The sequence below is a fragment of the Snodgrassella sp. W6238H11 genome, from assembly GCF_016100525.1.
Lineage (GTDB): Bacteria > Pseudomonadota > Gammaproteobacteria > Burkholderiales > Neisseriaceae > Snodgrassella > Snodgrassella alvi.
Window position 1 is genome coordinate 1 of record NZ_JACFSH010000003.1, and the last position, 44,953, is coordinate 44,953.

Annotated in this window: 34 protein-coding genes; 27 read left to right on the top strand and 7 right to left on the bottom strand. The window is 42.7% G+C overall.

Annotated features, from left to right (window positions below):
* From H3V00_RS06435 to H3V00_RS06455, 5 genes are all read left to right on the top strand, one after another.
* The coding region (locus H3V00_RS06435) for an RHS repeat domain-containing protein (protein ID WP_198207185.1) at positions 1 to 1,210 on the top strand (1,210 nt) is incomplete at its 5' end.
* A gap of 3 nt (positions 1,211 to 1,213) precedes the next feature.
* Positions 1,214 to 1,582: an Imm8 family immunity protein gene (locus H3V00_RS06440; RefSeq protein ID WP_084564315.1), complete on the top strand. Its 369-nt coding sequence runs from the start codon at positions 1,214 to 1,216 to the stop codon at positions 1,580 to 1,582.
* Positions 1,583 to 1,670: 88 nt separating this feature from the next.
* Positions 1,671 to 1,790 carry an RHS repeat-associated core domain-containing protein gene (locus tag H3V00_RS06445; protein WP_232335951.1) on the top strand — a complete coding sequence of 40 codons (120 nt, stop codon included), beginning with the start codon at positions 1,671 to 1,673 and terminating at the stop codon, positions 1,788 to 1,790.
* A 15-nt stretch (positions 1,791 to 1,805) separates the two neighbouring features.
* On the top strand, positions 1,806 to 2,168 hold the full coding sequence (locus tag H3V00_RS06450; protein WP_198207187.1) for a hypothetical protein: 363 nt from the start codon (positions 1,806 to 1,808) through the stop codon (positions 2,166 to 2,168).
* Between the two features lie 2 nt (positions 2,169 to 2,170).
* Positions 2,171 to 2,566 (top strand): hypothetical protein, encoded by a 396-nt coding sequence (locus H3V00_RS06455; RefSeq protein ID WP_084564309.1) that lies wholly within the window; start codon positions 2,171 to 2,173, stop codon positions 2,564 to 2,566.
* A 218-nt stretch (positions 2,567 to 2,784) separates the two neighbouring features.
* Here the strand turns inward: H3V00_RS06455 and H3V00_RS06460 are convergent, their stop codons facing one another.
* Positions 2,785 to 2,940 carry a hypothetical protein gene (locus H3V00_RS06460; protein WP_198231794.1) on the bottom strand — a complete coding sequence of 52 codons (156 nt, stop codon included), beginning with the start codon at positions 2,938 to 2,940 and terminating at the stop codon, positions 2,785 to 2,787.
* Between H3V00_RS06460 and H3V00_RS06465 the strand changes: the two genes are divergently transcribed.
* The 7 genes from H3V00_RS06465 to H3V00_RS06490 all read left to right on the top strand — a co-directional run bounded on the left by H3V00_RS06465 (position 2,923) and on the right by H3V00_RS06490 (position 8,433).
* Positions 2,923 to 4,293, top strand: a complete 1,371-nt coding sequence (locus H3V00_RS06465) for an RHS repeat domain-containing protein (RefSeq protein WP_198207189.1) — start codon at positions 2,923 to 2,925, stop codon at positions 4,291 to 4,293. The genes H3V00_RS06460 and H3V00_RS06465 overlap by 18 nt on opposite strands.
* Entirely contained in the window at positions 4,293 to 4,715 is a 423-nt protein-coding gene (locus H3V00_RS06470) for a hypothetical protein (protein WP_198207191.1), read from the top strand. The genes H3V00_RS06465 and H3V00_RS06470 overlap by 1 nt, the downstream gene beginning before the upstream one ends.
* A gap of 434 nt (positions 4,716 to 5,149) precedes the next feature.
* Positions 5,150 to 5,284: a hypothetical protein gene (locus H3V00_RS11555; RefSeq protein WP_255516768.1), complete on the top strand. Its 135-nt coding sequence runs from the start codon at positions 5,150 to 5,152 to the stop codon at positions 5,282 to 5,284.
* 108 nt (positions 5,285 to 5,392) lie between these two features.
* On the top strand, positions 5,393 to 6,574 hold the full coding sequence (locus tag H3V00_RS06475; RefSeq protein ID WP_198207193.1) for an RHS repeat-associated core domain-containing protein: 1,182 nt from the start codon (positions 5,393 to 5,395) through the stop codon (positions 6,572 to 6,574).
* Positions 6,564 to 6,998, top strand: coding sequence for a hypothetical protein (locus tag H3V00_RS06480; protein ID WP_198207195.1), 435 nt, complete (start codon positions 6,564 to 6,566; stop codon positions 6,996 to 6,998). The genes H3V00_RS06475 and H3V00_RS06480 overlap by 11 nt, the downstream gene beginning before the upstream one ends.
* Before the next feature lie 152 nt (positions 6,999 to 7,150).
* Positions 7,151 to 8,137, top strand: coding sequence for an RHS repeat domain-containing protein (locus H3V00_RS06485; protein ID WP_370570100.1), 987 nt, complete (start codon positions 7,151 to 7,153; stop codon positions 8,135 to 8,137).
* A 2-nt stretch (positions 8,138 to 8,139) separates the two neighbouring features.
* A complete protein-coding gene (locus tag H3V00_RS06490) occupies positions 8,140 to 8,433 on the top strand; it encodes a hypothetical protein (RefSeq protein WP_100126594.1) in 294 nt (97 codons plus the stop codon).
* 157 nt (positions 8,434 to 8,590) lie between these two features.
* Here the strand turns inward: H3V00_RS06490 and H3V00_RS06495 are convergent, their stop codons facing one another.
* Positions 8,591 to 9,418: a hypothetical protein gene (locus H3V00_RS06495; protein WP_198207199.1), complete on the bottom strand. Its 828-nt coding sequence runs from the start codon at positions 9,416 to 9,418 to the stop codon at positions 8,591 to 8,593.
* Between the two features lie 529 nt (positions 9,419 to 9,947).
* Here H3V00_RS06495 and H3V00_RS06500 point away from each other — a divergent pair.
* Complete coding sequence (locus H3V00_RS06500) at positions 9,948 to 11,825, top strand: non-ribosomal peptide synthetase (protein WP_198207201.1); 1,878 nt, start codon at positions 9,948 to 9,950, stop codon at positions 11,823 to 11,825.
* 63 nt (positions 11,826 to 11,888) lie between these two features.
* Here H3V00_RS06500 and H3V00_RS06505 read toward each other — a convergent pair whose 3' ends face one another.
* A complete protein-coding gene (locus tag H3V00_RS06505; protein ID WP_198207203.1) occupies positions 11,889 to 13,988 on the bottom strand; it encodes a condensation domain-containing protein in 2,100 nt (699 codons plus the stop codon).
* Between the two features lie 431 nt (positions 13,989 to 14,419).
* On the opposite strand from H3V00_RS06505, the gene H3V00_RS06510 reads away from it, so the two are divergent.
* The 5 genes from H3V00_RS06510 to H3V00_RS06530 all read left to right on the top strand — a co-directional run bounded on the left by H3V00_RS06510 (position 14,420) and on the right by H3V00_RS06530 (position 20,438).
* A complete protein-coding gene (locus tag H3V00_RS06510) occupies positions 14,420 to 15,361 on the top strand; it encodes an ABC transporter permease (RefSeq protein ID WP_198207205.1) in 942 nt (313 codons plus the stop codon).
* Complete coding sequence (locus H3V00_RS06515) at positions 15,358 to 16,305, top strand: iron chelate uptake ABC transporter family permease subunit (protein ID WP_078474416.1); 948 nt, start codon at positions 15,358 to 15,360, stop codon at positions 16,303 to 16,305. The genes H3V00_RS06510 and H3V00_RS06515 overlap by 4 nt, the downstream gene beginning before the upstream one ends.
* Complete coding sequence (locus H3V00_RS06520) at positions 16,302 to 17,078, top strand: ABC transporter ATP-binding protein (protein WP_198207207.1); 777 nt, start codon at positions 16,302 to 16,304, stop codon at positions 17,076 to 17,078. The genes H3V00_RS06515 and H3V00_RS06520 overlap by 4 nt, the downstream gene beginning before the upstream one ends.
* Positions 17,075 to 18,061, top strand: a complete 987-nt coding sequence (locus tag H3V00_RS06525) for a siderophore ABC transporter substrate-binding protein (RefSeq protein ID WP_037394172.1) — start codon at positions 17,075 to 17,077, stop codon at positions 18,059 to 18,061. The genes H3V00_RS06520 and H3V00_RS06525 overlap by 4 nt, the downstream gene beginning before the upstream one ends.
* Before the next feature lie 112 nt (positions 18,062 to 18,173).
* Positions 18,174 to 20,438, top strand: coding sequence for a TonB-dependent siderophore receptor (locus H3V00_RS06530; RefSeq protein WP_198207209.1), 2,265 nt, complete (start codon positions 18,174 to 18,176; stop codon positions 20,436 to 20,438).
* A 57-nt stretch (positions 20,439 to 20,495) separates the two neighbouring features.
* On the opposite strand, the gene basC is transcribed toward H3V00_RS06530, so the two are convergent.
* Positions 20,496 to 21,812, bottom strand: coding sequence for a putative histamine N-monooxygenase (basC, locus tag H3V00_RS06535; protein ID WP_198207211.1), 1,317 nt, complete (start codon positions 21,810 to 21,812; stop codon positions 20,496 to 20,498).
* A gap of 61 nt (positions 21,813 to 21,873) precedes the next feature.
* Positions 21,874 to 24,738: a condensation domain-containing protein gene (locus H3V00_RS06540; protein ID WP_198207213.1), complete on the bottom strand. Its 2,865-nt coding sequence runs from the start codon at positions 24,736 to 24,738 to the stop codon at positions 21,874 to 21,876.
* A 221-nt stretch (positions 24,739 to 24,959) separates the two neighbouring features.
* Between H3V00_RS06540 and H3V00_RS06545 the strand changes: the two genes are divergently transcribed.
* The 7 genes from H3V00_RS06545 to H3V00_RS06575 all read left to right on the top strand — a co-directional run bounded on the left by H3V00_RS06545 (position 24,960) and on the right by H3V00_RS06575 (position 33,694).
* Positions 24,960 to 26,573, top strand: a complete 1,614-nt coding sequence (locus H3V00_RS06545; RefSeq protein ID WP_198207215.1) for a (2,3-dihydroxybenzoyl)adenylate synthase — start codon at positions 24,960 to 24,962, stop codon at positions 26,571 to 26,573.
* 32 nt (positions 26,574 to 26,605) lie between these two features.
* Positions 26,606 to 27,481 (top strand): isochorismatase family protein, encoded by an 876-nt coding sequence (locus H3V00_RS06550; protein WP_100125051.1) that lies wholly within the window; start codon positions 26,606 to 26,608, stop codon positions 27,479 to 27,481.
* Positions 27,482 to 27,535: 54 nt separating this feature from the next.
* Positions 27,536 to 29,137 (top strand): ABC transporter ATP-binding protein, encoded by a 1,602-nt coding sequence (locus tag H3V00_RS06555; protein WP_198207217.1) that lies wholly within the window; start codon positions 27,536 to 27,538, stop codon positions 29,135 to 29,137.
* Complete coding sequence (locus H3V00_RS06560) at positions 29,134 to 30,726, top strand: ABC transporter ATP-binding protein (RefSeq protein WP_198207219.1); 1,593 nt, start codon at positions 29,134 to 29,136, stop codon at positions 30,724 to 30,726. Before H3V00_RS06555 ends, H3V00_RS06560 begins: the two co-directional genes overlap by 4 nt.
* Positions 30,727 to 30,789: 63 nt before the next feature.
* Entirely contained in the window at positions 30,790 to 31,578 is a 789-nt protein-coding gene (locus H3V00_RS06565; protein WP_198207221.1) for a 4'-phosphopantetheinyl transferase, read from the top strand.
* A gap of 164 nt (positions 31,579 to 31,742) precedes the next feature.
* Entirely contained in the window at positions 31,743 to 32,906 is a 1,164-nt protein-coding gene (locus H3V00_RS06570) for an isochorismate synthase MenF (RefSeq protein ID WP_198207223.1), read from the top strand.
* Between the two features lie 20 nt (positions 32,907 to 32,926).
* Positions 32,927 to 33,694 (top strand): SDR family oxidoreductase, encoded by a 768-nt coding sequence (locus H3V00_RS06575; protein WP_174830691.1) that lies wholly within the window; start codon positions 32,927 to 32,929, stop codon positions 33,692 to 33,694.
* A 95-nt stretch (positions 33,695 to 33,789) separates the two neighbouring features.
* Here H3V00_RS06575 and H3V00_RS06580 read toward each other — a convergent pair whose 3' ends face one another.
* Both H3V00_RS06580 and H3V00_RS06585 read right to left on the bottom strand, forming a co-directional pair.
* Complete coding sequence (locus H3V00_RS06580; protein WP_194240767.1) at positions 33,790 to 33,990, bottom strand: helix-turn-helix transcriptional regulator; 201 nt, start codon at positions 33,988 to 33,990, stop codon at positions 33,790 to 33,792.
* 39 nt (positions 33,991 to 34,029) lie between these two features.
* Complete coding sequence (locus H3V00_RS06585) at positions 34,030 to 34,623, bottom strand: DUF2975 domain-containing protein (protein WP_171991478.1); 594 nt, start codon at positions 34,621 to 34,623, stop codon at positions 34,030 to 34,032.
* A 603-nt stretch (positions 34,624 to 35,226) separates the two neighbouring features.
* Here H3V00_RS06585 and H3V00_RS06590 point away from each other — a divergent pair.
* Together H3V00_RS06590 and H3V00_RS06595 are read left to right on the top strand one after the other, a co-directional pair.
* Positions 35,227 to 36,162 carry a DMT family transporter gene (locus tag H3V00_RS06590; RefSeq protein ID WP_198207225.1) on the top strand — a complete coding sequence of 312 codons (936 nt, stop codon included), beginning with the start codon at positions 35,227 to 35,229 and terminating at the stop codon, positions 36,160 to 36,162.
* A gap of 1,541 nt (positions 36,163 to 37,703) precedes the next feature.
* A partial coding sequence (locus tag H3V00_RS06595) for an ESPR-type extended signal peptide-containing protein (RefSeq protein WP_198231795.1) occupies positions 37,704 to 44,953 on the top strand: 7,250 nt, incomplete at its 3' end.

Below are 44,953 nucleotides of genomic sequence, written 5' to 3' on the forward strand. Positions count from 1 at the left end.
GCTGGTAAGCAAAAAACACAATCGTCAGGGACAGAGCGATTACCGCTACGACGTGACCGGACGCATCGAAAGCTGCCGCAACGAAGCGTACTGGGAAACCCTGCAGTACGATGCTGCAGCCAACCTGCTGGACAGAAGACGCGGCGAAGAAGAAAGCAATCAAAACCTGATCCGCTTTAATCAGCTGCTCAGCTTCCGCGGACTGAAATACAGCTACGACGAACACGGACGAACCCACAGCAAACAGACCGCCAGCGGTACCCAGTATTACCATTACGATGCCGAACACCGCCTGACCGAAGTGCGTATCGAACAGCTAAACCATACTGAACGCTACGGCTACGTCTACGATGCCCTCGGACGGCGGATTGAAAAACACCGGCTGGACCGTGACGGCAAACCATGCAATCGCACCACCTTCCTGTGGGACAGGATGCAGATGATTCAGGAAAGCAGCGCGGACAAACGGCAGAGCCTGTATCTGTATACCGACCAGTACAGCTATGAACCGCTGGCGCGGATAGACAGAAACGGTAATCAGGAACAACACATCTACTACTTCCATACCGACCTGAACGGCTTGCCGGAGGAGCTGACGGATGAAGCCGGTGAAATCGTCTGGGAATGCTCATATCAGTTATGGGGCAAACCGATACAGGAGATTGCTCATACAGAGATACAACAGAACCTGAGGTATCAGGGACAGTATTTAGACAGAGAAACCGGACTGCACTACAATACTTTCAGGTACTACGATCCGGATACAGGTCGCTTTACTCAGCCTGATCCGATTGGGTTGGCCGGCGGACTCAATCTTTATCAGTATGCACCTAATGGATTTACTTGGATTGATCCACTTGGCTTGAAATGCGGATTAACAGCTAAGCAACGAAAAAATAAAATTAAAAGAATCAAAAATCAACTTTCTGCTGGTGGAAATAAAGGAATTACAGGTAAAGTAAGTGTTAAAGAAGCAAGAATCTTAGGAGAAACTTTTGTTGGACCTAATTATAGAGAAGTAAAAAGTTATGGGGCTGATCTTTTAATTTCGCAAGATGGATTAAGACAGTATAGAGGGCCTTCTGCTAAATCAGGTATTAATAAAAATACTGGAGAGCCTTGGTCAAAAACAGGTACACAAGTCAATTTTCAAAGTAGAGATATTCCTGAAGGTAGTTGGCCAAACAATGTTCACTTAGATGTGGAGTAAAGAATGAAAATTGCACAACAAAAATTTGAAGTAAAAGATTACTGGTCACCTGATATTTATAATCCCTGGGCATGGAGTCCAGAAGATAATTCTGTTTTCTATTTATTAGAAATGACAATTGGAATTAAAGGAGAAAATAAGGGGGATATTTATTCAGTTATTATTGCAACACCTGAAGGTATACTTAAATTAAATAAAGAAAGAATTAAAAAAGCAAATTTATATAAAATATTATTAATATACCAATATGATTGGAATCAAATTAGAAATGCAATAGATGAAAAACTTGCATGTATTAATCCTGATGAAGGACAACAGGCTTTTGATAAATTAGCTAATATGTTTTATTGGGAATATGAAGGTATGAAGTAATTATTAAAAATTTATTTGGGTTTAATTTAAATAATTTCTTATAATTAACTATAATTATTATATTATTTTTGAAGTTAAATACTGTACATTGTACAACAATACTTTCAGGTACTATGATCCGGATACAGGCCGCTTTACCCAGCCGGACCCGATTGGATTGGCCGGTGGTTTTAATCTGTATCAGTATGCGCCTAATCCACTGATGTAGATTGATCCGAAAGGATTGAAATCATGCTTTACAAATGCTAAAGCTCAATCAAATGCGGAAAAGATTATTGAAAAACACGGTGGTATAAAAACTGGTGAAAATCGTTACCAAATGCCAAACAGAAGAACCGCAAGGCAGGCTGCTTCTGAATTAAGTGGAAATTTAGGATCTGATCCTAAAGTTATACGTAAATCAGAATTTGAAGGAGGTCCTTATGGTTGGAAAAATTCTAATGGAAAAATAGGAATGAAAAGTGCCGATGGAAATAATGGCTGGAGAGATGATGTATTAGGTCATCCTCATTTAGGTGCAGGTCCACATGTTAACGTTTGGAATAAAAGTAAAGGTATATCGCATAATTTGCATTTGGATTATTAACTATGGATAAAATTATATATGAGTGCGATTCAGGATTAATGATCAATCGTAATACCGAAGATCATGTTTGGTATATTTCTGAAGAAGAATTTAAAAATAACAAAGAAGTTGCTGACTTTAACCCCTGGAATAAAGATGAAGCAATTACAATTGCAAAAAGTTATTTGATGGATGATTGTGTAGTGATTTTTAGACCGGCAAGAATGGAAGATCGCATTAGTCGAAGTCGCGATGCTCCTGTTATGTTTTATTTTATAGAAATAATGAATCAAGATGAGTCTATAAAATTTACCTCTAGACGTATTTATCCTTGGGAAAAAGTCATTGAGTTTGCATCTTGGTTTAAAGGATTATCATTTGTTGCAGCAACAAGAGTTTGGAAAGTAAAAAAATTATAAACAAATAGATAAATTTTCTGTTGAAATTCTAACCTTTTTGGAATTTCATTTTATTCATTAACTCAGTATCTCAATGAAATAAATAAATATCATTTACAAAATTAATGCAGTTTTGATTTATATATTGGAACAAAAAAGTGAGTTTTATTAATTTAAAAAGTCGAAAAGAAATTAAATCTTTTCGGCTTTTTATAATTTGACACTGTCCAGTCTATCCATCAGAAGCCGAACCAGAACTCATCAGCAAACTGTATTATGGTTCCGGCCATCTGCACCAGATTAACCTGGACGGTCAGATTATCAGCGACATTGAGCGCGACCTGCTGCACCGGGAAACCCTGCGCAGCCAGGGCAGAATGAATACCAGTTTTCAATACGACCGCACCAGCCGCCTGACCGAAAAACAGACCCAACGCCCGGGAGCGGGTATCCTGCCGGATATCATACTGGACCGCAACTACAGCTACGACAATCTGGACCGGCTGGTAGGCAAAAAACACAATCGTCAGGGACAAAGTGATTACCGCTACGACGTGACCGGACGCATTGAAAGCTGCCGTAACGAAGCGTACTGGGAAACATTGCAATACGATGCTGCGGCCAACCTGCTGGACAGAAGACGCGGTGAAGAAGAAAGCAATCAGAACCTGATCCGCTTTAATCAGCTGCTCAGCTTCCGCGGACTGAAATACAGCTACGACGAACACGGGCGTACCCGCAGCAAACAAACCGCCAGCGGTACCCAGTATTACCATTACGATGCCGAACACCGCCTGACCGAAGTGCGTATCGAACGGCTGAACCATACTGAACGCTACGGCTACGTCTACGATGCCCTCGGCCGGCGGATTGAAAAACACCGACTGGACCGTGACGGCAAACCATGCAACCGCACCACCTTCCTGTGGGACGGGCTGCAAATGATTCAGGAAAGCGGCGCAGACAAACAGCAGAGCCTGTATCTGTATACCGATGAAGGCAGCTATGAACCGCTGGCGCGAATAGACAGAAACGGTAATCAGCAAGAGCATATCTACTACTTCCATACCGATCTGAACGGCTTGCCGGAAGAGCTGACGGATGAAGCCGGTGAAATCGTCTGGGAATGCTCATATCAGTTATGGGGCAAACCGATACAGGAGACTGCTCATACAGAGATACAACAGAACCTGCGTTATCAGGGACAGTATTTAGACAGAGAAACCGGACTGCACTACAATACTTTCAGGTACTATGACCCGGATACAGGCCGTTTTACTCAGCCGGATCCGATTGGATTGCTGGGTGGCTATAATCTTTATCAGTATGCACCCAATGCACTGATGTGGATTGATCCGTGGGGCTGGAGTTATAGTACATGGCAGATCCATTCACCTGGCTATGATGATATTGTCCAAAAAGGATTGCATTTTTATGCTCCTGGAGGTGTTGAATTATCAGTAAGACCCGATCACAAAGGTGGTATAACCTTTACTAATGCAATTCCAAATGAGAAAGGTAGTCTAAAAGTAACAAAAGCCATCGCACTAGCAAAAGAGCGCTTTGAAAATGATATGAAATTTAGAAATGATATTTTAAATAAAGCCAATGAAGGTGTACGTTCTGTTTTAGCTCATGCCAAGACAGAAACAGGAACTTTGCGTAATTTAGCTAATGGTAGGTCGAGAGAGCTACGTGATATTGGACGTAATGTACAAAGATATAATGCTAAAATAGGTTGCTCATAATGAATGAAGAATGGAAACCCATATTTCAAATAGAGTTAATGGATATTATTAACAGTCTACACATTAAAAAATTGCATGTCGGATCATCTGATTCTCTTATTTATGAAACGATGGGAGAACCAGAATTACCTGTAGCAAGACTGAACAGAAAATCAAAAATATTTAGTCATCTATATGGTAATGTCAATATTTTATCTAAAAATAACACTGTAATAAGTATAGATATTGACATGCATGGTTTTAGAAAAAAGATGGTAATTCTTGGTAGAATAAATAGCTGGAAACTTAATAATTGGCTAGAGCTATCTAAAATAAAAAATTGGAATGTAAATAAAATTTGTGATGTAGTTCGACTTGAAGGAAAAGGCATAGTTATTTGTTTATCACCGGATGGAAAAGTAGAGATGATTTCTCTTTCTTGAATAACTTTTAACTGTTTCCAATATAATATTGCTGACTGATTAATTGAACAAACCTATCTGGACGGGCGTAAATAACAACTAAGCTATGACCCACTGGGCAACCGCACCACCTTTCTATGGTAAAGTCCGTTATAGAAAAGATTGCCCTATTGACTCTAATACTGGCCGTGTATACGGTCATAATGATATTGAAGGTACAGGGAATGGTTCTTTGCCTCATATAAATATTAAACGTTCTGATAGGATAACGGTGAGGATTGATGTATATATGGTTGATTTGTATATAAAAATTAATTACCGCCATAGAGAATGGTAATGTTAGAGGTTTTGATGAGATAAAGAATATAAATGGTGAAAATTATTTATTTGAATATGCTATTAAAAAAGAGAATGAAAAATACAATACTTATCTTTTCCACATACCTGAAAATAAAATGGAAATGTACGAAGATTATGCAACTGAAGAATTTAGTGAGTTTTCCAATATAGAAGATGCTTTTAATTACTTTAAATTACAAGGTGTGAATATTAGAAAATTTGCTCCTATTAAAAGGACATTACCTTTTTAGATGATAAAGAAAGCTGGGTAAAAAAATCAAATCCTCCCAGCTTTTTTATTTAACTCTCGTTCCATCCACTAATTCCTACATCAGGGACAAAGTGATTACCGCTACGACGTGACCGGACGCATCGAAAGCTGCCGCAACGAAGCCTACTGGGAAACCCTGCAATACGATGCTGCAGCCAACCTGCTGGACAGAAGACGCGGTGAAGAAGAAAGCAATCAGAACCTGATCCGCTTTAATCAGCTGCTCAGCTTCCGCGGATTGAAATACAGCTACGACGAACACGGACGTACCCGCAGCAAACAAACCGCCAGCGGTACCCAGTATTACCATTACGATGCCGAACACCGCCTGACCGAAGTGCGTATCGAACAGCTGAACCATACTGAACGCTATGGCTACGTCTACGATGCACTTGGCCGGCGGATTGAAAAACACCGGCTGGACCGTGACGGCAAACCATGCAACCGCACCACCTTCCTGTGGGACGGGCTGCAGATGATTCAGGAAAGCAGCGCGGACAAACGGCAGAGCCTGTATCTGTATACTGGTGAAGGCAGCTATGAACCACTGGCGCGGATAGACAGAAACGGTAATCAGGAAGAGCACATCTACTACTTCCATACCGACCTGAACGGCATGCCGGAGGAGCTGACGGATGAAGCCGGTGAAACCGTCTGGGAATGTTCATATCAGCTGTGGGGCAAACCGGTACAGGAGATTGCCCATACAGAGATACAACAGAACCTGAGGTATCAGGGACAGTATTTAGACAGAGAAACCGGACTGCACTACAATACTTTCAGGTACTACGATCCGGATACAGGCCGCTTTACTCAGCCTGATCCGATTGGATTGCTGGGTGGCTATAATCTGTATCAGTATGCGCCTAATGCGTTTATTTGGATCGATCCTCTTGGTCTTCAATGTGGTGGAGTAAGAAATCGTCGTCAAGCGTTTAATAAAGCAAAAGATCTTGCTGGCATACCTCGTTCACAGCAACCTAATAGGCAATGGACTGTTGGAAATGATCCCAGAAGAAGAGGACAAACAAACTATAAATATTCAGAGGATTTAGGTTCTCATGGACGATATTATGAATATACAGATGCCTACGGACATAAAAAAGTTATTGCTGAACACACTGCAGATCCTAGAGCATCAGGTCCTCATGTGCATGCGGGACAACCTAAAGCTAATTCTGATGCTAGAACATACGATTTCAAAAAAGATAGATATCTGAAAATCAATGACCCTGCAACCAACGATCATCATATATATTATGAAAATTAGTTTAAAAGATAAATTAAATTTATTTAGAGCAAAAGACTATGCAACCAAACTAGATGGTATTAGTTCGTTTAATATATCATTTTTACATGATAATGAATTTATATGGCATAGAAAAATGTTAATGGAAATAAATAAAATTGATAATATTATCAAGAAAAAAGTTTTTAATTTACCTGTAAATAAAAATGTTTTAGTTAGTGAAGTTGAAAGTATATTGAATATAAAAAAAGATATTATTTGTAATATGTTTTATTACGGGGATATTTGCATATCCTTTTATGTCGAAAATTTTTCAAATTTCATATTAAGCTTGTTTTCAATAAATAAGATATATGATTTTTCATTAGCATTTACTTCTCCAGATAGAGTAATTGCTTTAAGTGATAATGAATATGATATTTATTTGTATTATATTCAAAAATAAAAAATGTACACAAAAAATTAAAATAATAATTTACAAATTCATTATTTTAATTTTATTGACAATCAGTAACTGCACACATTTATTACTTTCATACTGCTTGCTATCTTCTAACTAGACTGATACCGCATAGGCATATTGGCTACGAACAGTCCATCAGCGGTACCCAGTATTACCATTACGATGCCGGACACCGGCTAACCGAAGTGCGTATCGAACGGCTGAACCATACTGAACGCTACGGCTACGTCTACGATGCGCTTGGCCGGCGGATTGAAAAACACCGGCTGGACCGTGACGGCAAGCCATGCAACCGCACCACCTTCCTGTGGGACGGGATGCAGATGATTCAGGAAAGCGGCGCGGACAAACGGCAGAGCCTGTATCTGTATACCGGTGAAGGCAGCTATGAACCGCTGGCGCGGATAGACAGAAACGGTAATCAGGAACAACACATCTACTACTTCCATACCGACCTGAACGGCATGCCGGAAGAACTGACGGATGAAGCCGGTGAAATCGTCTGGGAATGCTCATATCAGCTGTGGGGCAAACCGATACAGGAGATTACTCATAGAGAGATACAACAGAACCTGAGGTATCAGGGACAGTATTTAGACAGAGAAACGGGCCTGCACTACAATACTTTCAGGTACTATGATCCGGATACAGGCCGCTTTACCCAGCCGGATCCGATTGGGTTGCTGGGTGGCTTTAATCTGTATCAGTATGCGCCCAATGCGTTAATGTGGATTGACCCGTGGGGATTACAATGTAATAAATCCTTTACCCCAAAAAAAATAAATAATAAAATTAAATATTTACGCGCCGGAAATGATGTAACAGTTAATTCATTTAAGGAAGCAGATCAGGTATTATATGGTGCTTTCCCAAATGCACGTAAAGTAACTGGTGCAGGAAACAAATCAGCAATTAAAACGTCTAGGCAGAAGAAAGATTTTAAATTAAGATCTTCGGAAAAAGGTAGCAATGCTGTATATCATAAAGACTATCAGTTTAATAAAGATGGAATTTTACATGGACATGAGAGCTTACCAAGCGGGCATCCACACCAAACAACCCCTCATATTAATGTACTAACACCTAATGGTGAGAAAGCCACAATTTATATAGAAAGATAGAAATGTTAAATATCATTAACCATATTGATAACGAGATTAATTCTTTAAAAGGTAGTAACTATGAATTAAGAATAAAATTAAATTTATTAAAAAAAATTGCTTTATTTTTATCCCAAAATACGATACAAGGTAAAATAGACAAAATTGTACCAATTATTGAAATGAATACAGGATATTCAGAATATAGAATAATAAACGATTGTGAATCTGATAACAAAGAATTATGGATAGAATATATATACGAAAATAATAGAATTAGATTATATCCAGGAGATTTATTGGTAAAAATGAAATAATACTATAAACGTATAATAATTATTTAAAATTGAATTATTTGATTATAAATATATTTATTAAAAATCTACTTAATAAAATCGTAATAATATAAATTATATGACTTTACATAATGAGGATTTAATTCAGTTGGGTTACGACTCGGATATGATCTATTTATTAATCAGCAGAATAAATAGTTGTCAATTTTGTCCCATTTTTTTTGTGTTTAAAAATGTAAGACGTTTCTCCGCCTTCAAAATGCTGTATTATTTCTAACTTATTCTTTCCTTTCCATTTATACTCAACATCAACTGCCTTATCTTCATAAGTTACCGAGCGATTTTCACCTATTCCAATTTTCTCCCTAAAAATATATGCTGGATCTGTACTCATTGCATTATATACATCTAAAATTGACATGTTTTGATAATAGCAAACACCAATAAATACCATTCCTTCTTTCTCTTGCCTGTCTAGGCATTTCTCATTGTTATAAAAATCATTGAGTTTTTTTTCATCCTCATTAGATAAACGATGCAAGAAAACCAATTGATTTTTATAAGGTATCATCAATTCATTATTATCAAGCAGTATAATATTAATATTACTGTATTCGTTACATAGGTCTGATGAATCACTATTATTTTCTAATGAGTCATTATTATTTCTATAATAAAGTTTACTAAAGTTATTTGCTGTCAAATGATATTTTTTTAATTCATTTTTATAGTTCCTAAAAAAATCACTTTTATTTAATCGATTATTGATCTCTTGTTTATTTTCTTCTGAATGTTCGAAATCACATCCTAAAAAATAGATTTTTTCTTCTTCACTCATTATTAAATTTGAATTACTGAAAACTTTTACTATACGTTCCTTCTCAGTTGTCTGTTCTGTTAATCTGTCTTCTATTAACCTATAATAACTATTATTAAAACTATATGCATAATTAGTACTAACAGATAATAAAATTATTAGTGAAATTTTTAAAATAAATTTTTTCATATTGAAATTTTTTCTTAACAATATCATTATATAAATTATATGTCTATCATCCTTTGCATTATGATAAACATATTTATATTTCTTCTTATAACCCTTTATATAATTTTAGGTATGTTTTTCGATTTTCTATTATGAAAAATACGATAAGTCATTATACCTGCGCCAGATTTTGTCATTCAATTTAATTAATAAGTCTTTTTTATTATGATTTAATTTAATCGATGAATGTGTGCCTGCCGGTGCTATTTTTGTATGGCATTGCTTTTTATATAAACATTACCGGCTGTGCTCGGTTCAATTGCTGAGCTACTGAGTTTGATGAATGATTATTTGCCTGAAAGTTGCTATCGATAATCTGAATAAATAATTGAAATTAAAATTTTTTATAAATGAAAATAATTATTATTATCTTTTAAAAAAGGTTAACTCTGTATAAAATGTTTTGCGGTGCGGTAATTTATTTGAAATTCTATTTTTGTCATTACTTATTTGAGTAGCAGCCGACAACAATAAACGGGAGAAAGTTTATATGCAATCTGACAGCTCTGAATTACAGCAACAGGATAACTTTGAATCTAATCGGGATAGTTTGCTGTATCGCGGGAAATACGATGAGATAGCGGCAGATGCATTCTGCTTTCTTGATTCTATCCGGCATAATCTGTTTGATTATCCGCCAGATAAAACTGCTTTGTTCTATGATGGTGAAGCAATCAGTTACGTTCAGCTGGGGAAAAATGTGGCTCAGGTAATGGCTGCGCTGCAACAAAAAAAATTATGTGCCGGTGCGGTAGTGGCAGTTTGTCTGCCTAAAAGTGCTGAGCATGTTTATGCGGTTCTGGCCTGTGCTCTGACGGGTATTATCTGGTTACCGGTTGATATGGATGCACCAGAAGCCAGACGAGATTATTTACTGTCTAATAGTCTGACGGATCTGGTGATTAGCAAAACGCCGGTAACCGGCCGGCAATATGTACTTATTGATGATGCTCTGACTGCACAGGGTTTCAATCATCCGGAATGCAGCTATCAGCTGAATACTGAAGCAGCCTATTATTTATATACTTCCGGCAGTACGGGAACGCCGAAATGTGTGGTACTGAATAATCTGGCTACTGCCAATGTACTCGGACAAACCATCAGCCGGTGGCAGGCTGATCAGGATGATGTATTGATGGCTGTAACGCCCTTTCATCATGATATGTCGGTTTTTGATGTTTTTGGGGCAATGGCTCTTGGTGCTTCTCTGGTTATTCCTACTGCGGCACAGGCTAAGGATGCAATGTCATGGGCTGAGTTACTGACAGCTCATAATATTAGTATCTGGGTAAGTGTTCCGGCTATTGTGGATATGCTGTGCAGCGTTGCCAGTAAAGAACAATTGCAGTCTTTGCGCCTGATTGCACAAGGTGGTGATTATATTAAGCCGGGTCTGATTCAGTTTTTGCGCCGGCAACTGCCACAGGCGCGTTTGTTCTCGTTAGGCGGTCCGACGGAAACAACTATCTGGAGTATATGGCATGAAATAACTGCTGAAGATATTGATGTGATTCCTTATGGTAAAGCACTGGCACATAACCGATATTATATTCTGGATGAGCAGTTACAACCGTGTGCTATTGGTGAGGTGGGGCGAATGTATATGTCGGGCGTGAATCTGTCTAACGGTTATTTGCTCAATGGTCAGTTGCAAACCGTGGATTTTGTGTCTCTGAGATGTGATGAAGAAAAAATTGCTTTTCGCATGAGTGATTTGGGGTATATGCGAGATGATGGCAATATTATTTTTGCAGGACGTACTGAAGGTTATCTGAAAATAAAAGGTGTGAGGATTTCTGCGGCCGAGGTTGAGGCTGCGCTGGCTAAATCCGGCTATTTTCAGGACAGTCTGGTGGTGTGCTGTACTCACCCGGTAACACAAATGCATGAACTGGTGGCGGTGTATACGTTGCCGGCTAATCAATCCGATGCGGATATTAATGCTTTGAAAACGTGCTTAATGGCTGATTTACCGAAATCACATATTCCGACCAGATGGCTGATGATTGAAGAAATTCCGCTAACCCGTAATGTTAAAGTAGACCGTAAGCTGATACAGCAGATGGCACAGGAACGCCTGTATCAGGCTACGCCGCCACAGACCAAAGTAACAGCGACACAAGAACTGGCTGTAACTGATGATATTCTGGCTATTTTTCGTGAATGCCTGCCCCAGACAGCAGAAAATGCCGTGAATATTTCTGCCCAAACTGAAATTCTGAATATTGGTATGCGTCTGAAACAGTTAATTATGCTCGCAGACAAGCTTACGCAACAGTTTGGTATTCGGCTGGATACGGCTGTTTTGCTACGCTGTAAAACAATACAGGATGTGGTGAATGAGATAAGCAGGAGGATGCCTGAATAATATTTGCCGGAAATCATTAAACAAAGTACTTAAAAAATTTAAGTACTTTGTTTATCTGAATCTTTATGCCGATGCCTGTTTAGCCAGATCATTTAACAGCTGTTGCACTTCTTTGGCTATTCTCTCGACCAGTACAGTCGGATAACGATGTGCCTGATAGGTAATAATCATGCTCAGGCTGTACTGATTGTTAATCTGATTTTCCATAATTTCGAAGTGCAACCCGAACATGGATTCATTGCGCTCCGGTAATATCTGCCGGTAAGGTATGGCACCCCGGGCTGTGTTTAGCTGACCATTTAAGGCATTGTTTGAATGAATGTGAATATAAACATCAAACATTAATCCTTCGTTATCAGGAATACCTAAAGCCTGCTGAATATAGTTAATCGGAATGTCGGCATAATCCATGGATTCGTTGATTTGTTCACTGGTATCTGCCAGCAATGCGGTAAAGGATTGCTGTGGGGTAAAACGGGTACGATGGGCAACCATGGTTGTGAAGTAGCCAACGGTATCAAAATAATTGGGATCAGTACGGCCGGATGCTGAGGTGCCGATGACGATTTCGTCTAAATCACCCTCTTTTTGCAGTATGGTGGCAATAGCGGTATAAAACACGCTGAATATTGAAGCATGATGAAGTTTGGCAAATGCGGAAATATGCTGATGAAAAGCAGAATCAAATCTGATTTCCAGCCATTTCACCTGCGGAGCAGTATTTTCCGGCAAGGTAATGGTATCTGTGTTCAGGGTTAAGCCTTTTTTTGCTCCTTGTAACCGGCTGCGCCAGTAGTCAAGATGCTGACGGTTAATACCGTTTTGCTGCTGTCTGCGTGCAAATTCATGAATAGCGGGTACGGTATTTGCCCATACCGGTGCCTGCCCTTGCAGCCGTGCGGCATAAGCATGGCTCAGATCAGTCATGATGGTATTTAAAGACCATTCATCTATTACCATATGATGTACCAGAAACGATAAAACTGTGTTGCCGTTATCTGCTGTTAACAGCCGGATTCTGAGAGGCAGTTCACGAGTCAGATCAAATTTATACGCCGCTTCACCGGACAGTGTTACTCCATGGCTGTCGCTGACCGGCCAGAACCATTTATATTGGTTAAGTTCGGATACAGGAACTGTATATTGTCTGGTTTGCTGTTTATCGGTTTTAAACAGAGTACGCAAGCCGATATGGCGTATGATTAAATCATTAAATGCCTGATGCAGGATTTCTTCATTGACCGGCTGCTGAAATTCGATGGCAAACGGTAAATTGTAAATAGGGCTGAAATCAAAGGCACTGTATGCCTGCCATAGAAAATCCTGTGCCAGTGTTAATGGCGCACTCTGATCCGGCTGTACTTCGGCTGCGGATAATGCCGGCTGCTGCTGACGGGCAATTTTTGCCAGTGCGCCTGCCGTAGGCGATTTAAAAAAATCATTAAAATTTAATTTAATACCATGATTTTTTTGTAGATTACCTATTACCCGTGTTGCCAGTAGTGAATGTCCGCCAAAATCAAAAAAATCATCGTCAGCAGTCATATCGGGCTCTGCCAGTGTATTTCTGAATTCTGCCAGTATGATGTCTGGCAGCGATTCTGTATTTGCAGGCTGAGCCGGTGTTGCCGGTATATTCAGTACAGTTAAATCTAAAGGCAATAATTCGAGCTGATGCGGTGCTCCGGTACTGCTGGTGTAAGTGGCTTGAATTTCCTGAATTAAATCATCTAGAGTAAATTGCTGAGCCAGTATTGGATGTAAACGCAAAGCCAGAAAAACTTTGTTTTCTGTGCTGATTACTGTAACCAGAAAGGGGGATGTTGTTTCCGGCTGCCATGACTGCTGCATTAGTTGCGCCAGAAGGGTAATAAGCTGTTTTTCCTGTATTTGCTCTGTTTGGATACAAGCTGAGAAATCAGTATCGGGATATTTATATAAATCTCCGTCATCGGTAAAGTGATAGCGAACATTTAAGTCTGAATGGATTTCCAGCAAATGCACAATGCTTTTATGCAGTATGGTTAAATCCGGATATGGGTTTACCTGCCACACTGCCAGTTGATATTTCACCTGCTCCGGTTCCTGCAATTGCTGCATCCAGATAAATTCTTCGTGCTCATTTGCGATAGAAGGAGCAGAATCTGTATTTAACGTTAACATATTATTAATCCTCTCTTGCCGTATCAGTTATTCATGACTGTCTGTACTCATTCTGGTCATAATTATTTAACCAGTTAACTTAAATTAACATCGGAAGAGATTTGTGCTATCTGTCTGCTCTGTTTATCAGAGTCAAAATTTTTATTTTTATTAATAATACTTTACAATACATTTAAAATGATAATACAATTGATTTTCATTTTCATCAACTTTAATTGTTTCTAATTTTATTTAATGTTTTGATTTATGCCGTAAAACAGCAGCATAAGCAGCGGATCGACATAAAGAGCACTTTCCTGAGGAGAATCAATGCTGAGTCTGTATCAGCTGATGCCGGAGCAAAATTTAACTTACCGGCTTACGGTTTTATATGGTGATGACTTTGTGACCACGGCTGTAATCAGTCATTGCTGTAGCAGGATATATCACTGATGTACCGTATTCTGATCAGTGTATTTATTGTTTTATGTATTGTGTCTTTGCTGGTAGGCACTGATCCGGTTTCATGGACAGGTCTGCTGTCCGGTTCTGATGCTGATTGGTTAACTGTCAAAGCCAGCCGCTTTCCCCGTCTGATTGCGATTGTGCTCACAGGTATGGGGCTTTCTATCGGTGGTGTGATTCTGCAACATATTGTCCGTAATAAATTTGTGGAACCGGAAACAGCCGGCGGGCTGGATGCAGCCAAACTCGGCATTCTGGTTTCGCTGGTACTGCTTCCCTCTGCCGGTGTGCTGAGTAAGATGCTGGCAGCTCTGCTGTTCTGCTTTGTTGCCGGACTGATTTACATCTGGATTATTGCCAGAATCCGCTTTCAGCAGATTGTGCTGATTCCGGTAATCGGGCTGATGTATGGCTGTGTTTTAAGTGCTGCAGCTGAGTTTTATGCCTATAAAAATAATCTTTTACAAAATGTTCAGGGCTGGCTGCTGGGTGATTTTTCCCGTGTGGTGCAGGGGCATTATGAATTGCTGTATGTGCTTGTGCCGGTAATTATTCTGAGTTATGTATTTGCCAACCGGTTTACTGTAGTGGGTATGGGGCAACAGATGGCTGCCAGTCTGGGCGTAAGCTATAAAACAACTGTGGCTATTGGATTGATGCTGGTATCAGTTACTGTTGCGGCTACGGTGATTACGGTTGGTTCTATTCCTTTTATCGGTCTGGTGATTCCGAATCTGGTGGCGATTAAATACGGTGAACATTTAGCCAGAACTTTACCCGTTGTCGCGCTGGGCGGGGCATGCCTGCTGCTGGGATGTGATATTACTGGTCGTTTGCTGATCTACCCCTTTGAAATACCTATTGGCCTTACTGCCGGTGCAGTTGGCGGCATTGTCTTTTTGCTGCTGATTTTACGGGGGCTACGATGATGAATCGCAAATTCTGGCTGCTTTGCGCCGGTATTGCCGGACTGGCGGTATTTTTTATGCTGTTTGATTCCGGTCTTGATTTTGAATATGTGCTGCCTAAGCGATTACTGCGTCTGGCTACTATTTTGCTGGCAGGTATTTGTATTGCGGTTTCGTCTGTGGTGTTCCAGACGCTGGTAACTAACCGGATTCTGACTCCGGCAATTATGGGTTATGAGGCAGTATATCTGTTCTGGCAGGTCTTGCTGCTGTTCTTTCTGGGGCAAAGCAGTCTGGGGCTGCTGGGGCTGAACGGGAATTTTTTTGCTTCAGTCGGATTAATGCTGTTTTATTCGTGGCTTATTCATCATTATCTGCTGCCGCGTGCACGCCACAGTCTGTGGTTATTGCTTTTGTTCGGTATGGTGCTGACTATGGTTATCACCACATTAACGCAGTTTATTGTCCTTAAAATCAGCCCGGGCGAATTTTCTGTTTTTCAGGGAATTAATTATGCATCTTTTAATCATTCCGAAACGCAGACGCTTTTATATGCTTTTGTCGCCATGCTGGCTGTAGGACTGGTGGGATATCCGTATCTGACTACTCTGGATGTGATGGCTCTGGGAGAGGAACAGTCTGTTTCTCTTGGTGTCGATTATGCCCGTTATGTACGCTGGGGATTCGGTCTGATTGCTGTACTGGTCGCTGTTTCGACCAGTCTGGTTGGTCCGACTGCCTTTATGGGAGTATTTATTGCCAATATGGCTTATGCCTTCGCCGGCCATTATCAGCATAAACGGATTCTGTTATTTGCCAGTGCGGTAGCTATTGCGGTGTTTCTGATTGCTCAGATTCTGGTGGAGCATGTGTTTAATTATAAAACGACAGTCAGTATCTTAATTAATCTGATTTGCGGGGTGTATTTTCTGCTGCTTATTGTCCGTCATCGAGGAATGGCATGATTTCTATTCAGAATATTTCCAAAGTATATGGTCATCGGCCGGTGCTGAACAATATTAATCTGGAGCTGCCGATGCAGCAGGTGATTGCGTTGATTGGCCCCAATGGTGCAGGAAAATCCACTCTGCTGATGATTCTGGCACGGCTGCTTTCGCCGGCTAAAGGCAATATTCTGTTTGATAAGCAGGATATTGCCGGCATCCGCATTGCTGATTATGCCCGTCTGGTCGCGACGCTACGGCAATCTCCTTATTTCGGTTTGCGGCTGACTGTTAAGGAGCTGGTGTCGTTCGGCCGTTTTCCCTACGGGCACGGGGTACTCTCAGCCAGAGACCATCAGGTTATGGACGAGGCAATCGATTTTCTGGGGCTCAGTGCCCTGCGTGATGTGTATATAGATGAATTAAGCGGCGGGCTGCGGCAAATGGCTTTTCTGGCGATGACTATTGCTCAGGAAACCAAGATTTTGCTGCTGGATGAACCTTTAAACAATCTGGATATGAATCATGCAGTACAAATCATGGCAGCAATCCGGCGTCTGAGTGAAGAGCAGCGGAAAACTGTGATTATGGTGGTGCATGATATTAATTTTACTGCAAATTATTCAGATTATATTGTCGCATTAAAACAGGGACAGTTAAGTTTCAGCGGTCCTGCTCAGGAAGTCATTACTGAAGAACGCCTGAGTGAACTGTATGAGCTGGATTTTGAAATTAGTCACAATAAACATGGTTATGTCTGTCAGTATTTTCAAAAGTCGAAAGGTAAAATATGAACGGGAAACTCAAAAAATGTGCTGTCAGTCTACTGGGGCTGATTGCAGTAGCAACAATGGTGACCATATCCGGCTGTGATAAAAAGCCGGTTTCTGCGTCTTCGTCTGCGGTACAGAAGCGTAGTGAGCCTCTTATTATCAAGCATCAGCTTGGTACGACTACAATTGATCACATTCCGCAGCGTGTAGCCGCAATGGATATGAATGAAGTGGACTTTCTGGATCAGTTAAATGTGCCTGTAGCCGGAATGCCCAAGGATTTTATTCCGCATTTTCTGGATAAATACAAACAGAATCATGATGATATTGCCGATTTAGGCGGTATTGTGCAGCCGAATATGGAACGTATCCATACTCTGAAACCTGATTTGATTTTAATGACTCCGATTCAGAAAGACCATTATCAGGAACTGACACAGATTGCACCTACGCTCTATTATGAGATCAATTTCAATAACAGCGAACACGGGCATCTGGACACCATTAAAAATCATCTGCTGACTCTGGGTAAGATTTTTAACCGTGAAGATTTAGCCCGCACCAAGGTTGCTGAGCTGGATACGGAAGTCAGTAAAGTTCGTGCCGTGACTAAAGACCGGCCGGAAAAAGCGCTGGTAGTACTCTATAACAATGGCTCTTTCAGTAATTATGGGGTGGATTCACGCTATGGCTTCGTTTTCAGTGATCTGGGTGTCAAACCGGCCAGTAATGATCTCAGCACCAGCCTGCACGGACAGCCGATTTCCAGTGAATTTATTAAACGGGCTGATCCGGACATTCTGTACATTATTGACCGTACCTCAGTTATGGAGCATCAGCCGGTGATTAGCGCTGCACAGGTAACTAATCCGTTATTACGCGCTACCAAAGCATGGAAAAACAACCGGGTAGTCTTTGTGGATGCCGATGCATGGTATACCACCGGAGCCAGCCCTACTTCAATGCGACTGCTTATGCAGGATGTGATGAAAGGCTATCAATAACTCTGTTTCAATGACATAAGAATAATAAGCTGTATAAATAAGAAAACCAGACCCTACCAATAAATCCATCCGTTAAATGTATTGCGTGAGTTTAGTTAACAAGGAGAAATCTATGGGTAAACACGCACATCACCGCAGGCAAGAGACTTTGCCTGCGGTCAGACACCGAAGCAAAAATTTTCTGCATCCGGTCACTTCCTCACCCAAAGCGCTGATATTGAGTATTGCCAGCGCCATGCTGCTTTACACTCCGGTTATATATGCGAAACCGGCTGATGATAAAGCCAAACCTGCAGTGAAAAAAACAGCTACCGAGAATACTCAATCCACTGGTGAAGCTGTTCTGGCTGATGTGGTGGTGGAAGCAGGCGGAAAAACAACTTACTCCGGCGGTTTTGTGGCTAAAGACAGCCGTCTTGGTTTTCTTGGCAATAAAACTGCGATGGAAACGCCATTTAATACCGTTAGCTATACCAATAAATTCGTTGAGGATTCTCAGGCAAGAAATGTCACTGATGTCATTGCTGCTACTGACCCTTCGGTATTTACCAATGGCGCTATCGGCGGCTGGAGTGAAAATTACTATATCCGCGGCTTTCAGTCCGACACCAACGATATGTCGATGAATGGTTTATTTGGTATTGCCCCCTATTACCGTACACCGCCGGCCATGTTTTCACGCATTGAGGTATTGAAAGGACCGTCCGCACTGTTAAACGGTATGCCGCCTGCCGGTTCTGTTGCCGGCACAGTTAATCTGGTATCCAAGCGCGCAGGTAATGAACCATTGCTGCGGATAACGCCTACCTATATGTCTGATTCACAATGGGGCGGCACCATTGATGCCAGCCGCCGGTTCGGACAGAACAAACAGTTCGGGATCCGGGTTAACGGGGTTTATCAGGATGGCTCCGGCCCTGTAAGAAAACAGGACTTGAAAACCCAGCTCGGTTCAGTCGGGTTGGACTGGCGCGGCGACCGTGCACGGGTTTCTGCCGATATCTATATGGCCAATGACAAGGTGGATGGAGTGGTACGTGGTATCAATCTGGGTAAAAATATGAAAGTACCCTCACCGCCAAATCCGAAAACGCTGATTAACCCCGACTGGTCTTATGTCAGCAATAAAGACCGCGGAGCCATGGTGCGCGGTGAATTTGATATTACAAACAATATTACTGCTTATGCGGCTTTCGGGCGCAGTAAAACCAATTATAAATACAATGGTGCTACTTCAGCCAATTTACTGGATAACAAAGGCACCATTCAGACCATAATGGCGCAGCTGGCATTTGATCTGGACAAGAAATCAGCAGATGTGGGCTTTAAAGGTCAGTTTGATACTGGTCCGGTAAATCATCAATGGGTAGTTAATACTACTTACTACAAGCATAATCAGCATGATTTTGGTGTCAGAAGTATTCCATGGGCTACATGGATAACCAATATGTATGATCCGACATGGGGTAAGTCTGTACCCTTTGATGTTCCGCCAATTTCCAGAAGCTCACTGCAGCTCAGAAGCTATGGGATGGCCGATATTATGTCGTTCATGGATGATAAACTGCAGCTGACTTTAGGTCTGCGCTATCAGGAAGTCAAAAGTGATAATCTGAGTCTGATGGGTAAACCTGTTTTAACTGAATACAAAAAACACGCATTGACTCCGGGCGTGGCTATTCTGTTTAAAGCCACAGATCATGTATCACTTTACGGCAATTATATTGAGGGTTTGACCAAGGGTAATTCAGCCCCCATTACAGCAGCTAATTATCCCAAGGTGTTTGCTCCGTATAAAACCAAGCAGACTGAGCTGGGAGTAAAATGGGATTACGGCAATCTGGTTAATTCTTTAAGCATATTTGAAATTAAAAAACCCAATAGTTATACTGATCTGAGAACCAATGAGTTTACATCCGGCGGTCAGCAGCGCAACCGCGGTATTGAATGGACGTTTATAGCCTCGCCGATTGAAACAGTACGTCTGATAGGCGGTGCCAGCTACATTAAACCGGAGCTGACTAAACTGGCAAATCATGCCAATGAAGGAAATATCGCTACGGGTGTGGCTAAAGTACAGGGTAAGCTGGGTGCGGAGTGGGATATTAAAGCCGCAGCCGGCATTGTTACTCTTTCTGCCAATGCTACGGCTGTATCCAAACAATATCTGAATCAGGAAAACAGTTTATCGGTACCCGGCCATACTGTATTTGATATTGGTGCCCGCTACAATGCCAAAGTATCCGGCCATCCGTTTACGTTGCGCGCGGAAGTGAAGAACGTAACCAACAAAGCATATTGGGGCATGCCGCGCCTGTCCAATCTGTCTTTAGGTGCACCGAGAACTTTCCTTTTATCCGGTTCGTATGATTTTTAAAAAATTTCCGGCCTGTTAAAAAATCGCCCTTTCGGGCGATTTTTTATAAGCGGCAGTTTATTGCGGTAACCCATATTGCTGAAAGGCCGAGTATTCCGGTACCCGGTAATATTGTCTGCCCAGAAGCTGATTAATAATCACACCATTTCTGGTTGCGCCCATACCCAGATCGGGGGAACCAACTCCCTGCTTGGCGATTTCGGCATTCTGAATAAAAATCCGCCCTTTACCGCTATCGCAGCGTACAGCGGTAAAGTCTTCATTAACCAGATAGTCATTGTGCTCATCTGTTTGCAGAACACTGCCTTTCAGCTCTTCAAACCATTGCGGCCACTGATGATGGTAGCCGGTGGCTGCCACAATTGCATCTGTCTGAATGGTTTGTTGCTGATTAAGCTGGGTATGCAGACAGGTCATATTAATTACGCCGGAAGGCAGTATTTCAACCGACTGTACGTCACAATTAGAAAACAGTGTCAGCCCTGCCGGTGCACCGGCAATGGTTCGTTCGTACAATAAATCATAAATATCGCCAATGGTGGCAAAGCTGATCCCTTTATAAAGCTGCCCCTGACCAGCACTGACTTCACGCCGTTTCTGCGGTGTCAGTGTCTGGAAATAACGCATATATACCGGAGTAAAGCACTCCTGCCCCAGTTTGGAAAACTCCATCGGATGAAAACCGGCAGAACGGGTAATCCAGCGGATTGACGCACCTGCCCGGATTTGTTCCGGCTGCAATGCGCGATAAAGAGCCAGCACACATTCAGCAGCACTTTGCCCTGCCCCGACCACGGTAACCTGTTTACATTCCTGCAATTGTTTCTGCATATAGGTAAATTGCGCTGAATGCTGTATCAGCGGGTGGCTGGTGTTTTTCAGCCACTCAGGATGGTAAGGTTTGGTACCCACGCCGACAGCAATATCTTTACTGGAAAATATCTGTCTGTCTCCGGATGAAGATTCACTTTCGAGAATAAATCTTTCCTGACGATAATCATAACTTACTGCCTTGACACAGGCATCGAAATGACAGGATGGCAACTGGCGTACTGCCCAGCGGCAATAATCATCATATTCCTGACGCGGAATCAGAAAACGGTCATAGTAGTAAAACTGATACAGACGCCCCTGCTGACACAGGTAATTAAGATAACTTAAGGGATGACACGGATCAGCCATGGTAACCAGATCTGCCAGAAAGGGTACCTGCAATGTGGTACCGGGCAATAAAAGGCCAGCATGCCAGTGAAAAGTAGGCGTTTTATCCAGAAATACTGCATTGACTTCTGGATGACCAGATAATAATGCCGCTAGCCCCAGATTAAAAGGACCAATCCCAATACCTGCCAAATCCGTTTGCTTTATATCCATGTTTATTCCGTCCCTATGTACAAAAAGTTAAATATTTAAATATTTACAACATGTAATGCTTTTATACTGAATCCATTTCTGCCCGGATCAGTTGTTCTACTTCCTTCATATTGCGGCAGCCGATTAACTGGCGTGGATTCAGAGTCAGTCTGAAACTGTGATTTATCCGGCTGGTAATCTCTTTTACATGCGCAGGGCGTAATCCGAGCTGGCTGAATGGCCGGGTATGTTCAATAACTATGGTTTGTTCGATATTCAGCGTATCGCGGTAAATATGTTCTAATTGTTCTCTTTGGCGGATAAGCGCATCAGCACACTGCCCATTCGGATTGATTGTGATACCGGATAATGTCTGATTTAATACGGAATCAATATTTTCCAGACCCTGATCTGCCAGTTGCTGACAGACGCTGACCAGAACTGCGAGAAAATCGTGAATGATGGCTGCATCTATGGCAGCCTGTGCAAAATCAATATTAAACAGCAATGCGCCGTCATCACTGAGCATAAAGCGAATATCTATCGCTACCTGCGGTGTCTGAGTTAACCCGTTAACATAATGAACTGCGCTACCCGCCGGTAACACCGGCCACGATAATCCATTAGTAATAACGATTGGTAAAACCGGTGCTTCGCCATGCTGCTCAAATAGTAATCTTGCCAAGTCCACACCGGAAAAGGCCAGATGCTGCAAACCGTCCAGCATATTCTTTTGTAATTTAGCCGCCTGTTCGATAAATCCGGTTGCGGATGACCAGCAGACCACAACAAAAGTGGATTGATTGGATAATTCGCCCTCATACAGCGGCAAAACCGGTACCGCTGCCGACAGCAGGCCGGATGTCTGCTGCCAGCGATTTAATACCGCCAGAATCAAAGCCATCAATAAGGAATTTTTAAAGAGTCCCTGCCGTAAACCTGACTGACATAATTTATCGAATATCTGTGCAGGCAATACGGCGCTTTGTCGCTGATAGGGTGAAGTTTCCAGTGTCGCTAAAGGTTGTTTCCAGGGTAATTGCGGAATGCTCGTAACAGGCTGCAACTGTGCCTGCCAGTAGGCAAGTGCTGTGTTATAAGTCTGACTATCCGGTTGCTGCCTGTTTTCAGACAGCAGTGGCGCCTCTTTCAGCTCCGTATCTGTGAATAACTCACACATCAGCGCTGCAATAGACCGTCCGTCGAGAATCAGCGCATCAAAGCGTGCAAAGACAATAAACTGTTGTGCGGATAACTGAAAAAGTGTGATATCCCACGGCGATTCCTGTAAATCAAATATTTCCTGCTGATAACGCCGGCGAAAACTGTCAATTTTTTCGGTAGCTGCTGCCGACTCTTCTCCACACAGATTGATTTCAGTTAAATTAATAATTACCTGCGGATTTACCCACTGTACACAACGCCTGACATCAATATAGGTTCTTAAGCTGGCATGATGCTGTACCATATCAGCCAGACGCTGCCTGAATGCGGGTAAATCCAGGGTTCCGGCATATTCGCGAAATTCCTGCATCGCCACACCGCCAAGCGCAAAAGCAGTACTTCGGCCGGACAAATAGGATTTTTGCAGAGAGTTTAAAGGGGTGGCTTTTTCATCAGGTTCCGTAATATTCAGGTACTGATTCAATTCAGTTAACGGGCGTGAAAAATATTCCGGCTTCGTAATCAATGTATTCAGCAGAGTCAGAAAACGTTCAAACAGTCCGTTTACCCATGTATCGGCTAATGCATCCAGACGAATATCCCAGTTAATGAGTAAATCATTATTTAGCTGCACAAACTGTGCATCCAGTGCCACCTGCGGCCCCTGTGAAATACACCAGTCCATACTGCCAAAATATTTATGTACCCTGGATGAGAACAGATTTTTTTCAGGTAAATCGACTGCGGCAGTAAATACTACCGGTGCGATTTGCGGCGTAGCATGATGACGTGACAAACGCCGCATTACATTGACACCACTGAATTGCCGGTGATCCAGACATTGCCGCCATTCAATCGCCAGACGCCGGCAAAAAGTTTCCAGATCAGGCGTTTCAGTCATATCAACATTTAACAGCACCAAATCAGCAAAATCACCAATGGTTCGGTCAATATGAGGCAAAAGCGGCTCCCGCCAGAAAAACGGCACATTAAGCCGGTAAGCACGATCATGGGTGACTTTGCCCAATGTATAGGCAAACAAGCCCAGTATCAGAGCAGACAAGGTTAACCGCTGCTGACGGGCAAACCGGCGTAACAGCAATGCCTGCTCTGCACCGATAATTGCATTTAAGCGTGTGCTCTGTGCTCCGGCCGGGGTTGGTTGCTTTAAAGGTAAAGCAGGCGCAGGAGCAATAGTATCCATGCGTGACAGCCACCACTGACGAGCACGCTGTTGCTGCTGGCGTTGGTACAGATCCTGCTGAATCCTGTTGCGCCAGTCATAAAAAGATGGCGGTGAAGGCAGACAGACGGTACTGTCTGCGTAAAACTGAGCCAGATCCTCCATCAGAATCCAGAAGCTGGAAGGATCAACGGCAATCATATCGGCATCTATATGCAGGCGGAAAACTTGATTACCCAGAAGGCTGACAGAAAAACGCACTGTCTGTCCTTCATCCAGACTGAGTTGCTGATGTGTCCATTGCCGGCGTTTGTCTTCAAGTTTCTGTTGCTGCTGCGCCTCGGATAAATGTAAAAAATTATCTATTTCCAATACATTTTGCGGCAGCGTATCTCTGATTCTTACTTCACCTTCGGCATTCAGTTGCAAACGTAACAGTTCATGCCGCCGGTACAGACATTCAATTGCCTGTCTGAGCCTGTCTGAATCCAGCTGAGTGCCATTGAATTCGGTATACAGATGCGCAGCCACACCACCGAGCATGGCGTCATGCACACGCCCAAACCAGCATGCAGACTGCATTGAAGTAAGTTCACACATTATTTCTTTACTCTGTTGACAAATTTACGGTTTTTGACGATGATACAGTTAAATGAAAATGATTACTAGTTTCATTTAACTAAAACTTATTACTACAGCAAACCGTAATCAGCAACCCTGAACAGACCATCAGAAAAATGTTGAATGATTCAATTTGTTTTGATTAATCAATATTTTTGTCTGATTCAGCTGGTTTAACAGATAGAAAAAAGGCTGATAAGATGATTAGCTATACACACTGGCCTGAAGATTTAGCCCAGAAATACCGCCAGAAAGGTTACTGGCTGGATCAGCCGTTAACCCGCGTGCTGACACAAACAGCCAGACAGTTTCCGCAGTCAACTGCCATTATCTGTGGTGAACGGCATTTCAGTTATGCGCAGTTAAATCAGCTTTCCGATAATCTGGCAGCCCGACTGAGCGCACAGGGCTTTGGTATAGGTGATACTGCACTGGTGCAGCTACCTAATATTGCCGAATTTTATATTGTCTTTTTTGCTCTGCTGAAAGCCGGTATTGTGCCTTTGAATGCACTGTTTAATCATCGTCAGCATGAATTAAAGAGTTTTTTCAGCCAGATTAAACCCCGGCTGCTGGTGGCTTCACGTCAGCATGAAGTATTCAGCGGAAATGATTTTCTGACTGAACTGACTGCTTTACAGCTGGCGCCGGCTTTAACTCTAATGCTCAATGCCTTTGCTGATGATGAAAGCCTGCCGGACTGGTATTCCACTACGCATTCTGATATCAGCCATTATGCTGCTACGCCGGCAGATGAAGTGGCTTTTTTCCAGCTTTCCGGCGGCAGTACCGGTACGCCGAAACTCATTCCGCGTACGCACAATGATTATGATTACAGCGTGCGTGCCAGTGCCGAAATCTGCGCTCTGAATCAGCATACCCGATTACTCTGTGCCATGCCGGCAGCACATAATTATATGCTGAGCTCACCCGGCGCTCTGGGTGTATTTCATGCCGGCGGATGTGTGGTAATGGCGGCAAGCCCTGAACCGCTGAGCTGTTTCAGCCTGATTGAACAGCATCAGGTGACCATGGCTTCGCTTGTACCCAGTGCCGTATCTATGTGGTTACAGCAGGCACCTGAACAACTGGAAAAGCTGCACTCACTACAATTAATTCAGGTAGGCGGTGCCAGTTTCCCGGAATCAGTGGCACGACAGGTATTAAATGTTTTCGGCTGTCAGTTGCAGCAAGTATTCGGGATGGCGGAAGGACTGGTGAACTATACGCGGCTGGATGACAGCGAAGAGCTTATTGTCACCACTCAGGGGCGTCCTATCAGCCCGGATGATGAAGTAAAAGTGGTGGATGAAAACGGTGACGAAGTGCCTGCCGGAGAAACAGGTATGCTGAAAACACGCGGTCCCTATACTTTTCGCGGTTACTACCAGAGCCCTGAACACAATGCACAGGCTTTCGATACAGAAGGTTTTTATTATTCAGGTGATTTGGTACAGCGTAACAGCAACGGATATTTGAAAGTGGTGGGACGGGTTAAAGATCAGATTAATCGCGGTGGCGAAAAAATTGCTGCTGAAGAAATTGAAAAACTGATGATTACCCATCCTGATGTTACCGAAGCCGCACTGGTGGCTATTACGGATGAACGTTTTGGTGAAAAGAGCTGTGCATTTATTGTGTCACAGAATCAGCACTTAACTGCTCTGAGCCTGAAACGCCATCTGCTCAATCTGGGTATTGCTCATTACAAACTGCCTGATCAGGTATGCATTGTTGATAGCCTGCCGCTTACTGCCGTCGGCAAAACCGACAAAAAACGCTTACGTGAAACCTTTCAGCAAAATCCTGCCTGAAATAATTATCAGAATGAGAAACGAGAGACAGCATGACTATCAAACAAATCGATGATTATCCGATGCCTGCTCTGGCACAAATCCCGCAAAACAAAACCAACTGGGAAGCTGATACTGCACGCTCTGTATTATTAATTCATGACATGCAGAATTATTTTCTGAATTTTTATCAGCAGGACAGCACACTCATCCGGACAATGATAAAGAATTTGCAAAGTTTGCGCAGCTGGGCTGCTCAGCAACAGATTCCCGTGGTGTATACCGCCCAGCCGCATCAGCAGAATCCTCAGCAACGGGCGCTGCTGAATGATATGTGGGGTGCGGGTATTACTACCGCACCTGTTGAAGAGCAGAAAATAATTGACGCCCTGACACCACGTCCGGAAGATACCATACTGACCAAATGGCGTTATAGCGCTTTTCAGCGTTCAGATTTACTGGCACACATGCATAACTGGCAGCGTGATCAGCTGATTATCGGTGGTGTTTATGCACATATCGGCTGTATGCTTACCGCTGCAGAAGCATTTATGCAGGATATTCAGGTATTTTTTGTAGCTGATGCACTGGCTGACTTCTCAGCGGAGCAACACCAGCAAGCACTGAATTATGTTGCCGGCTGTTGCGGGCAGGTCACTACTACAGAGGCATTGTTACCGGCAACAAATAGTCTTACCCGTGCATGGCTGACACAAAAAGTTCAGACATTACTGGAAATACCGGAAGAAACCATTAACCCCGAAGAAAACCTGATTCTCTACGGTCTGGATTCTTTACGCATTATGCAATTTGCCGCAGAACTGAAACAGTATGACATCAATATTGGCTATGATGTACTGGGTCAGCAGCCTTCACTAAACAACTGGTGGCAGCTCATTGAAAAACAAAATAAAACTGTTTCAGCCTAGCATTGGCTGCAAATAATTAGCCGGACGCTGCATACAGCTTTAGGAACATAAAACATGACTGACTTAAATCTATCCGGCAAGAGCATACCGCCCGGTCTGGCTCATCAGTGGCGGGTAGCCCTGCCCGGGCTGATAAGCGGTACACTTGCCGCTGTAATTGCCGGTATCGCCATGCTGGCAGGGCTATGGTTTATCATTAAATTTATCGATAACATGAGCTGGTGCTGGCTGAATTATGCACTGGTCAGCTGGCTGCTGGCCGCATTGTTTACGGCCTTGTCCTCATGGCTGGCACATCAGGCAGAAAGCCGCTTTGCGGCGGCTTTACGCCGGACAGTGGCACAGCATTTAATCCGCCTGCCGTCCAATATACTGGCTAAACAGAATGAGCAGACACTTAAACAGCTGCTAACCGATGATGTTGCCAGTTTGCATCATATGCTGGCTCATTTACCCGGTGAGATTGCCGTATTCACGGTTATTCCGCTTTTATCCATCGGTATCCTTATTTATTTTATCGGCATATCGGCAATATGGGTATTATTACCCGGACTGATTGCTTCGGTTTATTATCTCATCATCATACCGCGCATGACCCGGCGTGACGGTACCGCACGTATGCAGGTAATGCTGGATATCATTAATAAGGCCGATGAATATGTACGCGGGATTCCGGTTTATCGTATTTACGGGCAGCATTCCAGCGCATTAACTGCCTATACAGAAGCAACTGAAAAATTTACCCACAATATGGTGCACTGGGTAGCCAAGGCGGCCACGCCGGCAGCCATAGCCACTGCTATGTTACAGGCAGTAGCGACATTTGCCATTGGCTACTGGGTCAGTTATACACAGGACACCACTACTCTGGCTGCCACTCTGTTATTCAGTCTGGCCATTGTGACACCGGCATTACGTCTCGGGCATGGTATTGATTACATCAGAGCCGGACGCGCTGCTGCCAAACGTCTGACCGAATTTTTACATCAGCCATTATTACCGGCCGGAACCATAAATCATCTGTCGGAGCCGGCAGTATTATCTATGCATGATGCAGTTTTTTCTCAGGAAGAACAGCCGGTTTTACGCAAACTCAGCTTCACATTTCCCGCCGGTGCCATTACCGCTATTACCGGTCCCAGCGGAACAGGTAAAACTACTTTACTCAATGCATTAGCCGGATACATACCATTGACATCCGGAACTGTTCAACTGGGTAAGACCGATCTGTCTGCATTACATGACGACACCCGCCACCGGCTGATTCTGTTTATTCCGCAAGGATATGACGTTTTAGACAATACGATTCGTGCCAATCTGGCCTTAACTGCTCCTGATGCCAGTGATGAAGTCATGCAGCAGGCTCTGGCCAGAGCCAATCTGAATCTGGATTTATCAACACCTGCCCGTACCCTGTCCGGCGGAGAAAAGCAGCGTATCTGCATTACACGGGCTTTTCTCACTCAGGCAAAAATTATCTTAATGGATGAGCCTACCAGTGCGCTGGATGATCAGAATGCTCGGAAAATATTTCAGGCCTTGCAGGAACTGGCTCATACTGCGCATAAAACCATTATCATTGTTACTCACCAGCCGGCTCTGGCCGATAAAGCCGATGCAAAACTGGTACTGGAAGCATTAAGGAGCGAGGCATGAATACAGCAGCCGGCAACAAACACTCCCTTTTTGAAACCATACCAGCCGCCACCAGACCCCGCCTGATTGCTGTCAGCATCGGCTGGATACTGGTTGCCGTACTGGAAGCATGTGCTTACACCATACTGGCTCTGGCTATAGTAAATCAGCAGTCGCCACTGTGGGTAGTGATTAGTGCTGCTATAGCCATAGTGATTACAGTACTGGTTACCCGTAACGGCTTTCTTACCGGCGTACGTCTGGCCGGAGATTTATTTGCCGCACTGGGACGTTCTCTGTCCAGCGCTAAATTATCCTGGTTTAATGACCAGCGCCGTGCGGTTATCAGTAAAACTGCCGGACAGGAAATTCCGAATTTCATGAGCATTCCGGCACATCAGTTGCAGACCTTTTTACATGCGCCCTGTCTGCCCCTGTTTATCTGTATCGGGCTGGCCTTTGTTGCCGGTACAGGCATCATGTTAGCTGCACTGGCGATGATATTGCTGTCCTTACTATTACAAGTATGGGCACAATATGCTTTAAATAAAACTGATGCACAACGCCATCAGACCGAACTGGACAGCACCACGGCAACCATTGAACTGGTTGAACACCTTACTCTGCTGCGTACAGCCGCAGGATCGGCTCATGCGCTGGATACTATCCGGCAGCGCTGGAGCACTCAGGAAAACCTGCTAAGCAAAATTAACTGCAGTGCAGCCAGTGCAACGCTGATAGCTACTTTAGCTAATGTGCTGCCCATGGCAGGTATGGCGGTTTATTGTATTTTATCCGCTCAGAACGATGAATATCTGATACTGGCTGTATTATTACTGATGGGGCGCGCCGGCGCACCATTAAGTGCACTGGCTACTGCCGGTCTGAGCATTAATGATTTAATCAGCTCACTGCGCCACTTTCAGCAACTTACCCATCCGCCGGTACTGCCTGAAACAGAAGAAACGCGCACCCCGAAGCATGCACAGTTATCTCTGCATAATCTGAACTGTATCACCGGCTCGTCAACCATTAATCAGGATATCCCCGAAGGTGCACGCTTACATGTCGCCGGTGTTAGCGGCAGTGGCAAAAGTACCTTGCTGCAACTATGCCTGCGCTTTGATGATCCGGCTATGGGTGAAATCAGATTAGACGGCATTCCTCTGCCTCAACTGTCTTATCAGACACTGACAGACAATATGGCTTATGTCGCTCAGAACCCGATTATTTTTACCGGCACTCTGGCAGACAATATCCGCATCGGCCGTTTTGACGCCAGTGACGCCGAAATCGAAGCTATTGCCAGACAATGTATGCTGGGAACAGTTATCGACCGGACGGATGAAGGCATTCACCAACATGTCGGCCAGCAGGGCTCTGCCCTATCCGGCGGCGAACAACAGCGCGTAGCCATTGCCCGTGCTCTTATTAAGCATGCGCCGATACTGATTCTGGATGAAGCCACATCAGCACTGGATGAAAGCACGGAACAACAACTGATTGATACTATACTCAGCCAGTCCCGTACCCTTATTTTTGTGTCGCATCGCAGTGCGGCTCCGTGGCAGCCTACCCTGACTCTGGATTTATCGCCGAATATTACATAAACACCAGATATGATTCAGGCAAATACTACTGATTAGCGCCATATCTTAAAATACAGGCTATGCATGTCATTTATATCAGACCCGGGCAGAACAGACTGCCGGAAAGACACTTCTGCCGGCAGCAGAAAATTGCTATTGCCGGTGAATGATTCGCCTGCATTATTCAGTCATCACACAATCAGCATCGGCAATAACACCATTCACCAGATATGCATGCCATTAGCCGACACAGCGGTTTTGCATAAAATTGGTCAGATACATAACATCTTTCTGCCGGACAACATCAGACAAAGCCGGCACAAACGCCAGACAGAATTTATAGCCGGCCGGCTGGCGGCAAAATATGCATTATTACAGTATGGTTACAGCAACTTTAATCTGAAAACAGGCTCACAGGGACAGCCGCTTTTTCCTGAATCCTTACAGGGAAGTCTGAGCCACACCAGCAATCAGCGCCAATGTCTGGCTATTGCCTGCGTACAGAAAAAACAGCCGACACACCGCTATCTGGGTATCGATATTGAATACCGGCAGCACCAGAGTATTATGAATGAGCATAAATGTACTCTGACCCTGTTTCTCCGGGCGGCCGAATTACGCTATATAACCGAACACAGTACTGACCTGCCGCTGATGGCGCTGCTGCTTTTTTCAGCTAAAGAGAGCATTATCAAAGCATGGTTTCATCAATATCAGAAACTGATTAATTTTACTGATATAGCTTTCCGGTCGTATCGTCATTCATACCTGAATTTCCTGATTGATTCACCGCTTACCCATGCAAATCCGCAAACAGCAGAAGTTTATTTCCATTGCACAAAAGAAAAAATAATAACCATTGCATATATCTGAAACAGCTTGTGGCTGAATTTTGCACAGAACAGAAAATTTTTCTGTATTTTTATTATATTTAATTGATAATGATTACTATTTGCATTAATATCAACAAACTTACATAGCCTGATTTATCTATACTTTTCATTACATACAACCCGCATCTGTCTACAGGTAATAAAATGACGATTACAGAATCAAGCGCTGTTTCCCGCTCTCCTATTCAATCTCAGGATCAGTTTGCCTGTTTTGCAACCAGACAGCATCACATCAGTGCCAGACATCTTATCCACAAAATACACATGCCGGTTAATCAGTCCGAATCCTGCAATCAGCAGATTGCCGACTGTTTTAATCACATCAAAGCACAGGGATATGCCAATCCCATTCTTATTGCTGCTATTCCATTTGATACCAGAAAGAACGGCACCTTAAATTTTTACAGTGAATTTAATCAAACTTCACCAGCTCACTTTGAGCACAATACTGCTTCAGCAGGCAAAACAGCAAACTCACTTATCCGCAAAAAAACATTGGTAGAGCGTCAGGCATTCGAACACAGTGTTCAAACGGCTTTAAGCGCTATGGCGGATAAACAGATGCAAAAAATTGTGCTGTCACAGGCAACAGAATTTGAATTTGCCCGGCAGTACAGCCCGGAGGATTTACTGAATATCCTTATCCGGCAAAATCCTGATGCCTATAAATTTATGATTCCTGTAGAAGAAGACCAGTACATTTTTGGTGCCAGCCCGGAATTACTGCTATCGCGCCAGCAGCAACAGGTACGCAGTAACCCGCTGGCCGGCTCCCGACCGCGTCCTGCCATTCCGGAACACAACAGCCAGACTCAGACAGAACTTTATCAGTCGGCCAAAGACAGGTATGAACATCAGCTGGTTATCGATAATATCCGGCACAAGCTCAGCAGCTATTGCTCAGCGTATCAGGCATCAGAAATACCCGAAATTTTAACTACATCAACCATGTTTCATCTGTCATCAGTCTTTCAGGGGCAACTGAAAGCCGATGCGCCCGATGCACTGAATCTGGCACTTCATCTGCATCCCACACCGGCCGTTTGCGGCACACCAACGGATATCGCCAGAGACTTTATTCTCAATCATGAAGGCTATAACCGTCATTACTACAGCGGACTGAATGGCTGGATGGATGCCAGCGGGAACGGAGAATGGGTCGTTACTATCCGCAACGGCTTACTGAATCACAATATTATCCGCCTGTATGCCGGAGCAGGCATCGTTGCAGGCTCAGACGCAGCAGCAGAATGGTTTGAAACCGAAGCCAAAATGCAAACTATGCTCAATGTATTTCAGCAACAGTAACATTATCTGGAGAAACAACCATGCAGCAAGCCATTATCGTTACCGGTGCAGCCCAGGGTATAGGGGCTGCGATTGTTATTAAACTGCTCGAACAGCACTATCATGTTATCGGAATCGATAAACAGCCCTATTCGCCGAGCTGGCCGGTACAACAGATGATTGAAGCCCAGTATCAGACTTACTGGACAAGCATTAGTCAGGATATCACTGCTTTCGAAGAAACCCGTATATTACTCAATACACTGATTAATCAATACAATATAACCGGTCTGGTTAATGTGGCCGGAGTATTAATTCTTACACCATTGCTGAGTGCCACTGAGGCACAATGGCAAACCAGCCTGAATGTTAATCTGCTGGCGCCCATATTCATCAGCCAGCATTTAGCCGCACATTTCCGGCAGCAGCGACAAGGCTGTATTGTTACCGTCAGCTCTAACAGTGCACGCATGGCGCGCACTGAGATGGGTTTATATGCCACCACCAAAGCAGCACTCAGTCATTTCTGCCGCAATCTTGCGCTGGAAGTTGCCCCGTATGTCCGGGTTAATATCGTTTCACCGGGCTCTACCCTCACAGCGATGCAACAACAATTATGGACCGACAACGAACCACCGGCTGGTATAGTGGATGGTGACTTAACACAATATCGTCTTGGCATTCCTCTCAGAAAACTGGCTCAGCCGGCAGATATCGCCAATACCGTTTCTTTCCTGCTCTCTGAAGAAGCAGCACAGATCACTATGCAGGAAATTGTTGTAGATGGCGGAGCAACACTGGGCGTCTGATTCGCTTTAAAGAAAACAGATAAAATACGATTTTTATTTTAGTTTTTCTTATGGGTAAAATATGACAATACACTAATGAAACGACATGATAACGATTACAATGTCGTTTCCGGGTGATTATCTTTAATATATTCCAATATATCAGCCGGCTGGCAATCCAGATACTGACAGATTGCCTCCAGCGTAGCTAGCCTGATGCCTTTTACTTTTCCCTGTTTAAGCAAAGATAGGTTTTGCTCGGTAATACCAATAGCAGCAGCCAGCTCTTTTGATTTCACTTTCCGTTTAGCAAGCATAACATCTAAATTTATTCTAATCGGCACATTAAACTCCTGTTAAATAAACTGCTTATTTTCTTCTGCAATCTGGCATGCTTTTTTTAGTATCTGACCGATAATCATAATACTGATAGAAGGGAATAACAGAATTAAATCACTACTTTCAAATGATATCGAAATATACCGATCCGGAAAATGATTATTAAGCGTTAAGATAAACGATAGCAGAGGCTCTGAGAGCAATTGTAAAACTTCCCAAATCACCAAAGCTTTACCAAATGCATAACAGTAATTTGCTGATTTCACAGAAAAATAATCTGCTTTACTGTAGCTTAAAAACAGCAATCTGAGCTGAACGAAACCATAAGCCAGAATCGCAATGATTATGGTATCAATTAAGGTAGCAGAAACTGCCTGCCATAGAGAAAGTCTGGATATATCAATATCGGCATTACCATCACCCATACTATGAGTAATAAAAAATGAATATCCTCCGGAATTCAGTCCGATATTATGAATATCAAAAAAATAAAATAATAAAGGAGATACCATTCCGATACCTATACAGAATATAGGAATCAGGGTTAACTGAGACATTAATTTGCAATAACGGTTTAATCGGGAATGTGTTTCAAGCATTACAGTGTTCATGTTTAGTACCTTTTTATAAAAATATAAAAACCAGGCATACAATATCATGTAAATGTAAATTTAACAATAAAAAATTAAAATAAAACAATAATAATTTATTATATAAAATTAATTATTATAATTATTCATCAACCAGATAAGACAACAGCCGGCTTTTATGTCTAAAGTGAACTAAGCCTGTTCCCTGCTGATACAGAATTAATCTTCAAATAACCATTAAACCGTTACAGAATAAAACAATCATTTAAGTGGTCGGTTGCATTATCAAATGTTATAAAAATAATCAGCACCGGCGATGATAAATATATTTATTTAGCATAATTAAAATAAAAACCAGATTAAAACCAGTAAAAGTATTTCTGCTCTGACTACTATTCAGCAAATACAAATTCAGAAACCGAGAGATGGGGCGGGCAATCAAGAACTCTTAAAACTATAAAAACAGACTTGTTAAACAGCATAGAATACTGGCTTTAGCATATGATTATTTAATTATCGTGTCAGATAGCTACAAGTTTGAATGAATGATCGGAACCTGATTCTGAGTTTAGTCAGCATATTCGAAATCTGCCATGTGGAAAAATTTATCGGAGAAAGTCCATAATGCCTAAAGCTTTAGCCGGAATTTTATTTGCACTATCAGCAGCCGCACTAAATGGTTCTATAGGTATTATCAGTAAATTACTGATGGCCAGTGGATTGAATCCTTATGAAATAGCGTTTTATAAAACGTTTCTGGCTTTTGTTTTTGTTTCACTACTCTTGATACGTACTCCATTTGCCCGGCAAATTCAGATAGTTGCCCCTGTATCAGATAATAATATAAAAATCTGGATGCATATTGGTCTGTGTGCTCTGTTTGGAATATTTACTTTGTTTTTCTTTGAAACAATCGCTTACGGGCATGGCAGTGCGGCGAATGTAGTCGTGATACTCATGGCTTCAGCTACAATAGCGGCATTAGTTTTCGGCTGCTTATTATTAAATGAAAAAATTAAAATATCAGCCGTTTCCGGTGTTGCTGTTGCAATCGCCGGCATTAGCATTATTTCATGGTCTGGGCAGGCCTCATTATTGTTATTGATATTTGCCAGTGCCGCAGGAACCGGTTACGGGCTGTTTAGTGTATTGGTTAAGAAATTCGGTTTACATGGTGGTATTTATCTGACCAGATTTTTATTATTGTTTGGTCTGATCTATCTGGCTATACCCTATTTAGCAACCTTCCGGCAAAATCCTTTTGATTTTCACTGGCAAACCGTCGCAGGGCTGATAGCTTTGGCCATTTTACCTACTATTCTGGGATTTTACTGTACTACCAAAGCACTTGGTTATTTATCCGCTGCTCAGGTTCAGGTAACTGAATTAGCTGAGCCAATATTTGCCATGCTGATGGGCTGGCTGATTCTGTCTGAATTACCTGACTATGCTTTTTTCCTCGGTGCTCTGTTAATTATTACCGGTATTATGCTGATTAATGATGTATTGGGTTTATTAGAAACTTATTTTTTTAAAAGAACAAAGATTAGCAAAAGGTAATCACTCTTTTGTTAGTTATCATATCCTGGATAAAAAAATCTGCAATGCTGATACCTTGGCAGAAAATACACTATTCATAATTCCACCTCTAATATATTTTTTATTGATGTTTTATACCATTCACTTTTATTTATAATCCTGAAAACTAATTTTCTTTAAAGATAAAAGACAATCTATAATAGAATTAATTCAGTCAAAAAAACTAAACCAGTTGATTCATTCTAATATATATATATATTAATTTTGATTTGCAGTGTACAGATTTAATAGATTTCTCCCGCCAAAATTAAAACTCGTTCTAAAGAAATCTGAAAAGTTACACTTTTATGATATTAATATGCTATTACAAATAAGATATTGAACCAAACGGAGCGGTTTAATATCATAATGCTGATTATCTAAATAGCATTATGATATTGATAAACGTATGGATACCTTATTTAATATACTACAAAGAACATTAAACGAATTTGATGATATATCATAACTTTTCTCTGAATATCGAGAATTTTATGGTATTAAGGATTGTCATTCTGAATCAAAATAATTCATTAAAGAAAGATTGATAAACAATGATTCAATCATTTTTCTAGCCTACGACAATAAAACAGCATATGGTTTTATACAGTTATATTTTTCATATTCTTCTTTAGTTATATCACTCACTATCATTTTGAATGACTTATATATTATAAAAAGCCACAGAAGATGCGGTGTTGCCACCCATTAATGGAAAAAGTAAGAAACTTCGCTGGTAATTCTGCCTATAACGGCATTCCATTATGCACATCAATCGATAACCTCAAAGCCAGAGCTCTGTATGAAAAGTCAGGTTATAAAATTGATGATCAATTTGTTTACTAATTTTTAGAACTAGATAAAAAGTGCGATATGAAAATTTATGATTTAGCCGGCTAATTTGTTCGTCTTACTTTCTTATCTCTGCTGATTTGGATTTAAATTTTCTTAAATCCAAATTATTTTTTATCTTTTTTGATTTCTCCTGTAATCGACATGCCGCAATAATATCCGTTTTAAATAATTTGCATATATCAAATATTTCTTTTTCTATCATTCACAGCCATAAAATGGCATTGTTCACTGTTTCTCTCTCATTTTTATTCTTTATTTTAATTTTTACATTAAATTCTTACATTTAAAGTTAATTATAAATAAGTACATTTATATTTTTTCATGTTAATTCTATATATTTAATATTAATTATTCAGTTTGCTCATACCTTTGTATTAAAAAGTTACAAGATTAAGTTAATCATTTATCTATTCTGAAAATATTAATAATTAATAATTAAGAATTTATAAGCTTTTATTTTTCAAGCGTAATCTTTTTCATTAATTGGATTTAACGCTGGGTAAACCTTTGTCATTGTTTATTCCGGAAGATTATTTCCTGAGTCGGCTATCTGCTGATACAGCCGTCAAGATAAGCAGATATTTTAAAGCCGGGTAAGCAGATTCAAATTGTAGTACAGGGGGCTGGATTGTTGGTTTTGTAACTTTAATCAATCAGGAGAAAAACCTATGAACAAGGTTTATCGGAATGTCTGGAATGAAAATACCCAAACATGGGTAGCCGCATCAGAGCTGGCGAATAGTAAAACCAAATCAAATACTGTTTGTGAACAATCAATAGTTAAAAAAATTATTAATAAGCTAGGGCTGAAAAAAATTGTCAGTGTAACAATCACAGCGCTGATTTTAGAATGGCAGGCAATTGCTCCAGTATATGCAGCTAATGCGGCAATTGTCGGCGGCAATAACAGCGGTACAGTTTGGCCTGGTGGCGGCTATCAATATGGCGGCCATGGTAGCATGGTATTCTCGGGTGATGACGACCATTGTGGTGCAGACAGAGTTAATGGTCGCAGAACCGTTTCAGACGGCATTACAGCAAAAGATGAATACTTACGTTTCATTAGAAATACTGCGTTTGGAACCAGTCATCCATACGGAAGCGTAACTTCTAACAAAGCAGAAGCATGGAGTGATGAAGGTAAGACCGATGGCGGAACCGGTTATCAGGCCGCCCCTACCGGCGGTGATAACAATGCAATGCCTGTAGCTTATGGTATTTATTCTTTTGCCTATGGCTGCGGTTCTTACGCTACCGGGAATTATTCCACTGCATTCGGAGCTAACGCAACTGCAACTGCGGGCGGAGCAATGGCTTTCGGCGTAGCATCTCTGGCTTCCGGCGCTGCATCAATTGCCTTTGGTATAAGCTCTCAGGCAACTGGTATTTCCAGTGTGGCTCTGGGCTCTATGGCTTCTTCAAATGGTACCGGCAGCGTAGCAGTTGGTTTAAGCAGTGCTGCAAATAAAGATGCAGCGGTTGCTTTGGGTGCCGGTGCAACTGCATCCGGTAACAGCAGTGTGGCAGTCGGTAATGCAGCACAGGCAGTTGGCGATCAGAGTATCAGTATTGGCGCGGGTAATCAGGTCAGCGGGCGTAAATCCGGGGCAATCGGCGGTGTACAAAGCAATGCCATTTTCAAGGATGGTGAAATAATTGCAGCCCAGAGCAACCCAACCAATATTACCGGTAACAACACTTATTCTCTTGGTAACGAAAACGGCACAATTGCTGTTGATGATTCTGGTGTTTTCGGTAATAAAAATACCATTAGCGGTACAACTGAAGGCGTAAATAATATCCGTATTGTTGGTAATAACAATACTGTTAGTTCAGCCAAAGATTTGGTTTTTGGTAATGATAATACTGTTAGTTCAGCCAAAGATTTGGTTTTTGGTAATGATAATACCGTCACGGCCACTCGTGGCCTGATTCTGGGCAATGATAACACGGTTAATGCCGATCGTGGCTTAATTATTGGTAATAACACAAGTACAGGTGCCAATGCTACTGATGCAATTGCTATTGGTAATTCTGTCAGCGTTAGCAATGCCAGTGGTATTGCAATAGGTACCAATGCTACGACTATTGTAGACACAGGTGTCGCTCTGGGCAGCGGATCAGTTGCCGATATTGAGAAAGGAAAAACCGGCTTTGACCCTACTGGTACAAATTCTGCTGCGAATAATCCGACCTGGACCAGCACCGCAGGTGCTGTTGCTATTGGTAATGCAGGCAGCGGAATAACCCGTCAGTTAACCGGTCTGGCAGCAGGTACAAACGATACCGATGCGGTGAATGTGGCACAGATGAAAAATCTGGCCAGTGTTACAACCACTGGTTTAAGCTCGTTGTCTACTGCTGTAAGCAAAGTCGGTGATATGAGCAATGTTAATAGTAATATCAGCACACTGAACAGCAATGTTTCTGCTTTGCAGTCTGATGCACTGCAATGGAAAAACAATGCCGATGGGTCTGGTGCCTATGATGCCAGCCATGGTACTAATCAGGCGCAGAAGATTACTAATGTGGCTGCCGGTCTGGTGGAAGACGGTTCTACTGATGCAGTTAATGCCAGCCAGCTTTATCAGGTATCCACCTCTTCTGCTTCCGGTATCACTTCTTTATCTACCGCTGCTCTTAGCACCACCGGTAAACTGAATACGGTAAGCAACAATGTTTCTGCTTTGCAGTCTGATGCACTGCAATGGAAAAATAATGTTAATGGTATTGGCGGATTTTATGATGCCAGTCATGGTACTAATCAGGCACAGAAAATTACCAATGTAGCTGCCGGTCAGCTGGCAGACAATTCTACTGATGCGGTTAATGCCAGTCAGCTTTATCAGGTATCCACCTCTTCTGCTTCCGGTATCACTTCTTTATCTACCGCTGTGAGCCGTGTCAGTGATATGGCCAATGTGAATGGTAATATCAGTACACTGAGCAGCTCTGTTGCTGATTTAAAATCTGATGCACTGCAATGGAAAAAGAATACCGATGGTTCCGGTGCCTATGATGCAAGCCATGGTACCAATCAGGCGCAGAAAATTACCAATGTGGCAGACGGTCAGCTGATAAATGGTTCTACTGATGCGGTTAATGCCGGTCAGCTTTATCAGGTATCTACTTCTTCTGCTTCCGGTATCACTTCTTTATCTACCGCTGCTCTTAGCACCACCGGTAAACTGAATACGGTAAGCAGCAATGTTTCTGCTTTACAGTCTGATGCGCTGCAATGGAAAAAGAACACAGATGGCTCTGGTGCCTATGATGCCAGCCATGGTACTAATCAGGCGCAGAAGATTACTAATGTGGCTGCTGGTCAGCTGGCAGACGGTTCTACTGATGCAGTTAATGCCAGCCAGCTTTATCAGGTATCCACCTCTTCTGCTTCCGGTATCACTTCTTTATCTACCGCTGCTCTAAACACCACCGGTAAACTGAATACGGTAAGCAGCAATGTTTCTGCTTTGCAGTCTGATGCACTGCAATGGAAAAATAATGTTAATGGTATTGGCGGCTTTTATGATGCCAGCCATGGTACTAATCAGGCACAGAAAATTACCAATGTAGCTGCCGGTCAGCTGGCAGACAATTCTACTGATGCGGTTAATGCCAGTCAGCTTTATCAGGTATCCACCTCTTCTGCTTCCGGTATCACTTCTTTATCTACCGCTGTGAGCCGTGTCAGTGATATGGCCAATGTGAATGGTAATATCAGTACACTGAGCAGCTCTGTTGCTGATTTAAAATCTGATGCACTGCAATGGAAAAAGAATACCGATGGTTCCGGTGCCTATGATGCCAGCCATGGTACCAATCAGGCGCAGAAGATTACCAATGTGGCAGACGGTCAGCTGATAAATGGTTCTACTGATGCGGTTAATGCCGGTCAGCTTTATCAGGTATCTACTTCTTCTGCTTCCGGTATCACTTCTTTATCTACCGCTGCTCTTAGCACTACCGGTAAACTGAATACGGTAAGCAGCAATGTTTCTGCTTTACAGTCTGATGCACTGCAATGGAAAAACAATGCCGATGGCTCCGGTGCCTATGATGCCAGCCATGGTACTAATCAGGCGCAGAAGATTACTAATGTGGCTGCCGGTCAGCTGGCAGACAGTTCTACTGATGCAGTTAATGCCAGCCAGCTTTATCAGGTATCCACCTCTTCTGCTTCCGGTATCACTTCTTTATCTACCGCTGCTCTAAACACCACCGGTAAACTGAATACGGTAAGCAACAATGTTTCTGCTTTGCAGTCTGATGCGCTGCAATGGAAAAATAATGTTAATGGTATCGGCGGCTTTTATGATGCCAGTCATGGCACTAATCAGGCACAGAAAATTACCAATGTAGCTGCCGGCCAGCTGGCAGACAATTCTACTGATGCGGTTAATGCCAGTCAGCTCTACCATTTATCCACCTCTTCTTCTACCAGCTTTAACTCATTGTCTACCGCTGTGAGCCGTGTCAGTGATATAGCCAATGTAAATGGTAATATCAGTACACTGAGCAGTTCTGTTGCTGAATTACAGTCTGATGCGCTGCAATGGAAAAAGAATACCAACGGCTCTGGTGCCTATGATGCCAGCCATGGTACCAATCAGGCGCAGAAGATTACCAATGTGGCTGCTGGTCTGATAAATGAAAATTCTACTGATGCGATTAATGCCGGTCAGCTTTATCAGGTATCTACTTCTTCTGCTAGTGGTATCACTTCTTTATCCACTGTTGCTCTTAGCACTACCGGTAAACTGAATACGGTAAGCAACGATGTCTCTGCTTTAAAATCTGATGCATTGCAGTGGAAAAGTAATGTAGACGGTAGCGGAGCTTATGATGCCAGTCACGGAACTAATCGTGCGCAGAAAATCACCAATATTGCTGCCGGTCATATAGATGAATACTCTACTGAGGCAGTCAATGCTGCTCAGTTTTATCAGCTATCTACTTCTTCATCTACCGGACTGAGTACATTATCATCCACTTTAAATCGTGCTGGTGATCTGACGAATGTTAACAGTAATATCAGTACATTAACTACTAAAGTGAATGATTTGGTTATTGATGCTCTGCAATGGCATGGAAATGCAGATGGTTCTGGTTTTTACGATGCCAGTCACGGAACCAACCGTGCGCAGAGAATCACCAATATTGCCGCCGGTCAGGTTAATGAACATTCTACTGATGCGGTCAATGCTGCCCAGCTCTACAGCTTATCCACAACGACTTCAACCAGTCTGAGTAATTTGAATGAGGCAGTAGCCACTACTGGTAATATTGCCAATATTTCTCATAATGTCAATGTCTTAAATGACCAGGTAAGCACTCTGCTCGGTGGCGCGCTGCAATGGAAAAGTAATGCTGATGGCTCAGGCTTTTATGATGCCAGTCACGCAACAAGTAGTCCGCAGAAAATCAGCAATGTAGCAGCCGGTGTACTGGATGAGCATTCTACTGATGCAGTCAATGCCGCTCAGCTCTACAGCTTGTCTACAATCACTTCGACCAGCCTGAGTAATCTGAATGAAGCGGTAGCTACTACTGGTAATATTTCTACTGTTGCCAGCAATGTTTATGTTCTGAATACTCAAGTTAGCTCTCTGCTCAGTAATGCGTTGCAATGGCATGGAAATGCTGATGGTTCTGGTTTTTACGATGCCAGCCATGGAACATCCAGTCCTCAGAAAATCAGTAATTTAGCGGCCGGTGTACTGGATGAGCATTCTACTGATGCGGTTAATGCCGCACAGCTCTACAGCTTGTCTACAACCACTTCAACCAGTCTGAGTAATCTGAACGCAGCGGTGGCCAATACAGGTAATGTTACCAATATCACTAACAATGTTACTCAGCTAATGGCTGATGCCCTGCAATGGAAAAAAAATACCGATGGCTCAGGTGTTTATGATGCCAGCCATGGTACTAATCAGGCGCAGAAGATTACTAATGTGGCTGCCGGTCAGCTGGAAGACGGCTCTACTGATGCGGTTAATGCCAGTCAGCTTTATCAGTTATCCACCTCTTCTGCTACCAACTTCAGCTCACTGTCTACTGTTGTAAGCCGTGCCGGCGATCTGACCAATATCAATGGTAGTATCAGTACAGCAAACAGCAATATCGCTGATTTACAGTCTGATGCGCTGCAATGGAAAAAGAACACCGATGGTACTGGTGCCTATGATGCCAGCCATGGTACCACTCAGGCGCAGAAGATTACTAATGTGGCTGCCGGTCTGGTGGAAGACGGTTCTACTGATGCAGTTAATGCCAGCCAGCTTTATCAGGTATCCACCTCTTCTGCTTCCGGTATCACTTCTTTATCTACCGCTGCTCTAAACACCACCGGTAAACTGAATACGGTAAGCAGCAATGTTTCTGATTTACAGTCTGATGCGCTGCAATGGAAAAACAATACCAATGGCTCTGGTGCTTATGATGCCAGCCATGGTACTAATCAGGCGCAGAAGATTACTAATGTGGCTGCCGGTCAGCTGGAAGACGGCTCTACTGATGCAGTTAATGCCGGTCAGCTCTATCAGTTATCCACCTCTTCTGCTACCAGCTTCAGCTCACTGTCTACTGTTGTAAGCCGTGCCGGTGATCTGACCAATATCAATGGTAATATCAGTACAGCAAACAGCAATATCGCTGCTTTACAGTCTGATGCGCTGCAATGGAAAAAGAACACCGATGGCTCTGGTGCCTATGATGCCAGCCATGGTACTAATCTGGCTCAGAAGATTACCAATGTAGCTAACGGTGATCTGACGTATAACTCTACCGATGCTGTAAATGGCAGCCAGTTATCTACTACTAATTCCAATCTGAGTATCGTTTCCAGCTCAGTACACAAAGTGAACGATACAGTAAACAAACTGGAAAAAGACAGCTTGCAATGGGTAGAGGAAGAGAATGGCAACAGTTATTATGATGCCAGCCATGGTGTTACCAATGCCCGGTATCGAATTACCAATGTTGCAAACGGTTTACTGGCACCTGATTCATCAGATGTAGTGAATGGCAGCCAGCTATATACTACAAATTCTAGTATTAATGCTGTATCCACTTCGGTAAATTCAGTAACTGCTGCTGTAACCAGACTGCAGGACAATACTCTGCAATGGAATGGATCTGCCTACGATGCCGGCCATGGTTCTACTATGGCGCAGAAAATTACCCGCGTAGCCGAAGCTGATTTAGCCCCGGATTCCACCGATGCAGTCAATGGCAGTCAGCTAAATCAGACTAATTCGAGGGTAGGCAGCTTAAGCTCTACAGTGGCGAATCTGAATGATAGCCTGAATAAGACCAATACGCGGATTAACAGTATTGCTGAATCCACTTCCAGAATTTCCGATAATTTGTCTTCTGCTACAGATAGAATCAATACTCTGGATCAGAATGCCCTGCAAATAAATGGTGAAAATTATGATGCAAACTACAAAAAAATCACCAATATTACAGGCGGAAAAATTGAACTGGGTTCAAATGAGGCAGTAACAGGCGGTCAACTGTTTACCACCAATGATAAACTCAACACCGTTTCCTCTTCTGTAGGTAATCTGACTGGCAGACTGAATGGTGCTATTGACCGTCTGGATACAGTTTCCGGCGCAACAGCTACGCTGTCGACCAGCTTAGCAGAGGTTAATACCAGCATCAGTGACCTGCGACGCGATGCACTGCAATGGAATGATAATGCTTATGATGCCAGCCATGGCTCCGGCGCTGCCCAGAAGATTACCAATGTAGCAAACGGTACAGTGAGCAATAGTTCTACCGATGCCGTCAATGGCAGCCAGCTGTATAATCTGTCCACCTCGCTGAGCAACAGTCTTTCCACTGTGACTGCCGGTAACAATACCGGACTCTCTACTACCAACAGTAATGTCTCTACTTTGTCTAGTAG

Coding starts and splice junctions, on each gene's coding strand:
- H3V00_RS06570 (WP_198207223.1), top strand. CDS start 31,743: ATGACGATTACAGAATCAAGCGCTGTTTCCCGCTCTCCTATTCAATCT.
- H3V00_RS06565 (WP_198207221.1), top strand. CDS start 30,790: ATGTCATTTATATCAGACCCGGGCAGAACAGACTGCCGGAAAGACACT.
- H3V00_RS06560 (WP_198207219.1), top strand. CDS start 29,134: ATGAATACAGCAGCCGGCAACAAACACTCCCTTTTTGAAACCATACCA.
- H3V00_RS06575 (WP_174830691.1), top strand. CDS start 32,927: ATGCAGCAAGCCATTATCGTTACCGGTGCAGCCCAGGGTATAGGGGCT.
- H3V00_RS06520 (WP_198207207.1), top strand. CDS start 16,302: ATGATTTCTATTCAGAATATTTCCAAAGTATATGGTCATCGGCCGGTG.
- H3V00_RS11555 (WP_255516768.1), top strand. CDS start 5,150: ATGGAAATGTACGAAGATTATGCAACTGAAGAATTTAGTGAGTTTTCC.
- H3V00_RS06525 (WP_037394172.1), top strand. CDS start 17,075: ATGAACGGGAAACTCAAAAAATGTGCTGTCAGTCTACTGGGGCTGATT.
- H3V00_RS06515 (WP_078474416.1), top strand. CDS start 15,358: ATGATGAATCGCAAATTCTGGCTGCTTTGCGCCGGTATTGCCGGACTG.
- H3V00_RS06490 (WP_100126594.1), top strand. CDS start 8,140: ATGTTAAATATCATTAACCATATTGATAACGAGATTAATTCTTTAAAA.
- H3V00_RS06440 (WP_084564315.1), top strand. CDS start 1,214: ATGAAAATTGCACAACAAAAATTTGAAGTAAAAGATTACTGGTCACCT.
- H3V00_RS06585 (WP_171991478.1), bottom strand. CDS start 34,623: ATGAACACTGTAATGCTTGAAACACATTCCCGATTAAACCGTTATTGC.
- H3V00_RS06510 (WP_198207205.1), top strand. CDS start 14,420: ATGTACCGTATTCTGATCAGTGTATTTATTGTTTTATGTATTGTGTCT.
- basC (WP_198207211.1), bottom strand. CDS start 21,812: ATGGATATAAAGCAAACGGATTTGGCAGGTATTGGGATTGGTCCTTTT.
- H3V00_RS06495 (WP_198207199.1), bottom strand. CDS start 9,418: ATGAAAAAATTTATTTTAAAAATTTCACTAATAATTTTATTATCTGTT.
- H3V00_RS06555 (WP_198207217.1), top strand. CDS start 27,536: ATGACTGACTTAAATCTATCCGGCAAGAGCATACCGCCCGGTCTGGCT.
- H3V00_RS06465 (WP_198207189.1), top strand. CDS start 2,923: ATGAATACCAGTTTTCAATACGACCGCACCAGCCGCCTGACCGAAAAA.
- H3V00_RS06480 (WP_198207195.1), top strand. CDS start 6,564: ATGAAAATTAGTTTAAAAGATAAATTAAATTTATTTAGAGCAAAAGAC.
- H3V00_RS06540 (WP_198207213.1), bottom strand. CDS start 24,738: ATGTGTGAACTTACTTCAATGCAGTCTGCATGCTGGTTTGGGCGTGTG.
- H3V00_RS06590 (WP_198207225.1), top strand. CDS start 35,227: ATGCCTAAAGCTTTAGCCGGAATTTTATTTGCACTATCAGCAGCCGCA.
- H3V00_RS06455 (WP_084564309.1), top strand. CDS start 2,171: ATGGATAAAATTATATATGAGTGCGATTCAGGATTAATGATCAATCGT.
- H3V00_RS06530 (WP_198207209.1), top strand. CDS start 18,174: ATGGGTAAACACGCACATCACCGCAGGCAAGAGACTTTGCCTGCGGTC.
- H3V00_RS06580 (WP_194240767.1), bottom strand. CDS start 33,990: ATGCTTGCTAAACGGAAAGTGAAATCAAAAGAGCTGGCTGCTGCTATT.
- H3V00_RS06500 (WP_198207201.1), top strand. CDS start 9,948: ATGCAATCTGACAGCTCTGAATTACAGCAACAGGATAACTTTGAATCT.
- H3V00_RS06545 (WP_198207215.1), top strand. CDS start 24,960: ATGATTAGCTATACACACTGGCCTGAAGATTTAGCCCAGAAATACCGC.
- H3V00_RS06550 (WP_100125051.1), top strand. CDS start 26,606: ATGACTATCAAACAAATCGATGATTATCCGATGCCTGCTCTGGCACAA.
- H3V00_RS06470 (WP_198207191.1), top strand. CDS start 4,293: ATGAATGAAGAATGGAAACCCATATTTCAAATAGAGTTAATGGATATT.
- H3V00_RS06505 (WP_198207203.1), bottom strand. CDS start 13,988: ATGTTAACGTTAAATACAGATTCTGCTCCTTCTATCGCAAATGAGCAC.